We start from the raw sequence: 48405 nt of genomic DNA on the forward strand, positions 1-48405 counted from the left end.
TTAATTTAGGAATCCCCTTAAGTAGAGATACTTAAGGGGTTTTTGTTATTTTGAGGTTTGGTATTTATAACAGGGATAGATTATTGATAGATTTTAGCTTTGCAAAAAAATGAAGAAAAAGGACCACTTGTTATTGAGAGAGAAAAGAAAGCTTGGAGTATTAGCTAGTCATTTAGCTCCATTTAAATATCTAAAACTAACTTAATAAGGATAGAAGCTCAGAGCTAAAAAATTAAGCCCTAAGCTATTTTATAAAACTTAGGGCTTATTATTATAATCCTGCTCCAGATCTTAATGCTTCTGCTTTATCTGTTTTTTCCCAAGGGAAATGTTCACGACCGAAATGACCATAAGCGGCAGTTTTACGATAAATTGGCTTAATTAAATCTAACATTTTGATTAAACCGTAAGGGCGTAAATCGAAGTTTTGGTAGATTAATTTCACTAAAGTTTCGTTGCTCACTTTACCTGTGCCGAATGTTTCTACCATAATAGAGGTTGGGTCAGCAACACCGATAGCGTAAGAAAGCTGAATTTCGCAACGGTCAGCTAAACCAGCCGCAACAATGTTTTTCGCTACATAACGAGCAGCATAGGCGGCAGAACGGTCCACTTTTGAAGGGTCTTTACCAGAGAATGCACCACCACCGTGACGAGCTGCACCGCCGTAAGTATCTACAATGATTTTGCGCCCTGTTAAACCACAGTCGCCCATAGGGCCACCAATTACAAAGCGACCTGTTGGGTTAATAAAGTATTTGGTATTTTGGCTTAACCATTCACTTGGAAGAACTGGCTTGATAATTTCTTCCATCACACCTTCGATTAAATCTTTTTGTGAAATATGCTCAGCGTGTTGAGTAGAGAGTACGACTGCATCAATACCAATAATTTTGTTGTTTTCATAAGCAAAGGTTAATTGGCTTTTTGCATCGGGGCGTAACCAATCTAATTTTCCTGATTTGCGTACTTTCGCTTGCTGCTCCATTAAACGGTGAGCGTAGGTAATAGGGGCAGGCATTAACACTTCGGTTTCATTTGTGGCATAACCGAACATAATCCCTTGGTCACCTGCACCTTGCTCTAATGGATCAGCTCTATCCACGCCTTGATTGATATCTGGAGACTGTTTGCCGATTGCGTTTAATACTGCACAAGAGTGAGCATCAAAGCCCATATCTGAATGCGTATAGCCAATATCACAAATCACTTGGCGAGTTAAGTTTTCAATATCAACCCACGCAGAAGTAGTAATTTCGCCACCAACTAATGCCATACCTGTTTTAACGTAAGTTTCACAAGCTACACGCGCTTTCGGGTCTTGCTTTAAAATTTCATCTAATACCGCATCTGAAATTTGGTCTGCGATTTTATCTGGGTGTCCTTCTGATACGGATTCAGAAGTGAATAAATTAATTGCCATTGTATTCCTCTCTATCTTAAATATTGGATAATAAACAATAACAAGCGGTTGTTTTTTGCAAAAAATTTACAAAAATGAACCGCTTGTTGAAATTTTGTTTGGAAGTATTTCCATCTAGACGTCTATGATATATTTTTTGAGCTTTTTAGGCAAATGGAATTTTGCTATTTGCTTAAATAACGTCTTAATTCATCTAGTGCATTTTTTGCATCGGATACGCCCAAATCATACATCGCTTGAACTCGGTCGAGATTTTTCTCCAAGCGGCTGATTTTCATCGTTTTGCTTGGGCGAATCACAAAGATTTCTTGTTGATTGTGCAGCTCAATCACTTCCTCAACCGCTTGATTATATTCCGCATAACGGTTTGCCCAACGTTCGATTAATTTAGGATATTTCTGATAAAACCATTTAAACAGCCACATTGAGCTTGGTTTTTTGCGGTATTCCAGTGGTCGGGTAAGAATAACGATAATTTTATCGTAGCCCATTTCACGGAATTTCCGATAAGGAATGCTGTCGGAAATCCCGCCGTCTAAATAGTGTTTGCCGTTGATTTCCACCAGTTTTGAGACTAACGGCATTGCCGAGGTGGCTCTGAAAGCTTCCATTTGCTCGAATGCGTTCTGGATTTTAATGTATTCGGGTTCGCCGATTTCCACATTGGTGACGGTTACCCAAAAATCGGTTTTAGATTGCTCAAAAGCATTTTGATCGAATGGGTCGAGCTTAAAAGGCAATTCATAAAAAGCGAAATCACGATTGACGATATTCCCCGTGGTGAATAGGCTGTGCAGGCTCATATATCGCTTATCGTGCAGATATTTTTTATTGTATCTTAACGAACGCCCTTTTTGTTTGGAGGCGTAATTTACCCCAAATAATGCCCCAGCAGATACGCCAATCACACCATCAATATGGATATTTTCGTCTAAAAAAACATCTAACACACCACTGGTGAACATGCCTCTTAGCCCACCACCTTCAAGCACTAATCCGATTTTCATATCATTCTCCTTGTGTTGGTTTATTATAGCTTGAAAGATTGTAGCTACCCAACAATCGAGCAAAATTTTATTTTTTTATATTCGTAAAATTTTGTTAGAATCAGACCGCTTGTAAGGCGATATTTATTTAGGGGTTTTATGTTATATCGAGGATTACTATATTTAAGACAGCCAAGTAATCGTTTGTGGGTTTCGACTATTTTATCCGTATTTTGGGCTATTTTATTTGCCTTTGTGGCAAAACTCTCCAATTTGTTTTTTCCACCAGACACTTTCCCTAAAATTGAGTTAAGTACCTTAGAGAGTTTGTTAAATGTGATTGCTTCAACGATGTTTGCAGTAAGTACTTTTTCGCTTTCGATTATGGTATCAGCATTCAGTTCTGCAGCCAGTGGTGCAACACCTAGAGCAACCAATTTGGTAATTGATGATAGGGTAAGTAGAAGAACCATATCCAGTTTTATTTCCGCATTCATTTATGCGATTATTGCGAAAACAGCTCTAGGTTTGGAGTTTTTTGAGCAAAACGGACAGTTTGTTTTATTTTTAACAACACTTGCCGTACTTGGCTATGTTATTTTTACGCTTATTCGTTGGATCTACGTTCTCTCTCACTTAGGACGTTTAGGCAATACTTTAGATAAAATTTATCATTCAAGTGAAAAAAGTTTACAAAGTTATCGGGCGAATCCGCTGTTAGGTACAGCTTGGAAAGGTACATTAGGGCTACAAGCTCAACCTATTTATGCTCAAAATACAGGCTATTTAACTCACATTGATCTAGCACGATTACAGAAAATTGCCCAAGGGCTTGAAACCTATATTCATATTGAGGTTCGCCCTGGTGAATTAGTTATGCCGGATATGTTATTAGCTAAGGTTGATTACGCAGGCGATAAAACAGATGATATTCGCCAATGTTTCATTATTCATAAAGATCGCAGTTTTGACCAAGACCCAATATGGGGATTTATTGTCTTTAGTGAAGTCGCACAAAGAGCCTTATCGCCAGCGGTGAACGACCCAGGAACTGCGATAAAGGTTATGATGAATATGATGAAGTTACTCGTTACGCCTTGTGAGCATTATAGCTCAAAAGAGGAATATGATCGGCTATCTATTGTGCCGTTAGCTCTGAGTCAGGTAATTGAGCACAGCTTTTCACCTATCGCCCGTGATGGTGGGGCAACGTTGGAGATAGGAATTACCTTACAAAAAATGCTTGCCGGAATTTGGCGTAACGCCCCGGAGGCTGAGATTCGGGAACATGCTTTTCGTCAAGCTGAAAATTATTTGAACAGGGCTAAAACCTCTTTAACTTTTGAAGAAGATTTTAATCTATTGAAAGAAAAGCATTTATCGCTCTTTAATCAACATAAGGCTGAGAGATAAAATGGCAGATGCAGAATTTATCCGTTTTTTGTTAGATCAGCTTTCGCCGATTTCAGGCTTGCGTTCGAAAAAAATGTTTGGCGACTATTGCTTGTTTTCGGGCGAGAAAATTGTGGCAATTATTAGCAAAGATTACCGTATTTTTGTGAAAACCAATGCAGACACCTTGCCACTGTTTTTAGCCGAAAATGCCGAGCAATTTTGCTATTTTGCCAAAGGCAAAACCCAGAAAATGCACTATTGGACGATTCCCGAATATGCAGTGGAAGATGCTGCTGAGTTGAAAAAATGGATTCGCCTTGGCTTACAAGCGGTCTGATTTTGCAAAAAATTTGTAAAATATGTCCGCTTGCAGTTTGAACTTTTAACTTTTTACATTAAATAATTGATTGAAAATGAAGATGAATCAGAAAAAACTTGTTTCCCTTATTGTGTTAGTTGTGCTGGCTGTTATTTCCTACTTTTTTAACGATTCGGGGAAAAAAGAGCAGCCGAAACCAACCACAAAGCAGACACAAATTCAGCAAAATACGCAGTCGAGCAGTGCTTTAGGCAATTACGATGTGCAGATGAAAAATGACCGCTTGAAACAAAATATTGTGGATACCGATTATTACACCCTTGCACTCTCTTGGTCACCAGCGTTTTGTCAAAAGCAGAGACGCAATAATAACGGAAAAATACCGCAACATTTGAAATATCAGTGTGATGGAGAACAAACATTTGGCTGGGTAATTCACGGCTTATGGCCGCAAAGTAGAAATGCCCGTCGCATTGAAGATCACCCACGCTATTGCGAAGGGGATTTGCCAATGTTGCCTGAAGTAACTATTAGAAAATACTTACCTGAATCCCCTGGCGCAAAATTATTACAAGGTGAGTGGGAAAAACACGGTGCTTGTGCGTTTAACCAAGCCGAGGACTATTTTGCGAAGCAGAAATCGCTCTTTAATGACTTGATATTGCCTGATGTAGATATGTCGAAATCTGAACTATTTAAATGGGTAAGAGAGAATAATCCGCAGCTTAAGGGCATTTATTTAGGAGGAGGAAAAGATGAACTCTATATCTGCTATGATAAATCTTGGCAGCCAATGGATTGCCCTCACTGATGTCTGATTTTCGCCAACTTAAAATGCAGGTTCAACGCCAGCTAAAGCGTGATTTAGAGCGAGCAAATCGTTATTTCAACAAAACTTTTGCTCCACCAACGGTAAATTATAACGTCCGTGGGGTAAAGGCTGGTGTAGCTTATTTAGAACGTAATGAAGTGCGGTTCAACCCAGTGTTATTGCAAGAAAACGGGCAGGAATTTATTAGCCAAGTCGTACCGCACGAGCTTGCTCATATCCTAGTTTATCAACACTTTGGGCGAGTTCAATCACACGGAAAAGAGTGGAAAATGATGATGGAAACCGTACTCGGCGTGCCGGCAGACATTTATCATTGCTTTAGTACGCAAAGTGTGCAGCAACAATTTACTTACCAATGTGATTGCCAAACCCATCAACTTTCTATTCGTCGACATAATGCGGTAATGCGTGATAAACGAAGCTATATTTGCCGTTTGTGTAAAACACTGCTTTACTTTGTGGAGTAAAGCTAAAATAATGTTGTAATTTAGCTAGACATTATTTTTTACTCCCTCCAATGACCTTAGTTTTAATTTTTAATTTATTTAATTTCTACTTTCGGAGCATTTTATGGAAACTATTGTTATAGTCGGAGGGCGAGCAGGAGGGTTAGAGCTTGCAACTTACTTAGGGCGTAAACTGGGGAGAAAACAAAAGGTGAAAGTCATTTTAATTGACCGCAATACAACCCATTTGTGGAAACCATTGTTACACGAAGTTGCAACAGGCACGCTTGATGAGGGAATGGATGCACTCAGCTATTGAGCTCACGCTAAAAATCACGGCTTTGAGTTTCAACAAGGCACACTTGTTGCGGTGGATAGAGAGAATAAATCGGTATCTCTTGCTCCGATTTACAATGATAAAAATCAATTATTGGTGAAAGAGCGTAATATCAGTTACGATAAACTAGTGATTGCAATTGGCAGTAAATCAAATGACTTTGGTACGAAGGGCGTAGCGGAAAACGGTATTTTCTTAGACGGCTCAAAGCAAGCTAAAGATTTCCAAAAACGTATGATGGAGCTGTTTTTACAATTCTCTCATAGTGAAGATAAAGATGTAAAAATTGCGATTGTAGGCGGTGGTGCAACAGGTATCGAACTTTCTGCGGAGCTTTACAATATCGTTAGAAACTTAAATTCTTATGGTTTTGGTAAGTTAAACCGTGCCAGTTTAAAAGTTACCTTAATTGAAGCTGGTCCTCGCTTAATTCCTGCTTTGCCGGAAAGAATTTCAATTGCAGCATTCCAAGAGCTGAAAAAAGTTGGGGTGGAAGTGCGTTTAGGCACAATGATTACGGAAGCTCGTGAAGATGGCTTGATGACACGTTTAGGTGAAAAAATTGAAGCCGATATTATGGTTTGGGCGGCAGGTGTGAAAGCTCCGGATATTACGCGTGAATTTGGCTTTGAAACCAACCGTTTGAACCAAATTCAGGTTAAAGATACCTTGCAAGCGACCGTTGATGATGCGGTTTTTGTGATTGGTGATTGTGCTGCCTTAATGCAAGATAGAAAACCTATTCCACCGCGAGCTCAAGCAGCCCATCAAATGGCAACCTTATGTGGTAAAAACATTTTGTTGCTTTACTTGAAGGAAAAGAGCTGAAGCTATTTAGATTTAATGACAAAGGCTCGTTACTTTCATTTTCGAAATTTGGCACAGTTGGCAATTTAATGGGGAATTTAGTCAGTGGCGATATGTTTATTGAAGGTAAAATTGCTAGATTTGCATATCTTTCGCTATATCGAATGCACCAAGTTGCATTACACGGTTGTTTTAAAATAGGGTTGATTGTTTTAGTGGGGCAGATTAACCGCTTCCTACGTCCAACAATGAAATTACACTAAGAAAGAATCCGCATCACTGATGCGGATTTTCGTTTACAAGCGGTTATTTTATTTAAAAATTTTGCAAAGGTTATTTAGCCAATTTGATTTCAGCTAACCATTTATCTACCAAGCGTTTTCCTTCTTGGCTTGAACCTGCTTTTTTATAATCAATTTCAACAAACTCAAGGGCATCCGCTTTGGTTGATTGAGGTGCTACTTCGGCATTTACATTAGTTGGCGTTTGATAAACGCCGTGTTTTTTCCACGGAATTTCTTGGGCTTCTTTGGAAAGTACCCAGTCCATAAATAGCTTTGCATTTTCAAGGTTACGAGCGTTTTTCAAAATACTCACGCCACCTAACGCATACCCCACTTTGCCTTCAGGAATAACCGCTTCAACCGGTGCTCCTTTCTCCTTTTCAGTGGCATAGCTATGTACAAAACCGACAGTTACTGCACTTTCCCCTCGAGCCAGATTACTGGTTACTAATGCACTTTTGACATATTGTGAAATATTCGTATTCAATTTTTTCAAGTAATCAAAGGTTTTTTCTTCGCCCCACAGAGTGGAAAGAGTGGTCATTAACGTATAAGTTGTGCCAGAGCTGCGAGGGTCAGGCAGTTGGACTTCACCTTGTAGACGAGAGTCGAGTAAATCGCCCCATTTTTTCGGCATTTCAACCCCAAGCTTGGCTAATTTTTCCGTATTTACGCCAAATCCAAGCACTAACATATAGACAATGGAAGTAAATTTGCCTTGCTCGCTTTCCACTAAGGATTTAAATTGCGGTAAGATTTCAGCCTGCTTTGGTGAGCGATATGCTTCTAATAAGCCTAATTCACCCGCTTGAAAATGTGGCTCAATAGTGCCTCCATACCAAATATCCGCTTGTGGATTTGAGGCTTCAGCTTTTACTTTACCCAAAATCGTGCCTGTTCCACCGTGAATAAATTGCGTTTTAACATTATATTGTTGCGAAAATTGTTTGGTCATATCTTCACAAACATTGTTTTGTACCGAGCAATAAACCGTTAAACGCCCTTCTGCTTGAACGTTAGGTGTTATAAACAATGTTCCGGAGAGCAACAAGCCGGATAATAAAGAGGCTAATGATTTTTTCACTTCCTATTCCTATAAAAATATCAATAAATTGGGAAGTAAGTCTAGCATTTCAGGAGAGAGGTTAAAAATAGCTAATCGTAATAAAGTATGTCAATTTAACCTATTATTCTAATAACTTTCAGCTATTTGTAAATTTTTAGCAAAAAATAACCGCTTGTAGTAACTTGCTATTTTGCAAAAATTCAGAATAATAAATAATTATGTTTTAATGTTAAATTTTAGTTATGGAAAATAGTTGGAAGTGTGCTATTAAATTAACCACACCAATTTTTATGGGGTATTTTGCTGCAGGGGTGGCTTATGGAATGCTGGCAACGAATGCTGGAATGCCAGTTTGGTTTACTGTTGCAATGAGCTTTACTGTAATTTCTGGTACAGCACAATATGCTGCAATTCCCTTTTTTGTATCAGGAGCTGGAGTAATCCCTGTATTCCTGAGTACATTTTTAATGAGCTTGCGTTTTAGTTTTTATACCTTGAATATGATGGAATATAAGCCAAAGTCTCGCCTTAAAGGTATTGTTTCCATTGCAGGCTTAACAGACGAAGGCTTTGCGGTGTTATCTACGCTTGCGAAAGAACAACGACAAGCGTTCATTTTTAAAGTTGCCACCTTATGTATAACATATTGGACATTCTCAACTGTTGTGGGGATTTTATTGGGAGATTCTGTTGCAAACTATATTCCACATTTAGATTTTGCCTTACCGTGTTTATTTGCTATTTTAGCTTACGAACAATATAAAAACCAAAAACAGTGGAAGCCAATTGCGATTGCATTAATCGGATTTTTACTTGCTCGCCAGATTACTGAAACAAGTGTGCTGTTAGTTGCTATTTTGCTTGCCATTATCATTGTAGCTTTTTTACCTGAATCGTTCTCTAAAAATACGAAAGGAGTAGAAAATGAGCCTAAATGATATTTTGATTATGTTTGTTGCCTTGATTTTAGGTACGCAAATTTGCCGTTTTTTGCCTGAATTTTTACCGGAAAAGGTGCTATCTTTGCCTATTTTGCAAAAATTAAACAAAATGTTACCACTTGTGATTATGGTTTTATTGCTTTTAACTAGCCTAACTTTTCCCAAAAGCGGAGAAGGGCTTCACTTAATTTTGGCACAAACTCTCGCATTACTCTGCGTGTTAGGCAGCTATATTTGGTTTAAAAATACCTTTTTAAGTGTAGCATTAGGGATTTTGGGCGTGAATGTATTTTTATCAATTTTAAGCTAATTGCAAATTTTAGAAAAAATGACCGCTTGTAACTAAATATCACAAGCGGTCATTTTTCATTGATTTTTTACAAATTAGATAGCTAAACCAAAGGCATAGAATGCAACTAAAATAACAGCAATAATAATAGTGCCTAAGTTTAACTTGCTTGCTTCGCCTGAGATTAAGCGACCGATTACAAGTGTGGCAAACCCTAGCATAATACCTGTTACGATGTTGGCGGTCAATACAATAAATACCGCACATACAAGACCCGCCATTGCACCTACGAAATCGCTGAAATCTAATCTTGAAACATTGCTTAACATTAATAAGCCAACATACATTAATGCGGGTGCAGTTGCATAGCTTGGCACTAAGAAAGCTAGTGGTTGAAAGAACAGCATAAATAAGAAGCCAATACCCACGACTACTGCAGTTAAACCCGTCTTACCACCAATTGCTGTACCAGCTGCGGATTCAATATAAACCGCTGCAGGTGCTGTACCGAATAAGCCTGATAAAATTGAGCCGAAAGAGTCCGATGTTAAAGCTTTGTCGCCATTGATGATTTGCCCGTCTTTATCTAATAAATTCGCTTGACCTGCCACTGCACGAATTGTACCTGTTGCATCAAAAATAGCCGTCATTACTAACGCAAACACCACAGGTAGAATTGCTGTGTTTAATGCCCCAATAATATCTAGGCTTAGGAATTGAGAGTTTTCGCCAAAACTTGGCATTTTGAAAAAGCCTGCGTATTTTACGTTTGGATCAAAAATTAACCCAACAATGGTAATTGCAATGATTACCCATAAAATACTGCCTTTTACTTTAAGTTTTTCTAAGCCGATAATAGCTGCTAAACCAATTAAAGACATTAGTACAGGGAATGAAGTAAAATCGCCTAATTTTACAGGAATATCCATACCGCTGTTTACGACTAATTTTACGTTAGTTGCTGCAATAATCAGTAGGAATAAGCCGATACCAATACCAGCACCGTGTGCAATGCTGCTTGGTAAATTACGCAAAATCCAAGTACGAATACCCGTTGCAGAAATAATGGTAAACACCACACCCATTAAAAAAATTGCACCAAGTGCTACAGGGATTGAAACATTTTGCCCAAGCACTAAGCTGAAAGCCGTAAATGCAGTAAGAGAAATTGCACAACCAATCGCCATTGGAGCATTTGCCCATAAGCCGATGGTGATTGAGCCTAAACCTGAAACTAAGCAAGTGGCAATAAAGACTGATTCTGCAGGAAAGCCAGCTTGGCTTAACATTCCCGGCACAACAATAACAGAATACACCATTGCAAGGAAAGTTGTTAAACCTGCGATGACTTCTTGACGAACGTTTGAACCACGCTCTTCAAATTTAAATAAGGACATAAAAACCTCAAAGAAAAAAGATAAATAGAAAGGAAAATTTTGTGGGCGAATTCTACAGAAATTTAAAATGTTTAGCAAACGTTTGCGTAAAAAATAAAGAAAAGCAGGAAATAAATCCTGCTTTTGTCTGATTATTGATTAGTAATCGATAAAGGCTTCTTGATCCGCACCTTCTTTTTCGACTTTAGGTTGAACCATATGTTCACGTTTCAAGCCAAGTTGTAGTGCTACACCGATAGCAATATAGATTGATGAATAAGTACCAAAAACGATACCAATTAATAATGCAAGCGAGAAGCTATGAAGTGTTGGACCACCTAAATAGAATAGGGCTAACACCACAAAGAGGGTGGTAACAGAGGTCATTAAGGTACGAGAAAGCGTTTGGCCTAATGAAATATCCACTACTTCAATTGAGCTTAAACGACGAATTTTCGAGAAGTTTTCACGTACACGGTCGAACACAACAATGGAGTCATTAAGTGAGTAACCTACCACCGACAAAATCGCCGCCACGAATGTGAGATCAAGCTCAATCTGTAAGAAAGAGAAGACCCCAAGTGTTACTAATACGTCGTGGAATAAAGCAGCGATACCACCTACCGCTAGGCGCCATTCAAATCGTGTACCAACATAAATAAGTAGCATTGCAAGGGTGGCAAGTGTTGCATAAATTGCCCCTTGTGTAAGTTCTTCCCCTACGTTAGGGCCAACAAACTCAACACTTTTGATTGTAGCATTTGGGTCAATCTTTTGGTGGATCATATCCATTACTTGATTTCCAACCGTCATATCACCTGCATTCGCACCTAAACGGATCATTAAATCCGTTTGACTACCTGTGGTTTGCACTAAAGCACTACCATAGCCAATGTCATCAAGTTCTGTACGAAGTTTATTTAGGTCAGCCGGTTGTGAGAATTGGGTTTCAATTACCGTACCGCCTGTGAAATCTAAGCCCCAGTTAAATCCTTTCGTTGCAATAATGAAAATACATAATGCAGATAAAATAATCGAAAAGATGAAACCGAAGTAACGGTATTTCATAAACGGAATTAACTTATAAGGCAGTTTAATCTCTGCTACATCTTGTTTTGCATTTTCAATAGCCATTTATTCCACCTTAAATCCAAAGTTTCTTCACACGTTTGCCGCCATAAACCCAGTTTACTAACATTCGAGTACCTGTAATTGCGGTAAACATAGAAATAATTACCCCTAACGCAAGCGTTACTGCAAAGCCTTTTACTGGACCTGTTCCTACCCCATACAGGACTAGAGAGGTTAAAATTGTGGTTAAATTCGAGTCAAAAATACTTGAGAATGCACCACTATAGCCTTCGTGAATTGCTTGCTGAATAGAGCGTCCATTACGAATTTCTTCTTTAATACGCTCATAGATCAGTACGTTTGCATCAACCGACATACCCACAGCAAGTACAATACCCGCAATGCCCGGCATTGTAAGGGTTGCGCCGATTAATGACATTAATCCAATAGTCAGGATCATATTTACTATTAAAGCAAAAGCAGCAAACACCCCAAACATCTTATAAAATGCTAGACAGAACAAAATGGTTAAGCCTAAGCCTAATAGACTTGCTTCCATACCTTGCTTGACGTTATCTGCACCAAGTGATGCTCCGATAGTGCGCTCTTCTACAATGACGATTGGAGCAATTAATGCACCGGAACGTAGTAATACCGCAAGGTTTTGGGCTTCTGCCGGTGAATTAATACCTGTAATTTGGAAATTATTACCTAAACGAGTTTGAATAGTTGCTACGTTAATCACTTCTTCGTGTTTTTCCAAAATCACTTTGCCGTTTGCATCTTTACGACCTGAATCTTTAAATTCGGTATAAAGGGTTGCCATCGGTTTTTGGATTGCCATTTTGGTAATTTCACCCATCATTTCGCCACCGGCAGTATCTAATCGAATACTTACTTGTGGTAAGCCTCGATCATCTGTGCCTGAAGTGGCATCAATAATATGCTCACCACCTAAAGATGGTTTACGGCGTAATACAACAGGCTCACCATCGCGAGTGTTTTGTACTTCAGAGTCAGCAGGCACAATACCTTTAGCAGCAGAAGCTAAATTTGCTTCCGTATTCACTAAACGGAACTCAAGCGTTGCAGTTGCCCCTAGAAGCTCTTTGGCACGTGCGGTATCTTGCACACCCGGTAATTCCACCACGATACGATCAGCACCTTGACGTTGAATAGTTGGCTCAGAAACGCCTAATTCCTCTACACGCTTACGCAAAATTGAGAGGTTTTGCTCAATCGCCATACTGCGAGAATCAGAAAGAGCTTGTGTTGATGGCGTTAAGGTAACGTTGTTACCATTCACTAATATATCAAGTGTTGGGTGAGAACGGCGAATTAAACGAACCGCATTTTCAGCCGTTTCGTTATTAACAAATTCAATCTCAGTTGCAAAATTTTCGCCTTTTTTGACCGCTTTATATTGCAGTTTTTCTCTACGGAAATCATTACGCAAGCTGTCTTGCAAGGTATCTTGCTGTTTAGCAAGAGCGGTGTTCATATCCACTTCCATTAAGAAGCGAACACCGCCAAGCAAGTCTAAGCCTCGTTTCATCGGGCTTCCACCAATATCAGAGAGCCATTTTGGTGTTGCTGGTGCAAGGTTTAATGCAACAGAGTAGTTATTACCTAATGCTTCAGAAATTTTTTCTTTGGCTGGAAGTTGCTGTTCCGCACTTTCTAAACGCACCAAGATCGAACCGTTTTCTAATACAACGGATTTCGGCTGAATATTCATTGATGAAAGTGTAGATTGAACTTGAGTAAGGGTTTCAGGTGTGGCTTGTTGTCCACGAGTACCAGAAATTTGGACTGATGGATCATCGCCATATAAATTTGGAAGGGCATATAAAGCACCAATGGCGATCACGAAGATCACCATTAAATTCTTCCATAGAGGGAAACGGTTTAACACAATAAATCCCCAAATGTTAAAGTTAGATTAGAGGGCATTAAAGCGATTTTAATGAACCTTTTGGTAGTACAGCCACAACGAAATCACGCTTAATGGTTACTTCAGTTGTGTCGTTTAATGCGATAACGATATTGTCATTTTCAGCAGCTACTTTCGTAATTTTTCCGATTAAACCACCGCTGGTTAATACTTCTTCGCCTTTTGCGAGGCTTGCTAGTAATTCACGTTGTTGTTTTTGGCGTTTTGCCTGCGGACGATAAATCATAAAATAGAAAATTGCACCGAAAACAATCAGAATAAAGATCATTTCCATTCCGCCACCTTGTTGCATAAAGACTCCTTAAATTGTGTTAAGTGGTATAAAAATTGATGTTATAAAAACGCCTGTTAAAATACCATAAATTCAATGAATTAACGAGTAGAAAAATTCATCGAATGCTTTTCTTTTAAACAAAAATTTGAGTAAAATCGCCATATTTGTTTACTAATATGTACAAGACTTCGTAAAAACAAGGAGAAAAAATGGGAAAAGTCGGAAAACTAGCGGTCGTTTTTGGACTCTTTTTTGCAAATATGAGTTTTGCTCATAATGTGAAGCTAAATCAAGTTCTGCCAGCCGTTTCTGTCGCTAAAGATGGCGAATTAGTGCTTCAATCAGGTAAAATTGCGTATAAAAACTGGAGTTCCTCATCTGTTGCAGGAAAAGTAAGGGTAGTGCTTCATTTTGCCGCAAGAAGTTCGGTAAAAAAGAAAAATGCAGCCTTAATTGATGCGTTAAAAAGCACCAATTTTGACCCGACTAAGTACCAAACCTTAACCATTGTGAATGGCGATGATGCAATATTCGGCACAGGGCTTTTTGTGAAAAGCAATGTAGAAGACGGCAAATTGGAAAATCCTCGCAGCCAAGTGGTATTGGATCAGCAAGGTAATGTACGAAAAGTGTGGGGGCTAAAAGAGCAAGAGAGCTTTATTGCGGTGCTGGATAAATCAGGCAAAGTACAATTTACCTCAGAAGGCAAACTTTCTTCCTCTCAAATCCAAGAAGTGCTGGGGTTAGTGAAAAAATTAGTGGAGTAGTTTCAAATTAACGCTAGTAATAAATAGCTTGCAAGCAAGCGATCTATTTTACAGAGTTTTTAAATGATTAATAATTAAGCCTCGAGAAATGCTTCACGAGGCTTATCATAATTTGCTTACACTAATTGATTATTTTTGCTTTGCTCCATAAGAACCATATTGATTGCTAGTGTGATCGTAGAATACTCCACCCAGCTCAGCGGCTTTTGGTCCAAAGAAGCCACCTTGCGTTTCAACTTTAGCGTCCTGATTGCTATGGAAAGAACTTCCACGAATGACTGCGTGAATATCTAATATATTGTTACCCTCTTGTGATAATACGCCATTGAGTTTTTTATTGCTAAAATCTGCTTGGAATGCTGCATTTAAGAAGGCATTACTATTCCCGTCAGTCATAAAGGCTTTACCCTCGTAATTGATAGTACCGCTACTTGGCACTTCTTCAAAAATAGTATTGTTGCCACGATAGAACACTTGATATTTATCATCTTGATCTTTCAATGCTCCAAAACGGACATCACCGTAGCCGTTTATTACCGCATTATAAATGGTGGTATCGGTAATGTTTTTTAAATGATGCCATTCTCCGTTTGAAGGGATATCAGCAATATAAAGAGATTTTCCGTTTTCTAGGGAAATCCAATTCATAGCCGGTCTTGAACCAATTAGTTTAGCTGTGGCATCAAATAATTTGGCTTTAGCTGAAGAGCTATTTTCATCAAAATAGTAAGGTGTGGTTGTGTCATTAAAACCAAAAATTTGTACCCATTGATAAGTACGTGTACTGCCTGGAACAGATACTACCCCAATACCAATTTTAGTGAATCCTTCTCTAATCATATTAGCATAATGACCTGGGCTATTTTCCCAGCCTTTACTCACATCTAATGCTGTTTTATGACCTGCAGCAATATTTTCACCGCCACCACCTTGAAGTCCCTGAACGAAAATCGAGCTGTTATCAGGTCTTTCGTGATCGTAGCGACCTGCTAACTCTTCAGCACGGCGTTGAGCAAATGCAGTCAAAGCAGTATCAAGCACAAGAGCTGGAAGTCCTTTTTCTGCTCTAAGTTTATTAGTGTAATCGACAATTTCTTGTACCGATTGCTTTTGGCTTTCTGTCATTGGTTTGACTTTAAAAGACTCTACTGTGCTTTGTGTACCAGCTTTAGGTTGGAGGTAAATATTGTCTTGAGCAACTTTTAATTGACCATATTCGATTTTAGTATTAATCCTATTAAGTTCATATACTTTGTTTTGGATATTTTCACTTTCTAAAGCAGAATTTTTTACGGTAATCCTATTTAAATTATCTGAATTATCAGTATTGGGGGTATTACCCGAAGTATTATCGGTGTTTGGGGTATTGCCCGAAGTATTATCGGTGTTTGGGGTATTGCCCGAAGTATTATCGGTGTTTGGGGTATTGCCCGAAGTATTATCGGTGTTTGGGGTATTGTCCGAAGTATTGTCGGTGTTTGGGGTATTGTCCGAAGTATTGTCGGTGTTTGGGGTATTGTCCGAAGTATTATCGGTGTTTGGGGTATTGCCCGAAGTATTGCTAGTACTTTGGTTATTACTTGGAGTATTGTGGGAATCATTAATAGGCGTGCTTGCAACATTGTTGCTTCCGCTTCCGCCACCACCGCCACAGGCTGTCAAACAAACGGCTAAAATTCCTAAAAGATAAGCATTTTTCATAAGTAAGGTCTCCAATAAATGATATAAACTGTCTTTCTGTTTTAAAAGACAAGACTAGATGAAATATATAAGAAAAGTCTCTGTTGTCAAGATTTTACATTTTATGATTAAAATCGCTGACAAACCGATAACTTATCGTATGATGATAACTTTCTCTGGCTTTGGTAATGCCGCCAAATTGTAATAATTCAGGTTGATTAACGGAGTTTGGGAAAAATTCAGGCTCTAATGCCACGCCTGCATAATCTTCATATTCGCCCTCACTCAAATTCGGTTGCCCTTTTAGCCAGTTACCTGTGTAAATTTGTAGAGCTGGCATTGAGGTGTGAAGTTCCATTTTTAAATCTTCTACGGCTAAACAAGCGGTCAGATTTTCACGATTTTTTGCAAGGTGGAAAGCGTGATCGTAACCTTTTACCGCTTTTTGGTCATCATCAGCCAATAAATCTTGCCCGATTTTTTTAGGTTGGCGGAAGTCAAAACTTGTACCTGCTACTTTTTTAAGTGGAGCATTTGGAATACCGCTCGGATCAACAGGTAAATAGCTTTCCGCACTAATCATCAATTCGTGATCTAAAATATTTTCCGAGCCTTGCAAATTAAAATAAGCGTGATTGGTTAAACAAAGAGGCGTGTCTTGGTTTGACTTTGCATCAAAGCTGATTTTCAGTTCATTGTCGGTTAAGCGATATTCCACAAAGGCTTCCACTTCACCACCAAAACCTTCTTCTCCATCTGCAAAAATATAACTAAATTTGACCGCTTGTTCGCTATGGCTTTCCACTTTCCAAATTACTTTATCGCCGCCTAATTCACCACTATGTAAATTATGCTCGCCATTATTTTTGGCTAAGTGATAGGTTTTTCCATTGAGCGAATATTCTGCATTAGCAATACGATTAGCGTAACGTCCAATAGTTGCCCCAAAGAAAGCGGTCTGTTTTTGCCAATTTTTTGCAGAGGTTGTAACTAATACTTCACGCTCTTCGTTTGGCATTTTTATCACGCAAGAGAGCCAAGAAGCTCCGAAGTCTGATAAAGTAATTTTTAAATAGGCATTTTCGAGAGTGAATAATTTCATAGAATATCCTACAATAAAATTGTTAAACTACCTCGTGAACCCCATCACAAGCTGTACATAAATGGAAGGTTTCTTTAATGCCCGTTTGCTTTTCGTAGTTATTAGCAACGGCTTGGCGAAGATCTTCCACTTTATCGTTTGGCACTAAGCAGACCACACAGCCACCGAAGCCACCGCCCGTCATTCTTGCTCCGCCATTTTTACCAATCGCTTTTTGAGCGATTTCAGCTAAACAATCCACTTCAGGGCAGGTAATTTCAAAATCATCACGCATAGAATCGTGCGACGCCGCCATTAACTCGCCTAATTTCACCATATCATTTGTTTTTAAGGCTTCTGCCGCTTCTAACACTCGCTGATTTTCACTGATGATATGCTTCGCACGTTTATAGGCAAGTTCGTTAGTATCACGCAGTTCTGCAGCTCGTTCGATAAACTGCTCGGCACTCACATCACGCAATTTTGCTTTACCGAAGAAGTGAGCGGCAAATTCGCACTGCTCACGGCGGCTGTTGTATTCGCCTGTGACTAAATCGTGCTTCACATTAGAGTTGATGATTGCAATCGAATACCCTTGTGGCACAGGGGTTGGCGTAATTTCAAGGCTGCGGCAATCGATCATCACAAAATGATCTTTTTGCCCTAAAGCAGAGGTAAGTTGATCCATATTGCCACAATTACAGCCAACAAATTTATTCTCTGCTTCTTGCCCGATTAAGGCAATTTGAGTATGAGAAAGGGGTAAATCTCCCAATAATTGAGCCGTTTTACCAATCGACACCTCAAGGGCTGCGGAAGAACTTAAGCCAGATGACATCGGCACATCGCTGGTAATCACTAAATCTGCCCCTTGCTTGAAATCAGGACATTTTGCTTGCACAAATTTCACTACGCCACGCACATAGTTAGCCCATTTGTGTTTGCTTGGTTCGATTGGCTGACTTAGGTCAAATTCATCTTGCTTGTTAATATCAAGAGCAAACACTCGCCATTTGTGGTCATCACGTTTGGCAAAGCTGATTGCGGTACCGTAATTAATTGCACAAGGCATTACAAAGCCATCGTTGTAATCGGTGTGTTCGCCAATAATATTTACTCTTCCCGGGGCAAATACGGTACGTTCTGCTTTATAACCAAAATGTTCTTCAAATTTTTGAACAGCAATCTCTTGTGGTTTCATTCAAATTCCTTATTCTTTATAGTGTTGAGTATCGCTTACCGCATTTAAACGCTCAGCTGCTTGTTCTGGGGTTAAATCACGCTGGGTTTCTGCCATCATTTCATAGCCTACCATAAATTTACGCACGGTTGCAGAACGTAATAGAGGCGGATAGAAATGGGCGTGTAATTGCCAATGAGCATTTTCTTCATCATTAAATGGCGCAAAATGAAAGCCCATCGAGTAAGGGAAGCTGATATTAAATAAATTATCGTAGCGAGTAGTGAGCTTTTTCAATGCTAAAGCTAAATCTGCTTTTTCAGCTTCATTCAAATCTGTAATGGATTTAAACTGCTTCGCTTTCGGCAACAATAAGGTTTCAAACGGCCAAGCTGCCCAATAAGGCACAACTGCAATCCAATCTTCCGTTTCAGCTACAATTCGCTCTTGTTTATCTAGCTCACGTTTAGCGTAATCAAGTAAAAGTGGCGAGCCATATTTTGCAAAATAATCTGCTTGGCACTCATCTTCAATCGTGATTTCATTCGGTAAAAAATTACTCGCCCAAATTTGACCGTGTGGGTGCGGGTTAGAGCAACCCATCATCGAGCCTTTATTCTCAAAAATTTGCACCCATTGATAACGCTCTTTTAACTCATTGGCTTGCTCTTGCCAAACAGTTACGACATCAGCAATTTCTTCTACGGAAAGTTGTGGCAAGGTTTTGCTATGATCAGGCGAGAAACAAATCACACGGCTTTCGCCTTGTGTATGTGAGATCTGAAAAAGTGGATCATCATTCGGCTCTGGAGCAGGTGTGTCTGAAAGTAGAGCAGAGAAATCATTCTTAAACACAAATGGCTTGGTGTAGTTCGGATTTTGCTCACCTGTAATACGTTTATTACCCGGGCAGAGATAGCAAGTTGGGTCATAACTCGGCTTTTCATCTTGCATGATTTCTTCTTGCTGCCCTTGCCACGGACGTTTCGCACGATGCGGAGAGACTAAAATCCATTGATTTTTTAATGGATTAAAACGGCGATGTGGGTGATCGTTGAGGACAAATTCGCTCATATAAAACTCCTCGAAATTAGTAATGCGAAGAGTATAGCGAAACTAAGCCAAAATGACTGTGACATAGCTCACAAAATAATGATGTCAAGCGGTCAAATTTCAGAAAAATTTTGCAAGTTTTCCTCCACTTTGTCTTATGGCTGTTTCCCTTCCACATCAATAATCATCACTTCAGACTGCGAACCTAACCTCATCGGTATTCCCCAAAAACCATAGCCAGAGGTAACAAAATAATGCCCGAAGCCGATTTTTTCATAGCCGTAATGTAGCCTATACATTACTTTGGTAATAATACTAGCAGGGAAAACTTGCCCTTTGTGGGCGTGTCCTGACACTTGAATATCAATCGGTAATTTAGCGTGTTTTTCAATTTCTGTCGGGCGGTGGTCGAGCAAAATCACAGGTAGTTCGGTATTAACCGCTTGCAGTAATTGCTCAGCAGATGGGCGATTTTTCACTAGATCATCGTTACGTCCAATAAGTGTAAATTTTCCATCGATTTCGACCACTTGATCCCACAAAACTGTAATACCTGCTTTACGAATTGCTTGTGCAATACTTTCTTGAGCCCCGAAAAAATCGTGGTTGCCTAATGTAGCATAAACGCCTAGAGGTGCTTTTAATTTTGAAAATGAATCGTGCATATTTTTTGAACGATAAAATACAAGATTATCGTCCATAATATCACCGGGCAATAAAATCAAATCGACTTTTTCTTGATTAAAAATATCTGCCAGTTGGTCAAGCTGTTTCGATCCAAATAATTTTCCTAAATGCAGATCACTTGCCATACCAATGCGAAGCGGTTTTTCTAACGGTTTATCTATTTTAATTGAATAATGCACCACCGTTGGCACATAAGCATTGTAAAAGCCAAGCCCGATTAAGCCTAAGAAGGCAAAGGGGTAGATAGCTTTCAAGCCACGATTAACAGACGGATTTCCTTTGCTTAGTTTGTAAATACAAGCGGTCAAAAAACTCACAAAAAATGCAAATAGCAATAATACCAACACAAATGCCATCACTCGAAACAGAGTAAATGTGCGGATAACGTGCAGAATAACCATTGTGTTAATAGCTAAAAACGTGATGAAATGAATGATTTTTCGACTTCTTGCCGATAAATTAAAAAGCCAGCCGATGGTTCTTCCAACGCTGTATAAAAAGAGTTGTAACACCACAACCACAATGGCGGTGGTAATGTAGTAACGATATTCCAAAATAGTTCCTTAAATGAGGCTAAACCCAGCCTAGTTGTCTTAATAAAAATAGTCCGATGCTGGCACTGAACATTGAGCCAAGCGTGGTAATGCCGATTAAATTAGCTGCCGCTTCGCCATCGCCGCCGTAGTTTCTCGTCATTGCATAAGTGGCGGCTGCCACAGGGGCAGAAGCGGCAACAAAGACAATACCAAGCTCCATTGGTGGTAATTTAAACACAAATTTCCCCAGCAAGAGGAAGAAAATTGGGGCGAAAATCAAGCGAATAGAGGCAGAAAATAGCACGATTTTATTGATGGTGCTTTCCGCTCCTTGATTAAATTGCTTCAACTGCTTGAAATTAATGCTCGCCCCCGTGCAAATTAAGGCGAGGGGAAGTGTTAAGCTCGCCATTAATTTCCCTGCAGATTCAATCGGTTTGGGAATTGAGCTGGCTAATTCAAAGTAGTTGAAAATTAAACCTGCAATCACGGCTAAAATGAGCGGATTTTTCAAAATTGAAATAAGCAATCTACCCACATTGACTTTTTTCTCGCTCAGCGATGAAGTTAGCGTAATCACAGCCAGTACGTTGAATGCAATCACCAAGCACGAAATATAGACCGATGCCGCAGCAAGAGCTTTGTCGCCATAGGCATTGAGAATTAAGGCAATACCTAAAATTGCTGCATTGGTGCGAAATGTGCCTTGCGTGAAAATACAACGGTATCGGCGGTTTTCAATATGCCGTGCTGCCCACCATTCTGCCCATAAATAAATCAAAATCGACCCGCCTACGCCTGTGGAAATCAAGCTGATTTGGCTTGAGAAATCCAACGGGCTTTTTAGCATATTGAAGAAAATCATTGGCGGTAGGGTAAAGTTAAACACCACCTTTGATGCCATATTGCAAAAGGCATCATCAATGAATTTTCGCCTGCGTAGAAAAATCCCAAACAACATTAATAAAATGGTTGGGAGAGTTACGCTAATGCTAAATTGGAGGGAGTCGAAAATGTTCATAGTGCTTGAAATGATTCTTTATGTAGGAGCGGGTCTTATGCCTGCCCGTTATTAACATCGTTATACGGACAGGCACAGGACCTGTCCCTACGCGGAATTTCGGATAATTACAGCCCTGCCTTCAAACTCGCTTGCACGAATTTATCTAAATCGCCGTCCAGCACTTGTTGCGTAGTACGGTGTTCTACCCCTGTGCGGTGATCTTTAATGCGAGAGTCGTCTAACACATACGAACGGATCTGGCTGCCCCAGCCGATATCGGATTTATTGTCTTCCATCGCCTGTTTTTCGGCATTTTTCTTGCTCATTTCCAGCTCGTAAAGTTTCGCTTTGAGCTGTTTCATCGCCTGATCTTTGTTTTGATGTTGTGAACGACCGTTCTGGCACTGCACCACAATCCCGCTCGGCATATGGGTAATACGCACCGCTGATTCAGTTTTATTAACGTGCTGACCGCCCGCCCCTGACGCACGGTACACATCAATACGGAGATCCGCAGGGGTGATTTCAATATCGATATCATCATCAACTTCTGGATAAACGAAGGCTGCGGAGAACGAAGTGTGTCTGCCATTGTTCGCATCAAACGGGCTTTTACGCACTAAGCGGTGAATACCCGTTTCGGTTCTGAACCAGCCGTAGGCATAGTCGCCCGAAATTTTCACGGTGGCGGATTTAATCCCTGCCACATCGCCGTCTGAGGCTTCCATCAATTCCGCTTTAAAGCCTTTGGATTCTGCCCAACGCAGGTACATTCTGAGTAACATTTCCGTCCAGTCTTGAGCTTCCGTGCCACCTGAACCTGCTTGCAAATCCAAATAACAATCGGCACTATCGTGTGGGCCACTGAACATCCGCTTAAATTCTAAATCGGCAAGTTTTTTCTCTAATTCGTCCGCTTCCACTTGGGCTTCGTTGAAGGTATCCACATCTTCTGCCTCGACTGCCAGCTCAATCAAGCCTTCAACATCTTCAATCCCTTGCTCTAATGCCTTAATGGTATTGACAATTTGCTCCAACATTGAGCGTTCTTTCCCCAGTGCTTGAGCTTTCTCCGGTTTGTTCCATACATCAGGCTGTTCCAGCTCTGCATTCACTTCTTCTAAACGTTCGACTTTATTATCAAAGTCAAAGATACCCCCTGATCACCGCAGTGCGTTCGCTTAAATCAGCCAGTTGGTTTTTAATTGGGTTTAATTCAAACATTGTCTTTCCTTTTTCTCAATTTTTCACTTATAAAATAGAGGCTGATTATACCGCAAGCGGTTAAATTTGTAGAATTTTTTGCAAAATTGGTAGCTTACAATTTGTTGAATCGAGATTGATACTTTTTATAACAGATATAAAAAATACCTTTAATGTTATCAACATTAAAGGTATTTAAGGTTATAAGTGGATTTAATTTATAAGACAAAATCAGCCGTATGTTCTGCGACAACAGAAGGATCCAGACTATAAACGATACTTTCTCCTTCTAGTGAGGCTGTTAATTGAACCTCTTTTGATTTTGAGATGCCTTGTGAGTTTTGGCTTTCAATGGTTACGGCGATAGAGGCGAATACGTCCTGAATATTGATTTTATCTAAGAAATCAGGAATAGCATTAGCATTAAGCGGATCGGATTTTAGCTGGGCTTCTAGTTTATCATTAAATCCATCGCCATCACTGTCGAGAGTGATTTGGTTCGTGCCTAATTTAGCTTCTTGTTGGTTGGTTAAGCCGTCATTATCGCTATCTTTATTTAAATAGTGCTTGTCCATCAAGTAACCTCTTGTAAAGGTTTCTTCCAATTTAGCGTTATTATTGAAGAATTGAGACATATTATGCTTATCTCGAGGGTTTCCTGTTCCATCAAAGAAAGTGGTATTCTCATAAGACCCAAGCCCACTGAAGACAAGATAGCCATCACTTAACCATTCGCCTTTAATGACATACGAATTGCTAGTGTGTAATTCTACTGAATTGCTTTTATCGCTATCGTCTGTTATGGCCTCTTTAACAAATTTATCGGTAGTTGCTCTTGCTTCTTTCAGATCATTTGGGCTACCAGAAGTCGTATTTAATACAGCGGTATTGAACAAACTACTATGCTGAAACGCTTTTGCCAGTTCAGGATGATGTTGTACCGTATAAGCGGCAAAATATTGTGCTAAATAGCCACCAAGTGAGTTGCCTGTTGTATATAGGTTATGCGGATAATATTCCGCCACATATTCCGCTGCCTGTTGCAGATAGTTTAATTGTGGGTGCTTCTTACCGCTCAAGATATTTAAATTACCTGACCAATCTGTAATATCACTTGTGCCTTTAAAAGCAATAACAACATTTTGGTAAGAATTATCCGACTGTTTGCCATTGCCATAAATACGGTATTCTAAACCTTCGGCTGCTTGAACAGATTTTAATACCTCCCAATATTTATTAATGTCTCGAATGTCCGCATTATTATTGAAACGCTGAGCGTTAAAGTCATTAATACGACCTTCATTGTAACGCTCAAAAATATTTTTATTCACATTCTCACTGCTATGTGCCGCAGCTGCAAAGAAACGTAAATCTCTTTCTGAAACATTCCACATTTGTGGATTTTTATCGTGAATATCAATAATGCCGTCACCATCAGAGTCTGCTTTATAAGAGGCTGTAATATTTTGAGCTGCCAAATCAGAATTGGTTTCAACATATTGTGTTAAAGCGGTTATTACTTTAGTTTTAGCTTCACTATTTTGTAAAACATAAGCTTTAGGATCGCTTAATGTCGATTTTAAACTGCTAAAATCAAACTGACTGCTAGATTCATAAGTCTCAACCTTATTAGGGTAAGTAACTTTAGTAGAATAAACGGGTAATACCTTATAATCGTGAGTCGCACTTGCAGTCGCCTGATTGCCGGCAATATCTGTTGTAGTTAAACTTGCGGTGATTTTGCTGTTTTTTGCTAAAATTTGACCGCTTGTGGTGATACTAAAACGCCCATTATTTAATTCTGTGCTGAATGTTTCAGCTCCAATTTGAACTGTGATTTTGTCTCCGGTATTTGTATTGGTAGCAGTTCCCGACACAATTACTTCTGCTAACTTGCTTTCATTCAAATTGATGCTATTGTGATCGGTAATATCATCAAATTCAATCACAGGTTGAGGAATAGTTGTCATCATATGATATTCATAAGGCGTTTCTTGGGTAAATTGGTAGCCTGTGTGATCGTATCCTGTGATGGTAACTAATAGAGAGCCGTTGCCATTGGCGACTATCTCGCCTGTAGTTGTCGCTTTGTAGTCATCTCCTTCTTTAGTTGTGGTTAAGACTATATCACCAATTTTTAGTTTTACTACATCACTTGGCTCGGTAAAGGCAACACTGACTTTAATTGTAACCTTATCTTGTTTTGCTTCATTTGCATTTAAAATATTGTCTTCAGTTACATTCACATATTGAACAGTTGGTCTTTTGCGAACGGGTACAACATCACTATGTTGATATTCACGTGTGGTTGTTGCAGTTGCTTGATTGCCGATACTGTCTCGGGTTGTAACAGATGCAATAATTTTTCCGGTGGTCGCTAATATTGCCCCATCGGTTTCTATACTGAATTTACCGCCATCTTGTACTTTTGTAGTAATGACCGTATCACCAATTTGTAAAGTAACAACATCATCTGTTTTAGCATTGCTAACCGTACCGGAAAGTGTGATTTCATCCTCTTCTTTTTCTCTAATATCCAACACATTATCATAAGTTACGTTATCAAGCGTAATAGTTGGCTGAACAATAGCGGTTATTACATCATATTGATGCGTTTTGGTTGCACTTGCTTGATTGCCTTCATTATCCCGTGTAGTAATAGCCGCTATAATTTCACGGCTACTTTCCAGCACAGAGCCATTGGTTATCGCACTGAATTTACCGTCAGCTTGAATAGAAGAAGTTAGAGTTGTGTTGCCAATTTTTAGCGTTAAAACATCATTAGCTTTTGCATTAGTTACTGTTCCTGAAATAGTAATTTGTTCTCTAATCTCAACATTATTGAGAATATTATCCACAGTAATTGGATTAATTACGATTTCAGGTTTCGGTAATTCTTTAGGTACAACAGGCGGAGTTACCTGAGTAGGGCTTTCCTGAGTAGGATTTTCCTGAGTAGGGTTTTCCTGAGTAGGATTTTCCTGAGTAGGGTTTTCCTGAGTAAGGTTTTCCTGAGTAGGGTTTTCCTGAGTAGGGTTTTCCTGAGTAGGGTTTTCCTGAGTAGGGTTTTCCTGAGTAAGGTTTTCCTGAGTAGGATTTTCCTGAGTAGGGTTTTCCTGAGTAGGTTTTTCCTGAGTAGGATTTTCCTGAGTAGGTTTTTCCTGAGTAGGTTTTTCCTGAGTAGGTTTTTCCTGAGTAGGATTTTCCTGAGTAGGTTTTTCCTGAGTAGGTTTTTCCTGAGTAGGATTTTCCTGAGTAGGGTTTTCCTGAGTAGGATTTCTCTGTGTAGTATTACCCACAGGGGAAGCTACCGTAGGTAAAGAGTCTAGCGGTTTATTCGTGTTTACATTGGTTGTTTGGTAAGAAGTAGAATTCCGATCCATTATATGCCAGCCTAATAAACCGACACCGGATAATGCCCCTAACGCCAATAATTTGGTAGCAAAAGTACTGCTATATGCACCATAGCTGCTACTTACTAATTGGGGAACTAAAACACCGGAAGCGGAAGCAGGAATATTCGCAGGATCAATGGTTACACTATAAATGATCCAATCTGCTTTTTCAGCAGCACCGACTTCTTCGGTTGGAACGTTTTCTGCATCTTCAACAGCTGCTTGAGCTTCTTTTTCATTGTATGGAATTGCTTTCACTTCCCAATTTACAACGGTTTCTTCTAAAACGGCTTTCTTTTGTATATTCTCAATATCAGAATTTGCTTTAGTATTATTAACTTTTTTAACATTTTGGGGCGACTTAGGTGTAACGACCTGTTTCATATAATTTACCTTTAAACGAAATTTGTGATTGTGCCTTGATAAAATCTCAGCAAAAAATTTTGCTAATAGTACCAATTCCCCGCCTTTATAGCTAGGTTAAGAATTGTAAGGAAATAAATATTTGTAAAAAGTTTTGTAAATTCCACCGCTTGTTGGCGTACAATAGGCATAATTTTAATTTACGATGGAGGCAGAATGTCTGAACCGATAAAACTTACGCAGTTCAGCCACGGGGCGGGTTGAGGCTGTAAAATTTCGCCTAAGGTGTTAGGGACAATTTTACAAACTCAATTAGAGAAATTTGTCGATCCGAATTTGCTGGTTGGAAACGAAACGGCAGATGATGCGGCGGTGTATGATTTGGGCAATGGTCAGGCGATTATCAGCACCACAGATTTCTTTATGCCGATTGTTGATGATCCGTTTGATTTCGGGCGGATCGCTGCTGCCAATGCAATTAGCGATATTTTCGCGATGGGCGGCAAGCCGATTATGGCAATTGCCATTCTTGGTTTCCCTGTCAATAAATTACCTGCGGAAGTGGCTCAACAGATTGTAGAGGGCGGTCGTTTTGCTTGCCAACAAGCAGGAATTGCGTTGGCGGGCGGGCATTCTATTGACTCACCAGAGCCGATTTTTGGTTTAGCCGTAACAGGCATTGTGCCGACAGAACGAGTAAAACGTAATGCCTCTGCAACGGCTGGCTGTGAACTATTTTTAACCAAACCGCTTGGTATTGGCATTTTAACTACCGCAGAGAAGAAAGGCTTACTGAAACCTGAACATCAAAACTTGGCGAGTGAAACAATGTGCCAAATCAATTTGATAGGAGCGGAATTGGCAGAACTCCCAGAAGTAATGGCAATGACCGATGTAACAGGTTTTGGGTTGTTAGGGCATTTAAGCGAAGTTTGTCAAGGCTCTGGTGTGCGTGCAGAAGTGCATTTTGCTGATATTCAAACCTTAGAGGGGACAAAAGAGTATATTGCGTTAGGAGCAGTCCCGGGTGGTACAAATCGTAATTTTGATAGTTACGGACATTTGATTTCCGCAATGACGGACGAGCAAAAAGCGATCTTGTGTGATCCGCAAACATCGGGCGGATTGCTTGTTGCGGTATTGCCACAAGCGGTCGAAAAAATCCAACAAATTGCAAATCGGGCAGGTGTGCCACTATTCCACGTTGGCAAATTGCTTGAAAAAGAAGATGGAAAGCCACTTATTGAGGTAGTTTGATGTTTAAACCAAATGTAACAATGGCGTGCGTGGTGCATTGTAAAGGTAAGTTTTTGTTCGTGGAAGAAATTGAATATGGCAAGCGAACCCTTAACCAACCGGCAGGGCATTTAGAAGCAAATGAAACCTTGCAGGAAGGAGCAAGCCGTGAATTGTTTGAAGAAACAGGTATTCGGGCGGAAATGGCAAGCCTTGTGAAAATTTATCAGTGGCAAGCCCCTCGCTCGAAAACGGATTATCTGCGTTTCTTGTTAGCGGTTGAGCTTGATGATTGGCTTGAGCCAAATCCACAAGATGCCGATATTACCCAAGCCCTTTGGCTCACTTTAGCCGAATTTGAAGACTACATTCAGCAACCAGGGCAATGTGCCAGAAGTCCGTTGGTGATTCAATCGGTCAAAGATTATTTAAGCGGCGAGCGTTATCCGTTAAGTATTCTCAATGCGTTTGATTGGGCGAAAAATGGAAAATAAAATGGCAACTGAATTTGATGTCGTAATTGTGGGCGGGGCACTAACTGGCTCGGTGCTGGCATTAGCCTTAAGTAGTTTTACCCAGCATAAAATCTCCATTGCGATTGTAGAGAAATCTGCACCAAACTACGCACAGCAAGGTGGTTTTGATGCGAGAAGTATTGCCCTCGCACAGGGCAGTTTGCAAAAAATGCGAAAAATCACACCGCTTGTAGGCGATGATTTAGGGGTTGAAATCAGCAAAATTGCTACGCCGATTAAGCAAATTCAAGTGGCGGATAAAGGGCATTTTGGTAAAACAACGTTGAAAGCAAGCGAGCAGAATATCTCTCAGCTTGGGGTTGTGGTTGAACTTGCAAAATTAGGTAAAAAATTGACCGCTTGTATCGAACAGCAGCCGAATATTCAGCTTTTTTGCCCAAATGAAGTTGAGGTAATTAAACGCTCACAACAAGGTTGTGAACTCATGCTAAAAAATGACGAGCAGTTGAGCTGTTCCTTGCTTGTGGCAGCAGATGGCATTCAATCCAATATTGCGAAACAGTGTGGTGTGGAAATGGTGCAGGTTCAAGATTATGAGCAGTCGGCCATTATTGCCAATGTAGAATTGAGTGAATGGCACCAAAACCAAGCCTTTGAGTATTTTACCGAACAAGGGCCTTTTGCCTTATTGCCATTAAGCGGCAATATGATGTCGCTGGTATGGTGTGTGAAAAATGCTGATGAATTAATGCAGCTGTCTGATAACGAATTTTTAAGCCGATTACAACATCAATTCGGTTGGAAGTTAGGGCAGTTTTTGCGTGTGAGCAAGCGGTTTGTTTATCCGCTGATTTCACAAAAAGCAGAAAGCCATATTCATCATAGATTAGCGATTGTCGGCAATGCTGCACAAATGCTACACCCTGTGGCAGGGCAAGGGTTTAACTTAGGCTTGCGTGATTTGCATACATTGGCAGAACGGGTAGCTCAAGCCTTCAATCAGAACAAAGATATTGGCAAGTTTTCATTATTAGCTGCGTTTGAGCAAGAGCGAAAGCAAGATCAAGAGCGGATCATTAATGCGACAAGCGGTCTGATTTCTATTTTTTCTTGCGAAATTTTATCTATTCAGGTTATGCGGAATTTAGGTTTATTTGCCGTTTCACATTCAAAAATAGCGAGGGATTTTATCGCTAACCGAGCATTAGGCTGGTAAAAGTATAAAATCCTAAATTTTCTGTTTGACATTGGTGCAAGAACACTATATTATTCTGCCCGTTTAAAAATTAAACCTAAGCCTTGAATGAAAATTCAAGGCTTTTCTATTAGTGGAAGCCCTAGAAATTTTATTTGCCGTCAAATCGGCAAAAAAATTTTACCTAAAATTCGCAAACGTTTGCGAAATCATTTTGTAGCAGTCGCTTTCATTTGAGTAACGGCAAGAGTTACATCGTAATCACACAAAGAGAGTAAAAAAATGACCACAGAAAATATTAGTACGCCAAAACAGGCGTTTATTGGGCTACAAATGCTATTTGTTGCATTTGGGGCGTTGGTACTAGTTCCGCTAATTACCGGTTTAGATCCTAATGTTGCCCTTCTTACCGCCGGTGTCGGTACGCTAATTTTCCAAGTTTGCACTAAACGTCAAATTCCTGTTTTCCTCGCATCTTCTTTCGCCTTTATCGCTCCAATCCAATTTGGTGTTCAACAATGGGGTATTCCTGTCACAATGGGGGCATTACTCTGTTCAGGGTTCATCTATATGGCATTATCAGCTTTGGTTAAAGCAAAAGGTGTTGAAATCTTACATCGCTATTTCCCACCGATTGTTATTGGCCCAGTGATTATGGTAATCGGCTTGGGTCTTGCTCCTGTGGCGGTAGATATGGCAACAGGTAAATCAGCAAATATTGCATATAATACTGCTATTGTGGTTTCAATGACGACATTGGTAACAACACTTATTGTAGCTGTTTTTGCGAAAGGCTTATTAAAATTAGTGCCAATTTTGGCCGGTTTAACAGTTGGCTACCTCTTATCTATTTTTATGGGATTAATTGATTTCACGAAAGTAATTGAAGCTCCTTGGTTTAGCTTACCAAATGTTTCTGCCCCTGAATTCCAATTAGACGCTATTCTTTACTTGCTCCCAATCGCTCTTGCTCCTGCCGTTGAACACTTAGGCGATGTAATGGCAATCAGCCAAGTAGCAGGTAAAGATTTTATGAAAAAACCGGGTTTACACCGCACGCTTCTTGGTGATGGTTTAGCAACCTCAGCAGCAGCGGCATTAGGTGGCCCACCAAATACTACTTACTCAGAAGTAACGGGGGCGGTAATGCTCACTAAAAACTTCAACCCGAAAATTATGACTTGGGCAGCGGTATGGGCAATCGGCTTCTCATTCTGCGGTAAAATCGGCGCATTCTTATCGACTATCCCAACCTTTGTGATGGGCGGTATTATGATGTTACTCTTCGGTGCCGTTGCTGTGGTAGGTATCAACACCTTAATCAAAGCTAAAGTGGATTTAAGCATTCCTCGCAACCTTTGTATCGCTTCTGTGGTAATGACATTCGGTATCGGTGGTATGTTAATCAACATCGGCGAATTTTCATTGAGAGGGATCAGCTTGTGTGCTTTAGTTGCCATTTTATTAAACATTGTATTACCAAAAGAAAAAAACGCAACTCACTAATCGGAAAGGACGCTAATGCGTCCTTTTTACTAAAAATCATAAATAAGGAATAATCTATGCAAAAATTAATATTCAACCCACCGCTTCTTAATACCCCTTGTCCTTGGTGTTCAGAATTAGAAAACTTGCGTGAGCTTTATGCCTGTGAATACACGGGGGCGGTAACCACTCGTACCTCAATGCCACAACCTTACCCGCACGATTGGTCGAAGAATCAATATGTGCTGTTTGATTCAACCGCTCAGAAAACCGCAAGCGTAAATACGCAAGATGCAAGTAGCTTACAAACAGCGAGCTTAAATACCATTGGCTTAAGTCCGAATAATTTAGATACCACCATTAGCTTCGTGCGTACGATTTCAAATGAACTTGCTGCACCGTCAAGCAAACCATTTATCATTTCTGTATTTGGCTCGCCTGAAGAAGTGGGGGAGTGTTATGAGAAAATTGTCACATTCCAAGCTGAAGTGAAAATGCCGTTAGCGATGGAAATTAATATCTCTTGCCCAAATATTCCGGGAGAGATTTCACCGGCATATTCTGCTGAGGAGTTATCTCACTATTTACACGCTTTACAAACTGCATTGAAAAAGCTCAATCAAGGAGAGAATGCATTACCAATCGGCATTAAAACTCCACCTTTTACCTATCAAAATCAGTATGATGAGTTGATTAAAGGGCTATTACAAGCGGTCGAAAATGGCAAAAATTTACCAATCGCCTTTATTACTTCAACCAATACGCTTGGCTCATCACTTGTGTTACAAAATGGCAAAGCGGTATTAAATTCAGAGCTGGGAACAGGCGTTGGTGGTATGGCAGGTACGGCAATTCACGCCCTTTCGCTGGGGAATGTTTACACGCTTCGCCAAATGTTAGATCAAGAGCCTAAACTTAAACATCTTCAAATCATTGGGGTTGGTGGCGTAAATGACAAAGCGGGTTTCGACCGTATGAAATCGGTAGGAGCGGATTTTGTTGGCTTAGCCACAGCACTAGGCGTAAAAGGGATTGGAGTATTTAAAGAGATCCTTGAAAAATAATACAGATAAATAAGGGCAAGTTTTAAATTTGCCCTTATTTATTTAACCCAACCATTTCTCCACCAATTCATTGGTGGTTTCTTTATGTACCCACATACTTCCAAGCTCTGGCTGTGGGTATTTAGTGCGGTTATAGCCAACAAATTGGTGGAAATCAAATACGGCGTGTGGATAGCCGTTAATCAATAAAAAGGCTTGGTAGCCATCTTCACTCCAACAAATTTCTAATCGGCGAGGCTCGTGTAGCGAGTTCTGTTCAATATCACTTACGCTAAAGACAAACAAACTATCTACTACAGGTTGCTCGCTTTGGTGTAAATCCATTGCATAGAAATAGCCCGTTTCGCCATCAATTTCAAACATCACGACTAAATGTTCGTGCTGAGTGGAGTGAGCACCATTACGATAAGATTCGTTTAGTAAAATGTGGTCGGTTAAAACAGAGTAGAGCATTACATTATCCTTATAAGCAAAATGCCACCGATTTCTCAGTGGCATTTGAAGTTTAATCAGCAATTATGCTTGACCTTTAATCTCTTTACGACCATTGAAAGGAGCTGGTGTGCCAGCACGCTCTAATGCTTCTTCGATACGGATTAATTGGTTGTATTTCGCAACACGGTCTGAACGGCTCATAGAACCAGTTTTGATTTGACCTGCTGCTGTACCTACTGCTAAATCTGCAATGGTTGCATCTTCGGTTTCGCCGCTGCGGTGAGAGATAACCGCTGTGTAACCTGCGTCTTTAGCCATTTTGATTGCTGCTAAAGTTTCAGTTAATGAACCAATTTGGTTGAATTTGATTAAGATAGAGTTTGCGATACCGTTTTCGATACCACGAGCTAAGATCTTAGTATTAGTAACGAATAAATCGTCACCTACTAATTGAACTTTGTCGCCTAATACTTTAGTTTGGTATGCGAAACCTTCCCAGTCTGACTCATCTTGACCATCTTCGATAGACACGATTGGGTACTCTTTGCATAAACCTTCTAAGTAGTGAGTGAATTCTTGTGAAGTGAAAGTTTTACCTTCGCCTTTCATATCGTACACATTACGTTCTTTGTCGTAGAATTCTGAAGATGCACAGTCCATCGCTAAAGTAACATCTTTACCTAACTCATAACCTGCTTTTTCAACCGCTTCTTTGATACACGCTAAAGCGTCTGCGTTTGACGCAAGATTTGGTGCGAAACCACCTTCATCACCAACTGCAGTGTTTAAACCTTTCGCTTTTAATACTTTCGCAAGATTGTGGAACACTTCTGCACCAATACGTAATGCTTCTTTTAAGGTTTTTGCACCAACTGGTTGAATCATAAATTCTTGAATATCAACGTTGTTGTCTGCGTGTTCACCACCGTTGATGATATTCATCATTGGTAATGGCATTGAGTAAACGCCCGGCGTGCCGTTTAATTCTGCAATGTATGCGTAAAGTGGTAAACCTTTTGATGCTGCTGCTGCTTTAGCTGTTGCTAAAGAAACGGCTAAGATTGCGTTTGCACCGAATTTAGATTTGTTTTCTGTACCATCTAAATCGATCATAATTTGGTCGATTTCAGCTTGTGCTGTACCTTCTTTGCCTTCTAATGCTTTAGCAATTTCGTTGTTTACTGCAGAAACCGCTTTTAATACACCTTTACCTAAGAAACGTGATTTATCACCATCGCGTAACTCTAATGCTTCACGAGAACCTGTAGAAGCACCTGATGGAGCAGCTGCTAAACCTACAAAGCCACCTTCTAAGTGAACTTCTGCTTCTACTGTTGGGTTACCACGAGAGTCGATAATTTCACGACCGATTACTTTAACAATTTTAGCCATTGTTGAGTTCCTCTAATTTGAGAGTTAATAGAAAAAAAGAAATAGGTATATAGTAAAGCGATTCCTGCTTTATCTTTTCAAAGAGTAATCACAGATTACTTCTGTGAACAAAAGACTATATTCGGTTGGCGATTATAACAACATTTGCAAAAAACGGCAAAAATTTGCCCGCTTGTATGCTTATTTTTTGATTAAAAACGTCAATGTTTCATAATGTGAAGTATGGGGGAACATATCAAACAACTGTACTTTTCTAAGCTCATAATTGGTTAAGGCTTCAAAATCTTTCGCCATAGATTGAGCATTGCAGCTTGAATAAATAAGATAAGGCGAACCCAATTCATTTAAAAATTCAGCTAACGGTTTGCCAATGCCTCTGCGAGGCGGATTGACAATTACTAAATCAGGCGTTGAGCCTGCTTCATTTAACGCAAATTGAGCGGAATCGAGTGAAGCAAATGTTACTTTCTCTAAACCTAATTTTTCCGCTGATTTTGTTGCACTGGCAATGGCAGAAGCGGAAATTTCAATGCCTGTTAATTCCACATCAACCCCTTTATCTTGTAATGCTTTAGCACAATGCAATCCAAAACCGCCTACACCACAGAAGAGATCCCAGCATTTTTGGATTGGTAAGTGTTCAATCCATTGTTGAGCGGTCAAGTAAAGCTGGCTTGCAACAACAGGGTTAGTTTGGAAAAAGCCTTGCGGACGAATAAATAACGGTATGCCGTTAAAATGCTCTTCAATCACGTTATGTTCGGTGAGAAAAATCTCGGCTTCGCCCTCTAATACAGCGGCGTGTTGTGGCTGAATATTCAGGCTAACTACCGAATTTTGGGGTAGCTTTTCCAGTAACTTAGGTAACTCTCTTTCCACCAACGCTCGTTTTGCTTCACTTCTTACTACAAAGCGAACCATAAGTGATTGATTAAATTGGCTTTCGGTAATCAGAATATATTTCAGCTCGCCTTTTTTCTTAGCGATGTTATAAGGCACTAAGCCTGCTCTCCCGATAAAATCTTTAAGAATTGGAAATAAGTGATAAAACGAAGTGGGGTAGAGCGGGCAGTCGGTTAAATCTACGCCACTTTGCGGATCGTTTTGATCTTTTAAAATGCCTAGAATTGGACGTTCCACACTACCTGATACCACCATTTTAGCTTTGTTGCGAAAATGAGAAATAGGGGAGCTTACAAGCGGTAAGATTTCCGTTTTATTTTGCAAAATAAACTGCAAAATCAACCGCTTGAGATCGGATTCTTTATCTGCTAGTTGGTTTTGATAAGGCGTTGCAAGCCATTGGCAAGAGGTGCAATCGCCACGCTCAAAATGTACACAGTTTAGCTGATTAGGCATTGGCTTCTTTCCACTCTAACCAGTTATTTTGAAGAGCAGTTAGCTCTGCTTGAGCCTGTTGATAACGTGTGCTGTTTTCTAACTCACGCCAAGTTACCGTTCTGCGTTTCATTAATGATAAATGACGCTCTTTTTGAGCTTGGTTTGGCTGATATTTCAAGCCATCTAATACTTGAACAACGCCCTCTGGCTCGTTGCAGAGTAGCAGTAAATCGCAACCTGCTTGAATGGCTTTTTCTGAACGCTCAACAAAGTCGCCCATAAAACCAGCCCCTTTCATTCCTAAATCATCAGAGAAAATCATGCCGTTAAAATTGAGTTGTTTGCGTAACACCTCTTTGAGCCAGTAAGCCGAACCGCTGGCAGGCTGGCTATCGCATTGAGTGTAAACAACGTGAGCAGGCATAATGGCGGAGAGCTTGCCTTTGCTAATTAGCTGTTTAAATGGCTGAATATCGTGGTTAAAAATAATTTCTTTTGCTCTGTCATCAAAAGGGGTTTCTAAATGTGAATCGGCTAAAACGTGTCCGTGTCCAGGAAAATGTTTACCTGTGGTTGCCATTCCCACCTCAAGCATACCGTCAATAAAGGCTTCGGCAATCGGCAAAATAGTGTTTGGATCTTGCCCGAATGAACGATCGCCAATCGCTTTACACTCGTGCCCTAAATCTAAAACAGGAGCAAAGCTTAAATCAATGTCTAAGGCAAACATTTCAGCTGCCATCAACCAGCCTGTTTCTTTCGCTAATTGTTTTGCTTGCTCTGGTGTTTGAGCCAGTTGATTAAAAGATTGCATTGCAGGTAATTTGGTAAAACCTTCACGGAAACGTTGCACTCGCCCACCTTCTTGATCAACGGTGATCAATAATGGCTTTTTCACACGTTGGCGAATATCTTTCACGAGAGCTTGAACTTGTTCTTTATCATAAAAATTACGAGTGAAGAGAATTAAGCCAGAAACCAGAGGGTGTTCTAGCATTTCCACTTCTTCTTGAGTGAGTTCTTTGTCTTTAATATCAATAAGTAACATAAAATTCTAATTGTAGGGGCGGGTCCTGTGCCCGCCCAATATATAAAAAGGTAGATTGCGGACAGGCACAGGACCTGTCCCTACCATAATTTTGAATATGGTAAATTAAATGTGAAGAATATTGTACATTAAAAAGCCCCTGATTTTCATCAAGGGCTAACGAATTGCGAAGTAATTAAATTTGTTGTACTTTCATTTGATTACGACGCATTTTGATATTAAGCATTTCAACCAACACAGAGAAGCCCATTGCAGTATAAACAGCGGTTTTAGGAATATGCACATCAAAGGCTTCGCCAACCAACACCACACCAATTAAAATTAAAAACGCTAAAGCAAGGTTTTTAATTGTTGGGTTGTTATCCACAAAATCACCAATCGTTTTTGCTGCCATCATCATTACAGCCACAGCAATCATAATGGCGATCACCATGACAGGAATATCGTTTGCTATTGCGACAGCGGTAATTACTGAATCGAGAGAGAATACCACATCAAAAATTGCAATTTGGGTAAGAATCATCATAAAACTTGCTTTTTTCACGGAGTTTGACTCTTCTTTATGTGAATCGGCAGCAATAGATTCTTTTAATTCCATTGAACTTTTTACAATCAGGAATAATCCGCCTAACAAGAGAATTAAATCCCTACCGGAAATCGCATTTCCTGCTATATGGAAAAGCGGATTTACCAATTTCATCATCCACGCAAGTGAAAGAAGGAGGAGAATACGCGTTCCCATTGCAAGCGCTAAACCAATAATACGAGCAGATTGACGTTGTTCAATTGGCAGGCGGGAAACTAAAATACTGATAACAATGATGTTATCAATACCGAGTACAATTTCAAGCCCGGTTAGCGTAACAAGTGCTATCCAAGCTTCAGGATTGGTAATCCAATCAAACATAAGAATATCCTTTTAAAAAGAGTGGATTAATGGGTTTTAACTATCAGATAGAGGACAGGAGCATATAGATAATGAGTATAAATTTAAATAGGGGAATGTAAAAAGTTTTGTAAAATTTCCGCTGTGAATTGTTTTCGTAAATAAAAACCTAAAGGCAGTGATTGAACGCGTTCGCCATCAGCATTAATAGCAACGGTTACAGAGCGATTATTTCTTCCTTTGGGTCTAAGTTGTAACACTTCGCCGTGCTTGGCATTGATTTCGTGGAGCTTGCCTAACACAATCATTTCCATCAACTCTTCCCAATCACGTTTTAATTGGCATTCTTGTTCAGCGGTAGGCGACCATAAAATCGCTTGCCCAATATGGCGTTGATAAAGTGGAATTGTACGTTCACCCTCAATGGGGATCCATAACACCCGAGAGAGTTTATGTTTAACGTGGGAGCTTTCCCAAGTAATGCCATTGTTTTGAGTAAGTGGAGCAAGACACACAAAAGTGGTTTCGAGTGGCAAACCTTTTTGATTAATAGGAATCGTTTTAAGCTCAATGCCTAAATGGGCAAAATCTTGCTCTGCTTTACTGCCTGCTTTTGCTCCGAGTGCGGTTTCAATCAGTGTTCCTACCCAGCCTTTATCTCGTTTTAAATCAGGTGGAACAGGAATCTTCAACATTTCCGCAATTTCACCTAAGGTAAAACCTGCCAGCCATTGTGCTTTGGCAAGCAGTGCTTGTTCAGTGTGAGGAAAGCTGGCAAGGGAGTAATCACTCATAGAGAATTTAATAGACAAGCGGTCATTTTTTAATGATTTTTTGCAATTAGCATTATTTTGTAATTAGCATTATGGGATAGGGCGAAAAATATTTCGCCTCTATTTCACCTCTATAATATTACATCCACGCATTACTGCGAATAACGCCAACGGCAATTCCTTCAATCTCAATATATTCTTGGCTTGGATTAACAATAATTGGCTTTAATTCATCATTTTCAGGGTGCAAATAAATTAATTCGCCCTTTTTCTCTAAACGTTTTACCGTTACTTCATCATTCACACGGGCAACAACAACTTGACCGTTACGGGCTGTGTTTGTCTTATGAACCGCCAATAAATCGCCATCTAAAATGCCGATTTTCTCCATTGAATTACCATTTACTTTGAGCAAATAATCAGCAGTTGGATTAAACATCGCCCCATTAACAGGATAATGATTTTCAACGTGTTCAATCGCTAGAATTGGCGTGCCTGCCGCTACTTTACCGATTAATGGTAAGCCTTCATCTTCATCATTGGCGGCCTCGTTTTCGTCTTCCACTAAAATACGAATACCACGAGAAGTACCTGAAAGCATTTCAATATAACCTTTACGGGCTAAGGCTTTTAGATGTTCCTCTGCGGCATTAGGCGATTTAAAACCGATTTCTCGTGCAATTTCTACACGAGTGGGAGGCATACCCGTGGTTTCAATATGTTTTTTTACAAAATCAAAAATTTCTTGCTGACGAGCCGTTAAATGTTTACGCATTTGGGGTGAACCTCACTGTCTTTATATACAGAAAATATTGATAGTATATACAGTATTTTTTGTTTTGTAACTAATAATTTCACAAAATTATAGAAAAAACTATGGTAGAATGATTGTAAATCAGAGGTTAGACCTCCAAAAATAACAATTCTAAAGGGTATTGATATGTCTGGCTTATTAAATTTCTATCGTGCTTTTCTCAATTTACCACTTTCACTTTTGGTAAAATCCCGTGCGATTCCCACTGATCCTGTAAACGAATTAGATTTGAACTTAGATCAGCCTATCGTTTATGTATTGCCTTATACTTCGCAAACCGATTTACTGATTTTGCAAAAAAACTGTTTGGCATTAAATTTGCCTAATCCATTGCAAGATAATGTGATTGATGGGCATTCTTTACCTCGCTTCGTCTTTTTAGATGAAGGCAGGCGCTTTTTTAAATCAAAAGGGGCAAAAAGTGAAACTGAGTCAATTTTTTATCGCTATTTAGACTTGCATAGTGAAAAAGCGGAGCTAGATGTTCAGCTTGTGCCTGTTTCGGTGTTATGGGGGCGAGCTCCAGGCAAAGAAAATTCTCATCATTTACAAGTTTTAACCTCATTCCAACGTTTTATGTCAATGGTTTGGTTTGGGCGAGATAATTTTGTCCGCTTTTCTCCGGCAGTATCGCTACGTTATATGGTCACTGAACACGGTACAGATGAAAAAATTGCGCAAAAAATTGCTCGTGTGGCAAAAATGCACTTTGCGAAATTGCGCTATTCTGCGATGGGCCCCCGTTTGCCCAATCGTGATGCGATGTTTAATAAAATTCTCAATTCAGAGGTTATTCAAGCCGCTATTGCTGAAGAAGCGAAAAAGTCATCTCCTGAAAAAGCACGCAAAGAAGCAGAAAAAATCATTAATGAAATTGCGGCTGATGTAAAACACGAGAGTTTACGGGTTGCAGATCGTGTATTAAGTTGGCTTTGGAATAAGTTATATCAAGGCATTAATGTGCAAAATGCAGATCGTGTTCGTAAGCTCGCCTTAGAAGGACACGAAATTGTCTATGTGCCGTGCCATCGTAGCCATATGGATTATTTGCTTTTATCTTATCTGCTTTACCATCACGGTGTTGTGCCACCGCATATTGCAGCGGGGATTAACCTGAATTTCTGGCCTGCAGGTCCGATTTTCCGTAGTTGGGGAGCATTTTTCATTCGTCGTACTTTTAAAGGCAACCGCTTATATTCGACGATTTTCCGTGAATATTTGGCGGAGTTATTCTATCGTGGTTATTCGGTGGAGTATTTTATTGAGGGCGGACGCTCTCGTACAGGGCGTTTGTTAGAGCCTAAAACAGGTATGATGTCGATGACGTTACAAGCTCTTCAACGTGGCTTAAATCGTCCACTAAGTATTGTGCCAGTATATATTGGCTATGAACACGTTCTTGAGGTAGATACTTATGCCAAAGAGTTGCGGGGGGCTGCTAAAGAGAAAGAAAATGCAGGGCTTGTGCTAAGAGTGCTTAAAAAGCTGAAAAATTTAGGTCAAGGCTATGTGAATTTCGGCGAGCCAATTCAGGTAAACAATTACCTAAACCAATACTTCTCTGAATGGAAAGAGCAATCGGGCGATACTCGCCCTAAATGGTTGAATGAGGCGGTAGATCAAATTTCTCATCAGGTAATGGTAAACATCAATAAGGCCGCGGCGGTAAATGCGAAGAATTTAGTCGGCTCGGCATTATTGGCTTCACGTCAGCGAGCGTTATCTCGTGAGCAGCTTATCGAACAGCTTGAAAGTTACGTTCAATTATTCCGCACGGTGCCTTATTCTAAAGATATGACAATGCCCGAAGAAAGTGCGGAAGAAATGCTCAATCACGTTATCCAATTACCTCGCTCTGGTGTAATGATCGAAAAAGATAATTTTGGCGAGCTAATTCGTTTAGAGCGTGAATCAGCAGTATTAATGACTTACTATCGCAATAATGTGCAGCATTTATTTGTGCTGCCTTCGTTAGTGGCAAGCATTGTGTTGCACCACGAGGCGATTTCAAAAGATTTGGTTATTCAATCGGTTAATCGAATTTATCCATTCTTGCAAGCAGAGTTATTCTTGCACTTTAAGCAAAAAGAAGTAGCAGAACAGGTTGATGCGATCATTAATGAATTTGCTCGTCAAGGTGTCATTAAAAATGAAAGTGACATGCTGATGATTAACCGCCCGCATATTCGTACATTGCAACTTCATTCGGCTGGCGTGCGTGAGATTTTACAGCGTTACTACATCAGTTTAAGTTTATTGCTTGAACAACCAGATATTAGCCGTGTTGCATTGGAGAAAGAGAGTAGTTCGGTGGCGCAGCGTTTGTCGGTATTACACGGGATTAATGCCCCTGAGTTTTTTGACAAAGCCATTTTCTCAACATTTACCAATAGTTTGAAAGAGCAGGGCTACTTTGATAGCGAAGATAATTTAGTACTCAACAAAGTGCAAGAAACCGAAGCATTGTTAAGAAGCTTAATTTCTATTGAAGTGCAACAAACCATTCAAGGTGCAATGGCAAAAGTTGATGTAGAGAAAGTTGAAGTGCAAAGTGAAAAAGTAGAAAAAGAGAGCTAACAAACGGTCGTTTTTCTCGACTACTTTGCAAATTAAAAGGCTGAATGTTTATCTCATTCAGCCTTTTTGTTATTACTTAAATTATTTTGGTTCGCCGATCGGTAAAATCGTTCTGCCAAAACTTTCATTAATAATATCTGCTGCGGCTAAATAGAATGCACAGAATGCCGTAATTAAGCCAAAGTTACCGCCGATATTAGTAATAGTGCTGTTGTGAGTAAAATCGCCAGCCGCTAATAAATAGAAAGTAATAGTTAAGAAGAAGAAAATTGCCTGTAATGCACGAGCTTTTGCCAATGTGCCGATGAACATCATTAAGGTAAATGTTCCCCAAGCCATCAAGTACCAACCGATAAATTCAGGCGATACAGTTGATGCAAAGAATACTTTAAATAACGCAAAAGACCACCAGAACGCGCCGTAGCTAGTAAATGCAGTAAAACCAAAAGTATTACCTTTAGCAAATTCAAACATACCTGCAATCATTTGAGCTGTGCCGCCAAATGCAAATCCCATCGCTAATACTAAGCCAACATTATCGCCGCTAAATGTACCGTTATTAATTAGACTTAATAAAAAAGTCGTTAGTGCAAAACCGCATAAACCGAGCGGAGCCGGGTTAGTTCCTAAATTTGGAGCTGACATTGAAAACCTCTATTGTATTGTTACGCCACAAAAGCTGTGGCAATGTTTTTATTTACTTCTAAGGAAGAAGCTATTTCCCTAAATTTTAGGGCGATAAAGTATAGCGATTTTGCATTAAATTGACTAGGGATTTTCTGGCAGCAAGCGATTATTTTTACTCGCTCCTTCAGAGCAGTTGGAAAAGCCAACGTTTAAACGCAAGCATTTGTTATAAAAATTTTGAATAATTTTAGCTAAGTTATTAGCAGCTATTTCTATTTATTTAGAGCGGTTTAAAGTATAATTCATCAACGAAAACGTTTGCTTTTTGGTTTTGGAGGAAGTATGACTACAATTGGAACGCCGTTAAGAAAGAGTGCAACTAAGGTTATGATGTTAGGGTCGGGCGAGTTAGGTAAAGAGGTTGTGATTGAGCTACAGCGTTTAGGGGTAGAAGTTATAGCAGTTGATCGCTACGAAAACGCACCTGCTCAACAAGTTGCTCATCGAGCTTATACTATTTCTATGCTAGATGGTAAAGCATTGAGAGAGTTGGTTGAAAGAGAAAAGCCAGATTTTATTGTGCCTGAAGTTGAAGCAATTGCAACTGATATACTCGTTGAATTAGAAAATGAAGGCTACAATGTTGTGCCAACAGCAAAAGCGACTAAATTAGCAATGAACCGTGAAGGCATTCGCCGCTTAGCAGCAGAGGAATTAGGACTGAAAACCTCACCTTATCGTTTTGTTGATGATTATATACAATTCCAACAAGCCATTCGTGAGATAGGCATTCCTTGTGTGGTTAAGCCAATTATGTCCTCTTCAGGGCACGGGCAATCGGTTATCAAATCAGAAGCTGATATCCAAAGAGCCTGGGAATATTCACAAGAGGGCGGGCGTGCCAGTGGCGGTAGAGTGATTGTAGAAGGTTTTATCCAGTTTGATTATGAAATTACGCAACTTACCGTTCGCCATATTAATGGTACTTCATTTTTAGCCCCTATCGGTCATATTCAAATTGATGGCGATTATCGTGAATCTTGGCAACCACAACAGATGTCTGAAATTGCCTTGAGAAAAGCTCAAGAAGCAGCAGGAAAAATTACCTCGGCATTAGGTGGCAGAGGTATTTTCGGTGTAGAGCTTTTTGTATGCGGCGATGAGATTATTTTTAATGAAGTATCGCCACGTCCGCACGATACAGGAATGGTAACAATGGCATCACAAGAGCTTTCACAATTTGCCTTACACGCTCGAGCGATTTTAGGCTTACCTATTCCTGAAATTTATACTATTAGCCCGGCAGCCTCTAAAGCCATTGTTGTTGAAGGCAAATCTGATAATGTTCGCTTTGGAAATCTAGACAAAGTGCTGGAAGAAATAGGCACTCAGCTTCGCTTATTTGGTAAAGGGGAAGTGAACGGACGCCGCCGTTTAGGCGTGGTTTTAGCCCGTGATGAGAATACGGATAAAGCATTGGAAAAAGTACGTCGAGCTTATGATAAGTTAGAGATCAGCTTATAACGATAAGGGCTATTCAAATAGCCCCTTCTTTTGAAATTACCAATATCGATGACGCTAGCCGTGATGATAACCCACACCAATGCTTGGATAAATCACAGGGCGAATAGGCGAAGCCGTGCTTTTTGAGCGTCTATCGCTTTGGTTCAATGCCTCATTGCCTGGTTGAGCGTTTTTATCAACCGTTTGTTTGGTTAATATACGTTGCTGATAATCGTGAACGGCCTGCATATCCATTGGCACAGTGCTTTGCTGAACAGGCGTAGAGCAAGCAGTAATCGCAACAGATGAAACCAATAGTATTAGTTTTTTCATATCGTAATCCTTTTGTAAAATTATTCCCTTTTTTGACCGCTTGTTTGCAATTTAATTCTGCGCAATCCCAAAATTTACCTATAAAAAAGGACGCCTGTTGGCGTCCTAATCTCTATTCTTTAAAATTAAAGAGCAGATTTCGCTTTTTCAACTAAAGCTGCGAAAGCAACTTTATCGAATACAGCGATGTCAGCTAAAATCTTACGATCGATTTCAACAGAAGCTTTTTTCAAGCCGTTGATGAATTTGCTGTAAGATAAACCGTTTTGACGTGCTGCAGCATTGATACGAGCAATCCATAATTGACGGAATTGACGTTTACGCTGACGACGGTCACGGTAAGCATATTGACCAGCTTTAATTACAGCTTGGAACGCAACGCGATAAACGCGTGAACGCGCACCATAATAACCTTTAGCAGCCTTAAGAACTTTCTTATGGCGTGCTCTTGCAATAACACCACGTTTTACACGAGCCATTATTTAATCTCCTAAATTGTCTATTTTGATTTGATGGACGAATTATCGCCCCTAAGAATTACTATTCGTACGTTTGTGTTTTTAACGCAGCCTTAGGCCTTATGCGTATGGTAAACACGCTACTACTAAAACTTGGTCTGCTTTCGCTACCATTGATTTGTGACGTAAGTGACGTTTACGTTTAGTGGTTTTCTTAGTCAAAATGTGACGTAAGTGAGATTGTTTACGTTTGAAACCGCCAGAAGCTGTTTTTTTGAAACGCTTAGCAGCACCACGTACAGTTTTAATTTTAGGCATTGTTAAAAAACTCCGCATTGTTTTTGGTTAAATATTGGTAATAGGCGGATTTCTCATTCTAAGGGCAAATTGTAATTTGCCCCTACGATAATCACTTGTGAGCACTTATTACCGTCCTATGCAATTTGCATTGCAATCTAAAAAAGCAGCTCAGGCTGCTGAGTGTGCCTGTCTGCTTCTGTTTCTCTCACGAAAAACGAGCGAATTCTACAGAATAAGCTCGCTTTTTGCAAGTGAATTATTTTTTCTTCGGTGCGATTACCATTACAACTTGGCGACCTTCCAATTTTCCCGGTGCAGATTCAACCGCTGCAATTTCAGCCGTATCCGCTTTAACACGCTCTAAAACGTCCATACCGATTTCTTGGTGAGCCATTTCACGTCCACGGAAGCGAATAGTAATTTTTACTTTGTCGCCATCTTCTAAGAAGCGGATAATGCTACGTAATTTAACTTGGTAGTCACCTTCATCTGTACCTGGGCGGAATTTGATTTCCTTCACTTGTACGACTTTTTGCTTTTTCTTTTGCTCTTTTGCCGCTTTTTCTTTTTCGTAGATGAACTTACCGTAGTTCATAATGCGACAAACAGGTGGCTCAGCATTTGGGCTGATTTCCACTAAATCTAATTCAGCTTCTTCAGCACGGTTTAATGCGTCTTGAAGCGATACGATACCAACTTGTTCGCCATTTTCATCAGTTAAGCGAACTTCCTTCACACCACGGATTTCTTCATTAAGACGGTGGGCGCGATTTGTTTGAACACGTTTTACAGGTTTAATAGCCTTATTCCTTCTAGTAGTAAATTTTTGGTTAAATAAGACCGCTTGTAAGCGGTTAAATATTTTTATAGTGTCTGTTTTCGTTGTATAAAAAACAGATAAACGTGCGGATTTTATAGGATTTTCAATGCTTATGCAATAATAAACCCGTATTTCGCTCCCTATTTTCGGTTATTTTGATGTTCTTTGATTAATGTCATAAATGCTTGGCCAAATCGTTCAAATTTTCGCTCGCCCACACCGTTAATTTCGAGCATTTCTACTTTTGAAGTTGGCAAGAACTCCGCCATTTCCTGTAGTGTTGCATCATTGAAGACGATATAAGGTGGAATATTTTCCTTATCGGCAATCTGTTTACGAAGAAAGCGGAGGCGAGCGAAGAGATCTTTATCATAACGCTGGCTGGCTTGTCTTTGTACAAATGCCGTGGCTGAAATCCCCAAGCGTGGCAATGCGAGCTGTAGCGGTTTCTCGCCACGCAAAAAAGGCCTTGCACTTTCGGTTAATTGAAGAGCTGAATGATTAGCAATATTTTGATAAATTAAGCCTAAATGAATGAGTTGCCTTACCACATTTTGCCAATAGTGCTGGCTCTGTTCTTTCCCAATACCGTAAACCGAAAGTTGGTCGTGATTATGTTCACGAATTTTCAAATTATTCATTCCACGCAGCACAGCAATAATATGGTGCTGACCGAAAATTTGCCCTGTACGGTAAATGACCGACATCACTTTTTGGGCATCAAGTAAGCCATCATATTTTTGCGGCGGATCTAAGCAAATATCACAGTTTTTGCAGTCTTCTTGCTTATGTTCGCCAAAGTAATTGAGCAAGACTAAACGGCGACAAGTTTGCGATTCTGCGAATTCGCCGATAGCCTGTAATTTATGCTGTTTAATATCTCTTTGTTCGCTTTCGGGTTCTTCTAAAAGGATTTTTTGTAGCCAGCCATAATCGCTCGGATCGTAGAAAAGCACCGCTTCGGATGGGAGATCATCACGCCCAGCTCGTCCTGTTTCTTGGTAGTAAGATTCGATAGAGCGAGGCAAATCAAAATGCACCACAAAACGCACGTTAGATTTATTAATTCCCATACCGAAAGCAATGGTTGCGACTACAATTTGAATATCATCTCGCTGAAACGCATTTTGTACAAATTCTCGCTGTTCAATGCTCATTCCCGCGTGATAGCCCAACACACTAACATTTCTCGAAGCCAATTTTTCGGTGATTTCTTCCACTTTTTTTCGGCTATTGCAATAAATAATGCCACTTTTGCCTTGCTGTTTATTGATGAATTTCAGCAACTGTTCAAGCGGTTTAAATTTTTCTTGTACCGTGTAGCGAATATTCGGGCGATCGAAACTGCCTAAATAGATATGAGGATCATTTAAGCGTAAATGGTGAAGAATATCGGCTCGTGTAGTTGGATCGGCTGTGGCGGTTAGTGCCATTAACGGTACATTGGGGAAAGTGTTCCGTAATCCGCCTAGTAGGGTGTATTCAGGGCGAAAATCGTGTCCCCATTGGGAAACGCAATGGGCTTCATCAACCGCAATAAAACTGATTTTGCAGAGCGAGATAAAGTGAAAAAAGCCTTGTGTCATCACTTTTTCTGGTGAAAGATAAAGCAATTTCAATTTACCCGATAAGGCTTTTTGCTCAACAAACTGTTGTTCTTCGAGTGTTTGGGTAGAGTTGAGATAAGCCGCTTCAATACCATTGGTAATGAGTTGATCCACTTGGTCTTTCATTAACGAAATTAGTGGAGAAATAACAAGGGTTATTCCATCTAAACAGAGAGCAGGCACTTGATAACAAAGGGATTTTCCACCGCCTGTTGTCATAATTACAAGGCAATCACGATTTCCCAATACGGCATTGATTACTTCTTCTTGCCCGTCTCGGAATTTTTGATAGCCAAAAACATTATTTAAAACAGAAAGTGCGGTGGTGTTCATTATTTTTATATGTAGGGAAGCAGTGTGTGCGTCCGCAAGCGGTTTATTTTAGAAAGAAATAGTTTCGCCGTGACGAGCAAAGGCTTCTTCTAAATGTTGCCAAAAGGTGCGACCTTCATCTGTAACCCATTCGCCATCAATGTTTTTGAAATGAATGCCACCAAGTTTACTGGCAAGCCACAGTTCTAACATCGCTTCTTGCTTGTTGATGATGATTTGTGATTCGTCATCAAAGGTTAAAGTGCAAACTGCACCTTGAATTTCTGTATCTACCGATAAACCTTCGTCATCGATTTTTTCTTCAATTTGTTGCCAAACTTGTTCTACTGCTTGGTGAAATTGTGCTGTATTCATTTTTTTCCTCTTTATTTACTCGAATGTTGAATTTTTTCCAAATAGCTTAAGTCTGAGCCTAGCAATAGAGCGTTTAATTTCTTTGAGTAATCTAATAAAAATATTGTTTTTTCTTTTAGATTGTTTTCTACGCTCATCACGCTCTACTGACATAATACCGAGAGTATGTTCTGTTGGGTATAAAGTATACAATCTTGGATACATACAGCAGGTTGCATTTGCCAAATTGTATAGTTTTTGTCTGTGAGATAATGTTTGAATATTAAATTATCGATTTCAATTGAAGTAATCCCTTTGACTTTATTAGTTAGAAAAGTAATACCTTTTCGGGTCAAAATATATCCTCCAGTACCAGGATTAACTGTTTTGAGGATATAAAATTTTCTTTCAAGATATTCTTTTTCTGGAAAGAGGGATAGATTTAAACGCCTTAATCCTCTTTCAATTTTTACTATATCAACTTTATCATTAATATAGGGGCTGTCCTAGATAACGACTAAAACTTCCATTTAGGTTAAGATAACCTTATGAGAAAAAGTCGTCTAAGTCAGTACAAACAACATAAACTCATAGAGCTGTTTGTAGCAGGCGTAACTGCTC

General features: G+C 39.8%; 43 protein-coding genes and 2 pseudogenes. 16 read left to right on the forward strand and 29 right to left on the reverse strand.

The features are described 5' to 3' along the window. Positions 1 to 271: 271 nt before the first annotated feature. Together metK and ACERCF_RS07255 are read right to left on the reverse strand one after the other, a co-directional pair. On the reverse strand, positions 272 to 1423 hold the full coding sequence (metK, locus tag ACERCF_RS07250; protein ID WP_373625145.1) for a methionine adenosyltransferase: 1152 nt from the start codon (positions 1421 to 1423) through the stop codon (positions 272 to 274). Between the two features lie 164 nt (positions 1424 to 1587). After that, positions 1588 to 2430 (reverse strand): patatin-like phospholipase family protein, encoded by an 843-nt coding sequence (locus ACERCF_RS07255; protein WP_373612219.1) that lies wholly within the window; start codon positions 2428 to 2430, stop codon positions 1588 to 1590. Between the two features lie 138 nt (positions 2431 to 2568). Here ACERCF_RS07255 and ACERCF_RS07260 point away from each other — a divergent pair, with 138 nt between their 5' ends. From ACERCF_RS07260 to ACERCF_RS07280, 5 genes and pseudogenes are all read left to right on the forward strand, one after another. Further along, positions 2569 to 3822, forward strand: a complete 1254-nt coding sequence (locus ACERCF_RS07260; protein ID WP_373625146.1) for a DUF2254 domain-containing protein — start codon at positions 2569 to 2571, stop codon at positions 3820 to 3822. Position 3823: 1 nt separating this feature from the next. Continuing rightward, positions 3824 to 4141, forward strand: a complete 318-nt coding sequence (locus ACERCF_RS07265) for a TfoX/Sxy family protein (protein ID WP_373612217.1) — start codon at positions 3824 to 3826, stop codon at positions 4139 to 4141. Between the two features lie 82 nt (positions 4142 to 4223). Continuing rightward, complete coding sequence (locus ACERCF_RS07270; protein ID WP_373625147.1) at positions 4224 to 4934, forward strand: ribonuclease T2 family protein; 711 nt, start codon at positions 4224 to 4226, stop codon at positions 4932 to 4934. Beyond that, the gene (locus ACERCF_RS07275) at positions 4934 to 5422 is read left to right on the forward strand and encodes a SprT family zinc-dependent metalloprotease (RefSeq protein WP_373625148.1); all 489 of its coding nucleotides are present in this window, start codon (positions 4934 to 4936) and stop codon (positions 5420 to 5422) included. Before ACERCF_RS07270 ends, ACERCF_RS07275 begins: the two co-directional genes overlap by 1 nt. Before the next feature lie 103 nt (positions 5423 to 5525). Further along, positions 5526 to 6808, forward strand: a pseudogene (locus ACERCF_RS07280) (NAD(P)/FAD-dependent oxidoreductase). 70 nt (positions 6809 to 6878) lie between these two features. Here ACERCF_RS07280 and ACERCF_RS07285 read toward each other — a convergent pair. Then, the gene (locus ACERCF_RS07285; RefSeq protein ID WP_373625173.1) at positions 6879 to 7880 is read right to left on the reverse strand and encodes an ABC transporter substrate-binding protein; all 1002 of its coding nucleotides are present in this window, start codon (positions 7878 to 7880) and stop codon (positions 6879 to 6881) included. 257 nt (positions 7881 to 8137) lie between these two features. Between ACERCF_RS07285 and ACERCF_RS07290 the strand changes: the two genes are divergently transcribed. Beyond that, entirely contained in the window at positions 8138 to 8833 is a 696-nt protein-coding gene (locus ACERCF_RS07290; protein WP_373625149.1) for an AzlC family ABC transporter permease, read from the forward strand. Continuing rightward, positions 8820 to 9146 carry an AzlD domain-containing protein gene (locus ACERCF_RS07295; RefSeq protein WP_373625150.1) on the forward strand — a complete coding sequence of 109 codons (327 nt, stop codon included), beginning with the start codon at positions 8820 to 8822 and terminating at the stop codon, positions 9144 to 9146. Before ACERCF_RS07290 ends, ACERCF_RS07295 begins: the two co-directional genes overlap by 14 nt. Positions 9147 to 9220: 74 nt before the next feature. On the opposite strand, the gene ACERCF_RS07300 is transcribed toward ACERCF_RS07295, so the two are convergent. The 4 genes from ACERCF_RS07300 to yajC form a co-directional block, all read right to left on the reverse strand. Beyond that, entirely contained in the window at positions 9221 to 10522 is a 1302-nt protein-coding gene (locus tag ACERCF_RS07300; protein WP_373625151.1) for an NCS2 family permease, read from the reverse strand. 138 nt (positions 10523 to 10660) lie between these two features. Further along, positions 10661 to 11635: a protein translocase subunit SecF gene (gene secF / locus ACERCF_RS07305; RefSeq protein ID WP_373625152.1), complete on the reverse strand. Its 975-nt coding sequence runs from the start codon at positions 11633 to 11635 to the stop codon at positions 10661 to 10663. 10 nt (positions 11636 to 11645) lie between these two features. Next, the gene (gene secD, locus ACERCF_RS07310; protein WP_373625153.1) at positions 11646 to 13487 is read right to left on the reverse strand and encodes a protein translocase subunit SecD; all 1842 of its coding nucleotides are present in this window, start codon (positions 13485 to 13487) and stop codon (positions 11646 to 11648) included. A gap of 37 nt (positions 13488 to 13524) precedes the next feature. Next, on the reverse strand, positions 13525 to 13818 hold the full coding sequence (gene yajC / locus ACERCF_RS07315; RefSeq protein WP_373612209.1) for a preprotein translocase subunit YajC: 294 nt from the start codon (positions 13816 to 13818) through the stop codon (positions 13525 to 13527). A 191-nt stretch (positions 13819 to 14009) separates the two neighbouring features. Between yajC and ACERCF_RS07320 the strand changes: the two genes are divergently transcribed. Further along, a complete protein-coding gene (locus tag ACERCF_RS07320; protein WP_373625154.1) occupies positions 14010 to 14567 on the forward strand; it encodes a YtfJ family protein in 558 nt (185 codons plus the stop codon). A 129-nt stretch (positions 14568 to 14696) separates the two neighbouring features. Here ACERCF_RS07320 and ACERCF_RS07325 read toward each other — a convergent pair whose 3' ends face one another. The 8 genes from ACERCF_RS07325 to ACERCF_RS07360 form a co-directional block, all read right to left on the reverse strand. Continuing rightward, complete coding sequence (locus ACERCF_RS07325; RefSeq protein ID WP_373625155.1) at positions 14697 to 16268, reverse strand: CAP domain-containing protein; 1572 nt, start codon at positions 16266 to 16268, stop codon at positions 14697 to 14699. Positions 16269 to 16362: 94 nt separating this feature from the next. Further along, positions 16363 to 17349 (reverse strand): galactose-1-epimerase, encoded by a 987-nt coding sequence (locus ACERCF_RS07330; RefSeq protein WP_373625156.1) that lies wholly within the window; start codon positions 17347 to 17349, stop codon positions 16363 to 16365. 22 nt (positions 17350 to 17371) lie between these two features. Continuing rightward, positions 17372 to 18529, reverse strand: coding sequence for a galactokinase (galK, locus tag ACERCF_RS07335; RefSeq protein WP_373625157.1), 1158 nt, complete (start codon positions 18527 to 18529; stop codon positions 17372 to 17374). 9 nt (positions 18530 to 18538) lie between these two features. After that, positions 18539 to 19582: a galactose-1-phosphate uridylyltransferase gene (gene galT, locus ACERCF_RS07340; protein WP_373625158.1), complete on the reverse strand. Its 1044-nt coding sequence runs from the start codon at positions 19580 to 19582 to the stop codon at positions 18539 to 18541. A 134-nt stretch (positions 19583 to 19716) separates the two neighbouring features. Further along, on the reverse strand, positions 19717 to 20802 hold the full coding sequence (locus ACERCF_RS07345) for a metallophosphoesterase (RefSeq protein WP_373625159.1): 1086 nt from the start codon (positions 20800 to 20802) through the stop codon (positions 19717 to 19719). Between the two features lie 19 nt (positions 20803 to 20821). Beyond that, entirely contained in the window at positions 20822 to 21805 is a 984-nt protein-coding gene (locus ACERCF_RS07350; RefSeq protein ID WP_373611592.1) for an AEC family transporter, read from the reverse strand. A gap of 107 nt (positions 21806 to 21912) precedes the next feature. After that, positions 21913 to 23011 (reverse strand): peptide chain release factor 2 gene (gene prfB, locus ACERCF_RS07355; RefSeq protein ID WP_373625160.1). Its coding sequence is split into 2 segments (ribosomal slippage): positions 21913 to 22935 and positions 22937 to 23011, totalling 1098 coding nucleotides; the frame shifts between segments, so codons are not numbered across the junction. A gap of 197 nt (positions 23012 to 23208) precedes the next feature. Continuing rightward, positions 23209 to 26769, reverse strand: coding sequence for an Ig-like domain-containing protein (locus tag ACERCF_RS07360; protein ID WP_472853092.1), 3561 nt, complete (start codon positions 26767 to 26769; stop codon positions 23209 to 23211). A 195-nt stretch (positions 26770 to 26964) separates the two neighbouring features. On the opposite strand from ACERCF_RS07360, the gene selD reads away from it, so the two are divergent. From selD to ACERCF_RS07390, 5 genes are all read left to right on the forward strand, one after another. Further along, a complete protein-coding gene (selD, locus tag ACERCF_RS07370) occupies positions 26965 to 28005 on the forward strand; it encodes a selenide, water dikinase SelD (protein WP_373625161.1) in 1041 nt (346 codons plus the stop codon). After that, complete coding sequence (locus ACERCF_RS07375; protein WP_373611598.1) at positions 28005 to 28478, forward strand: NUDIX hydrolase; 474 nt, start codon at positions 28005 to 28007, stop codon at positions 28476 to 28478. Before selD ends, ACERCF_RS07375 begins: the two co-directional genes overlap by 1 nt. Position 28479: 1 nt before the next feature. Then, positions 28480 to 29676 (forward strand): 2-octaprenyl-6-methoxyphenyl hydroxylase, encoded by a 1197-nt coding sequence (ubiH, locus tag ACERCF_RS07380; protein ID WP_373625162.1) that lies wholly within the window; start codon positions 28480 to 28482, stop codon positions 29674 to 29676. A gap of 261 nt (positions 29677 to 29937) precedes the next feature. Beyond that, complete coding sequence (locus tag ACERCF_RS07385) at positions 29938 to 31161, forward strand: uracil-xanthine permease family protein (protein WP_373625163.1); 1224 nt, start codon at positions 29938 to 29940, stop codon at positions 31159 to 31161. 56 nt (positions 31162 to 31217) lie between these two features. Then, on the forward strand, positions 31218 to 32204 hold the full coding sequence (locus ACERCF_RS07390; protein WP_373625164.1) for a dihydroorotate dehydrogenase: 987 nt from the start codon (positions 31218 to 31220) through the stop codon (positions 32202 to 32204). A 42-nt stretch (positions 32205 to 32246) separates the two neighbouring features. Here the strand turns inward: ACERCF_RS07390 and ACERCF_RS07395 are convergent, their stop codons facing one another. The 7 genes from ACERCF_RS07395 to lexA form a co-directional block, all read right to left on the reverse strand. Then, on the reverse strand, positions 32247 to 32657 hold the full coding sequence (locus ACERCF_RS07395) for a DUF2251 domain-containing protein (RefSeq protein ID WP_373611602.1): 411 nt from the start codon (positions 32655 to 32657) through the stop codon (positions 32247 to 32249). A gap of 63 nt (positions 32658 to 32720) precedes the next feature. Beyond that, positions 32721 to 34031 carry a phosphopyruvate hydratase gene (gene eno, locus ACERCF_RS07400; protein ID WP_006253064.1) on the reverse strand — a complete coding sequence of 437 codons (1311 nt, stop codon included), beginning with the start codon at positions 34029 to 34031 and terminating at the stop codon, positions 32721 to 32723. 180 nt (positions 34032 to 34211) lie between these two features. Next, positions 34212 to 35390 (reverse strand): 23S rRNA (uracil(747)-C(5))-methyltransferase RlmC, encoded by a 1179-nt coding sequence (gene rlmC, locus ACERCF_RS07405; protein ID WP_373625165.1) that lies wholly within the window; start codon positions 35388 to 35390, stop codon positions 34212 to 34214. Beyond that, on the reverse strand, positions 35383 to 36420 hold the full coding sequence (nagZ, locus tag ACERCF_RS07410; RefSeq protein WP_373611605.1) for a beta-N-acetylhexosaminidase: 1038 nt from the start codon (positions 36418 to 36420) through the stop codon (positions 35383 to 35385). Before nagZ ends, rlmC begins: the two co-directional genes overlap by 8 nt. 175 nt (positions 36421 to 36595) lie before the next feature. Then, positions 36596 to 37327: a TerC family protein gene (locus ACERCF_RS07415; protein ID WP_373625166.1), complete on the reverse strand. Its 732-nt coding sequence runs from the start codon at positions 37325 to 37327 to the stop codon at positions 36596 to 36598. A gap of 83 nt (positions 37328 to 37410) precedes the next feature. Further along, positions 37411 to 38100, reverse strand: coding sequence for a DNA mismatch repair endonuclease MutH (gene mutH, locus ACERCF_RS07420; RefSeq protein ID WP_373611607.1), 690 nt, complete (start codon positions 38098 to 38100; stop codon positions 37411 to 37413). Positions 38101 to 38218: 118 nt separating this feature from the next. After that, entirely contained in the window at positions 38219 to 38854 is a 636-nt protein-coding gene (lexA, locus tag ACERCF_RS07425) for a transcriptional repressor LexA (RefSeq protein ID WP_373611608.1), read from the reverse strand. Between the two features lie 165 nt (positions 38855 to 39019). On the opposite strand from lexA, the gene plsB reads away from it, so the two are divergent. After that, positions 39020 to 41470: a glycerol-3-phosphate 1-O-acyltransferase PlsB gene (gene plsB / locus ACERCF_RS07430; RefSeq protein ID WP_373625167.1), complete on the forward strand. Its 2451-nt coding sequence runs from the start codon at positions 39020 to 39022 to the stop codon at positions 41468 to 41470. Between the two features lie 81 nt (positions 41471 to 41551). Here plsB and ACERCF_RS07435 read toward each other — a convergent pair whose 3' ends face one another. Next, positions 41552 to 42115 carry an acetate uptake transporter gene (locus tag ACERCF_RS07435; protein ID WP_373625168.1) on the reverse strand — a complete coding sequence of 188 codons (564 nt, stop codon included), beginning with the start codon at positions 42113 to 42115 and terminating at the stop codon, positions 41552 to 41554. Between the two features lie 324 nt (positions 42116 to 42439). Between ACERCF_RS07435 and purT the strand changes: the two genes are divergently transcribed. Further along, on the forward strand, positions 42440 to 43621 hold the full coding sequence (gene purT / locus ACERCF_RS07440) for a formate-dependent phosphoribosylglycinamide formyltransferase (RefSeq protein ID WP_373625169.1): 1182 nt from the start codon (positions 42440 to 42442) through the stop codon (positions 43619 to 43621). A 54-nt stretch (positions 43622 to 43675) separates the two neighbouring features. Here the strand turns inward: purT and ACERCF_RS07445 are convergent, their stop codons facing one another. The 6 genes from ACERCF_RS07445 to cyaY all read right to left on the reverse strand — a co-directional run bounded on the left by ACERCF_RS07445 (position 43676) and on the right by cyaY (position 47805). Continuing rightward, a complete protein-coding gene (locus ACERCF_RS07445) occupies positions 43676 to 43933 on the reverse strand; it encodes a hypothetical protein (protein ID WP_373625170.1) in 258 nt (85 codons plus the stop codon). 125 nt (positions 43934 to 44058) lie between these two features. Continuing rightward, positions 44059 to 44412 carry a 50S ribosomal protein L20 gene (gene rplT / locus ACERCF_RS07450; protein ID WP_005596075.1) on the reverse strand — a complete coding sequence of 118 codons (354 nt, stop codon included), beginning with the start codon at positions 44410 to 44412 and terminating at the stop codon, positions 44059 to 44061. A 99-nt stretch (positions 44413 to 44511) separates the two neighbouring features. Then, positions 44512 to 44709 (reverse strand): 50S ribosomal protein L35, encoded by a 198-nt coding sequence (gene rpmI, locus ACERCF_RS07455; RefSeq protein WP_005596065.1) that lies wholly within the window; start codon positions 44707 to 44709, stop codon positions 44512 to 44514. 238 nt (positions 44710 to 44947) lie between these two features. Continuing rightward, positions 44948 to 45490: a translation initiation factor IF-3 gene (infC, locus tag ACERCF_RS07460; RefSeq protein ID WP_373625176.1), complete on the reverse strand. Its 543-nt coding sequence runs from the start codon at positions 45488 to 45490 to the stop codon at positions 44948 to 44950. A 161-nt stretch (positions 45491 to 45651) separates the two neighbouring features. Next, positions 45652 to 47451, reverse strand: coding sequence for a DNA helicase RecQ (recQ, locus tag ACERCF_RS07465; protein WP_373625171.1), 1800 nt, complete (start codon positions 47449 to 47451; stop codon positions 45652 to 45654). A gap of 48 nt (positions 47452 to 47499) precedes the next feature. Next, on the reverse strand, positions 47500 to 47805 hold the full coding sequence (gene cyaY / locus ACERCF_RS07470) for an iron donor protein CyaY (RefSeq protein ID WP_373625172.1): 306 nt from the start codon (positions 47803 to 47805) through the stop codon (positions 47500 to 47502). A 527-nt stretch (positions 47806 to 48332) separates the two neighbouring features. Between cyaY and ACERCF_RS07475 the strand changes: the two are divergent. Beyond that, positions 48333 to 48405 (forward strand): annotated as a pseudogene (locus ACERCF_RS07475) (IS1595 family transposase); the annotation flags it as partial.

Origin of the sequence: Mannheimia kashgarensis (assembly GCF_041807705.1) — a bacterium.
Lineage (GTDB): Bacteria > Pseudomonadota > Gammaproteobacteria > Enterobacterales > Pasteurellaceae > Mannheimia.

Excerpts from the sequence above, each read along its gene's own strand:
- metK (WP_373625145.1), bottom strand. The coding sequence starts at position 1,423 with ATGGCAATTAATTTATTCACTTCTGAATCCGTATCAGAAGGACACCCA.
- ACERCF_RS07255 (WP_373612219.1), bottom strand. The coding sequence starts at position 2,430 with ATGAAAATCGGATTAGTGCTTGAAGGTGGTGGGCTAAGAGGCATGTTC.
- ACERCF_RS07260 (WP_373625146.1), top strand. The coding sequence starts at position 2,569 with ATGTTATATCGAGGATTACTATATTTAAGACAGCCAAGTAATCGTTTG.
- ACERCF_RS07265 (WP_373612217.1), top strand. The coding sequence starts at position 3,824 with ATGGCAGATGCAGAATTTATCCGTTTTTTGTTAGATCAGCTTTCGCCG.
- ACERCF_RS07270 (WP_373625147.1), top strand. The coding sequence starts at position 4,224 with ATGAATCAGAAAAAACTTGTTTCCCTTATTGTGTTAGTTGTGCTGGCT.
- ACERCF_RS07275 (WP_373625148.1), top strand. The coding sequence starts at position 4,934 with ATGTCTGATTTTCGCCAACTTAAAATGCAGGTTCAACGCCAGCTAAAG.
- ACERCF_RS07290 (WP_373625149.1), top strand. The coding sequence starts at position 8,138 with ATGGAAAATAGTTGGAAGTGTGCTATTAAATTAACCACACCAATTTTT.
- ACERCF_RS07295 (WP_373625150.1), top strand. The coding sequence starts at position 8,820 with ATGAGCCTAAATGATATTTTGATTATGTTTGTTGCCTTGATTTTAGGT.
- ACERCF_RS07300 (WP_373625151.1), bottom strand. The coding sequence starts at position 10,522 with ATGTCCTTATTTAAATTTGAAGAGCGTGGTTCAAACGTTCGTCAAGAA.
- secF (WP_373625152.1), bottom strand. The coding sequence starts at position 11,635 with ATGGCTATTGAAAATGCAAAACAAGATGTAGCAGAGATTAAACTGCCT.
- yajC (WP_373612209.1), bottom strand. The coding sequence starts at position 13,818 with ATGCAACAAGGTGGCGGAATGGAAATGATCTTTATTCTGATTGTTTTC.
- ACERCF_RS07320 (WP_373625154.1), top strand. The coding sequence starts at position 14,010 with ATGGGAAAAGTCGGAAAACTAGCGGTCGTTTTTGGACTCTTTTTTGCA.
- ACERCF_RS07325 (WP_373625155.1), bottom strand. The coding sequence starts at position 16,268 with ATGAAAAATGCTTATCTTTTAGGAATTTTAGCCGTTTGTTTGACAGCC.
- ACERCF_RS07330 (WP_373625156.1), bottom strand. The coding sequence starts at position 17,349 with ATGAAATTATTCACTCTCGAAAATGCCTATTTAAAAATTACTTTATCA.
- galK (WP_373625157.1), bottom strand. The coding sequence starts at position 18,529 with ATGAAACCACAAGAGATTGCTGTTCAAAAATTTGAAGAACATTTTGGT.
- galT (WP_373625158.1), bottom strand. The coding sequence starts at position 19,582 with ATGAGCGAATTTGTCCTCAACGATCACCCACATCGCCGTTTTAATCCA.
- ACERCF_RS07350 (WP_373611592.1), bottom strand. The coding sequence starts at position 21,805 with ATGAACATTTTCGACTCCCTCCAATTTAGCATTAGCGTAACTCTCCCA.
- ACERCF_RS07360 (WP_472853092.1), bottom strand. The coding sequence starts at position 26,769 with ATGAAACAGGTCGTTACACCTAAGTCGCCCCAAAATGTTAAAAAAGTT.
- ACERCF_RS07375 (WP_373611598.1), top strand. The coding sequence starts at position 28,005 with ATGTTTAAACCAAATGTAACAATGGCGTGCGTGGTGCATTGTAAAGGT.
- ubiH (WP_373625162.1), top strand. The coding sequence starts at position 28,480 with ATGGCAACTGAATTTGATGTCGTAATTGTGGGCGGGGCACTAACTGGC.
- ACERCF_RS07385 (WP_373625163.1), top strand. The coding sequence starts at position 29,938 with ATGACCACAGAAAATATTAGTACGCCAAAACAGGCGTTTATTGGGCTA.
- ACERCF_RS07390 (WP_373625164.1), top strand. The coding sequence starts at position 31,218 with ATGCAAAAATTAATATTCAACCCACCGCTTCTTAATACCCCTTGTCCT.
- ACERCF_RS07395 (WP_373611602.1), bottom strand. The coding sequence starts at position 32,657 with ATGCTCTACTCTGTTTTAACCGACCACATTTTACTAAACGAATCTTAT.
- eno (WP_006253064.1), bottom strand. The coding sequence starts at position 34,031 with ATGGCTAAAATTGTTAAAGTAATCGGTCGTGAAATTATCGACTCTCGT.
- rlmC (WP_373625165.1), bottom strand. The coding sequence starts at position 35,390 with ATGCCTAATCAGCTAAACTGTGTACATTTTGAGCGTGGCGATTGCACC.
- nagZ (WP_373611605.1), bottom strand. The coding sequence starts at position 36,420 with ATGTTACTTATTGATATTAAAGACAAAGAACTCACTCAAGAAGAAGTG.
- ACERCF_RS07415 (WP_373625166.1), bottom strand. The coding sequence starts at position 37,327 with ATGTTTGATTGGATTACCAATCCTGAAGCTTGGATAGCACTTGTTACG.
- mutH (WP_373611607.1), bottom strand. The coding sequence starts at position 38,100 with ATGAGTGATTACTCCCTTGCCAGCTTTCCTCACACTGAACAAGCACTG.
- lexA (WP_373611608.1), bottom strand. The coding sequence starts at position 38,854 with ATGCGTAAACATTTAACGGCTCGTCAGCAAGAAATTTTTGATTTTGTA.
- plsB (WP_373625167.1), top strand. The coding sequence starts at position 39,020 with ATGTCTGGCTTATTAAATTTCTATCGTGCTTTTCTCAATTTACCACTT.
- ACERCF_RS07435 (WP_373625168.1), bottom strand. The coding sequence starts at position 42,115 with ATGTCAGCTCCAAATTTAGGAACTAACCCGGCTCCGCTCGGTTTATGC.
- purT (WP_373625169.1), top strand. The coding sequence starts at position 42,440 with ATGACTACAATTGGAACGCCGTTAAGAAAGAGTGCAACTAAGGTTATG.
- ACERCF_RS07445 (WP_373625170.1), bottom strand. The coding sequence starts at position 43,933 with ATGAAAAAACTAATACTATTGGTTTCATCTGTTGCGATTACTGCTTGC.
- rplT (WP_005596075.1), bottom strand. The coding sequence starts at position 44,412 with ATGGCTCGTGTAAAACGTGGTGTTATTGCAAGAGCACGCCATAAGAAA.
- rpmI (WP_005596065.1), bottom strand. The coding sequence starts at position 44,709 with ATGCCTAAAATTAAAACTGTACGTGGTGCTGCTAAGCGTTTCAAAAAA.
- recQ (WP_373625171.1), bottom strand. The coding sequence starts at position 47,451 with ATGAACACCACCGCACTTTCTGTTTTAAATAATGTTTTTGGCTATCAA.
- cyaY (WP_373625172.1), bottom strand. The coding sequence starts at position 47,805 with ATGAATACAGCACAATTTCACCAAGCAGTAGAACAAGTTTGGCAACAA.